General features: G+C 34.4%; 49 protein-coding genes and 1 tRNA gene (1 of these 50 running past the window's edge). 23 read left to right on the forward strand and 27 right to left on the reverse strand.

What is annotated here, in order from left to right:
* Nucleotides 1-8 precede the first annotated feature (8 nt).
* From V7M80_RS00005 to V7M80_RS00030, 6 genes are read right to left on the reverse strand one after another with little or no spacing between them, the layout of a single operon-like run.
* Nucleotides 9-1334 carry a quinol:cytochrome C oxidoreductase gene (locus V7M80_RS00005; protein ID WP_333693114.1) on the reverse strand — a complete coding sequence of 442 codons (1326 nt, stop codon included), beginning with the start codon at nt 1332-1334 and terminating at the stop codon, nt 9-11.
* A gap of 26 nt (nt 1335-1360) precedes the next feature.
* Nucleotides 1361-1924: a c-type cytochrome gene (locus V7M80_RS00010; protein WP_333693115.1), complete on the reverse strand. Its 564-nt coding sequence runs from the start codon at nt 1922-1924 to the stop codon at nt 1361-1363.
* A gap of 9 nt (nt 1925-1933) precedes the next feature.
* Complete coding sequence (locus V7M80_RS00015) at nt 1934-2458, reverse strand: DUF3341 domain-containing protein (RefSeq protein ID WP_333693116.1); 525 nt, start codon at nt 2456-2458, stop codon at nt 1934-1936.
* A 14-nt stretch (nt 2459-2472) separates the two neighbouring features.
* The gene (gene nrfD, locus V7M80_RS00020) at nt 2473-3876 is read right to left on the reverse strand and encodes an NrfD/PsrC family molybdoenzyme membrane anchor subunit (RefSeq protein ID WP_333693118.1); all 1404 of its coding nucleotides are present in this window, start codon (nt 3874-3876) and stop codon (nt 2473-2475) included.
* 38 nt (nt 3877-3914) lie between these two features.
* The gene (locus V7M80_RS00025; RefSeq protein WP_333693120.1) at nt 3915-7010 is read right to left on the reverse strand and encodes a TAT-variant-translocated molybdopterin oxidoreductase; all 3096 of its coding nucleotides are present in this window, start codon (nt 7008-7010) and stop codon (nt 3915-3917) included.
* A 32-nt stretch (nt 7011-7042) separates the two neighbouring features.
* A complete protein-coding gene (locus V7M80_RS00030; protein WP_333693121.1) occupies nt 7043-8368 on the reverse strand; it encodes a c-type cytochrome in 1326 nt (441 codons plus the stop codon).
* Between the two features lie 219 nt (nt 8369-8587).
* Between V7M80_RS00030 and V7M80_RS00035 the strand changes: the two genes are divergently transcribed.
* Nucleotides 8588-8977 (forward strand): SPOR domain-containing protein, encoded by a 390-nt coding sequence (locus tag V7M80_RS00035; protein ID WP_333693123.1) that lies wholly within the window; start codon nt 8588-8590, stop codon nt 8975-8977.
* 31 nt (nt 8978-9008) lie between these two features.
* Here the strand turns inward: V7M80_RS00035 and infB are convergent, their stop codons facing one another.
* From infB to rimP, 3 genes are read right to left on the reverse strand one after another with little or no spacing between them, the layout of a single operon-like run.
* Nucleotides 9009-11780: a translation initiation factor IF-2 gene (gene infB / locus V7M80_RS00040; RefSeq protein ID WP_333693124.1), complete on the reverse strand. Its 2772-nt coding sequence runs from the start codon at nt 11778-11780 to the stop codon at nt 9009-9011.
* A gap of 34 nt (nt 11781-11814) precedes the next feature.
* Nucleotides 11815-13059: a transcription termination factor NusA gene (nusA, locus tag V7M80_RS00045; protein WP_333693125.1), complete on the reverse strand. Its 1245-nt coding sequence runs from the start codon at nt 13057-13059 to the stop codon at nt 11815-11817.
* A gap of 16 nt (nt 13060-13075) precedes the next feature.
* Nucleotides 13076-13540, reverse strand: a complete 465-nt coding sequence (gene rimP / locus V7M80_RS00050) for a ribosome assembly cofactor RimP (protein ID WP_333693126.1) — start codon at nt 13538-13540, stop codon at nt 13076-13078.
* Between the two features lie 174 nt (nt 13541-13714).
* Here rimP and V7M80_RS00055 point away from each other — a divergent pair, with 174 nt between their 5' ends.
* Complete coding sequence (locus tag V7M80_RS00055) at nt 13715-14542, forward strand: universal stress protein (protein WP_333693127.1); 828 nt, start codon at nt 13715-13717, stop codon at nt 14540-14542.
* 50 nt (nt 14543-14592) lie between these two features.
* Here the strand turns inward: V7M80_RS00055 and V7M80_RS00060 are convergent.
* A tRNA-Gln gene (locus V7M80_RS00060) sits at nt 14593-14663 on the reverse strand.
* 239 nt (nt 14664-14902) lie between these two features.
* Here V7M80_RS00060 and V7M80_RS00065 point away from each other — a divergent pair.
* Both V7M80_RS00065 and V7M80_RS00070 read left to right on the forward strand, forming a co-directional pair.
* On the forward strand, nt 14903-18100 hold the full coding sequence (locus V7M80_RS00065; protein WP_333693128.1) for a DUF2723 domain-containing protein: 3198 nt from the start codon (nt 14903-14905) through the stop codon (nt 18098-18100).
* Between the two features lie 42 nt (nt 18101-18142).
* Entirely contained in the window at nt 18143-18790 is a 648-nt protein-coding gene (locus V7M80_RS00070) for a polysaccharide deacetylase family protein (protein WP_333693129.1), read from the forward strand.
* Nucleotide 18791: 1 nt separating this feature from the next.
* Here the strand turns inward: V7M80_RS00070 and V7M80_RS00075 are convergent, their stop codons facing one another.
* Together V7M80_RS00075 and V7M80_RS00080 are read right to left on the reverse strand one after the other, a co-directional pair.
* Complete coding sequence (locus tag V7M80_RS00075) at nt 18792-19088, reverse strand: thioredoxin family protein (RefSeq protein ID WP_333693130.1); 297 nt, start codon at nt 19086-19088, stop codon at nt 18792-18794.
* Between the two features lie 74 nt (nt 19089-19162).
* The gene (locus V7M80_RS00080; protein ID WP_442902331.1) at nt 19163-20398 is read right to left on the reverse strand and encodes a metallophosphoesterase; all 1236 of its coding nucleotides are present in this window, start codon (nt 20396-20398) and stop codon (nt 19163-19165) included.
* 203 nt (nt 20399-20601) lie between these two features.
* Between V7M80_RS00080 and V7M80_RS00085 the strand changes: the two genes are divergently transcribed.
* The 3 genes from V7M80_RS00085 to V7M80_RS00095 all read left to right on the forward strand — a co-directional run bounded on the left by V7M80_RS00085 (nt 20602) and on the right by V7M80_RS00095 (nt 25245).
* Nucleotides 20602-23649 (forward strand): LamG-like jellyroll fold domain-containing protein, encoded by a 3048-nt coding sequence (locus tag V7M80_RS00085; protein WP_333693132.1) that lies wholly within the window; start codon nt 20602-20604, stop codon nt 23647-23649.
* 68 nt (nt 23650-23717) lie between these two features.
* Nucleotides 23718-24119, forward strand: a complete 402-nt coding sequence (locus V7M80_RS00090; protein ID WP_333693133.1) for a hypothetical protein — start codon at nt 23718-23720, stop codon at nt 24117-24119.
* Nucleotides 24120-24141: 22 nt separating this feature from the next.
* A complete protein-coding gene (locus V7M80_RS00095; protein WP_333693134.1) occupies nt 24142-25245 on the forward strand; it encodes a hypothetical protein in 1104 nt (367 codons plus the stop codon).
* Between the two features lie 51 nt (nt 25246-25296).
* Here V7M80_RS00095 and V7M80_RS00100 read toward each other — a convergent pair whose 3' ends face one another.
* Together V7M80_RS00100 and V7M80_RS00105 are read right to left on the reverse strand one after the other, a co-directional pair.
* Nucleotides 25297-26034 (reverse strand): LytR/AlgR family response regulator transcription factor, encoded by a 738-nt coding sequence (locus V7M80_RS00100; RefSeq protein ID WP_333693135.1) that lies wholly within the window; start codon nt 26032-26034, stop codon nt 25297-25299.
* Between the two features lie 3 nt (nt 26035-26037).
* Entirely contained in the window at nt 26038-28983 is a 2946-nt protein-coding gene (locus tag V7M80_RS00105; protein WP_333693136.1) for a sensor histidine kinase, read from the reverse strand.
* Nucleotides 28984-29348: 365 nt separating this feature from the next.
* Here V7M80_RS00105 and polA point away from each other — a divergent pair, with 365 nt between their 5' ends.
* Nucleotides 29349-32228, forward strand: a complete 2880-nt coding sequence (gene polA / locus V7M80_RS00110; protein ID WP_333693137.1) for a DNA polymerase I — start codon at nt 29349-29351, stop codon at nt 32226-32228.
* Between the two features lie 558 nt (nt 32229-32786).
* Here polA and V7M80_RS00115 read toward each other — a convergent pair.
* Both V7M80_RS00115 and V7M80_RS00120 read right to left on the reverse strand, forming a co-directional pair.
* Nucleotides 32787-34247 carry an ATP-binding protein gene (locus V7M80_RS00115; RefSeq protein ID WP_333693139.1) on the reverse strand — a complete coding sequence of 487 codons (1461 nt, stop codon included), beginning with the start codon at nt 34245-34247 and terminating at the stop codon, nt 32787-32789.
* Nucleotides 34248-34434: 187 nt separating this feature from the next.
* Entirely contained in the window at nt 34435-35457 is a 1023-nt protein-coding gene (locus V7M80_RS00120) for a LacI family DNA-binding transcriptional regulator (protein WP_333693141.1), read from the reverse strand.
* Between the two features lie 300 nt (nt 35458-35757).
* Between V7M80_RS00120 and rplM the strand changes: the two genes are divergently transcribed.
* The 6 genes from rplM to V7M80_RS00150 all read left to right on the forward strand — a co-directional run bounded on the left by rplM (nt 35758) and on the right by V7M80_RS00150 (nt 39489).
* Nucleotides 35758-36213 carry a 50S ribosomal protein L13 gene (gene rplM, locus V7M80_RS00125; RefSeq protein WP_026711162.1) on the forward strand — a complete coding sequence of 152 codons (456 nt, stop codon included), beginning with the start codon at nt 35758-35760 and terminating at the stop codon, nt 36211-36213.
* The gene (gene rpsI / locus V7M80_RS00130) at nt 36213-36599 is read left to right on the forward strand and encodes a 30S ribosomal protein S9 (RefSeq protein WP_333693144.1); all 387 of its coding nucleotides are present in this window, start codon (nt 36213-36215) and stop codon (nt 36597-36599) included. The genes rplM and rpsI overlap by 1 nt, the downstream gene beginning before the upstream one ends.
* 145 nt (nt 36600-36744) lie before the next feature.
* Nucleotides 36745-37527, forward strand: a complete 783-nt coding sequence (gene rpsB / locus V7M80_RS00135) for a 30S ribosomal protein S2 (RefSeq protein WP_333693145.1) — start codon at nt 36745-36747, stop codon at nt 37525-37527.
* Between the two features lie 136 nt (nt 37528-37663).
* The gene (gene tsf / locus V7M80_RS00140; RefSeq protein ID WP_333693146.1) at nt 37664-38629 is read left to right on the forward strand and encodes a translation elongation factor Ts; all 966 of its coding nucleotides are present in this window, start codon (nt 37664-37666) and stop codon (nt 38627-38629) included.
* A 78-nt stretch (nt 38630-38707) separates the two neighbouring features.
* Nucleotides 38708-38923 (forward strand): VF530 family protein, encoded by a 216-nt coding sequence (locus V7M80_RS00145; protein WP_333693147.1) that lies wholly within the window; start codon nt 38708-38710, stop codon nt 38921-38923.
* 2 nt (nt 38924-38925) lie between these two features.
* A complete protein-coding gene (locus V7M80_RS00150; protein ID WP_333693148.1) occupies nt 38926-39489 on the forward strand; it encodes a DNA-3-methyladenine glycosylase I in 564 nt (187 codons plus the stop codon).
* Here the strand turns inward: V7M80_RS00150 and aat are convergent.
* The 3 genes from aat to V7M80_RS00165 all read right to left on the reverse strand — a co-directional run bounded on the left by aat (nt 39486) and on the right by V7M80_RS00165 (nt 41497).
* Nucleotides 39486-40127, reverse strand: a complete 642-nt coding sequence (gene aat, locus V7M80_RS00155) for a leucyl/phenylalanyl-tRNA--protein transferase (protein ID WP_333693150.1) — start codon at nt 40125-40127, stop codon at nt 39486-39488. The genes V7M80_RS00150 and aat overlap by 4 nt on opposite strands.
* A gap of 81 nt (nt 40128-40208) precedes the next feature.
* Entirely contained in the window at nt 40209-40583 is a 375-nt protein-coding gene (locus V7M80_RS00160) for a DUF3127 domain-containing protein (RefSeq protein WP_333693152.1), read from the reverse strand.
* Nucleotides 40584-40618: 35 nt separating this feature from the next.
* On the reverse strand, nt 40619-41497 hold the full coding sequence (locus V7M80_RS00165; protein WP_333693154.1) for a flavin reductase family protein: 879 nt from the start codon (nt 41495-41497) through the stop codon (nt 40619-40621).
* 99 nt (nt 41498-41596) lie between these two features.
* Here V7M80_RS00165 and V7M80_RS00170 point away from each other — a divergent pair, with 99 nt between their 5' ends.
* Entirely contained in the window at nt 41597-42754 is a 1158-nt protein-coding gene (locus V7M80_RS00170) for a sensor histidine kinase (protein ID WP_333693156.1), read from the forward strand.
* Between the two features lie 23 nt (nt 42755-42777).
* Here V7M80_RS00170 and V7M80_RS00175 read toward each other — a convergent pair whose 3' ends face one another.
* Complete coding sequence (locus tag V7M80_RS00175) at nt 42778-43167, reverse strand: HIT family protein (protein ID WP_333693157.1); 390 nt, start codon at nt 43165-43167, stop codon at nt 42778-42780.
* Between the two features lie 10 nt (nt 43168-43177).
* Nucleotides 43178-43654 (reverse strand): transcription elongation factor GreA, encoded by a 477-nt coding sequence (greA, locus tag V7M80_RS00180; RefSeq protein ID WP_333693158.1) that lies wholly within the window; start codon nt 43652-43654, stop codon nt 43178-43180.
* A gap of 229 nt (nt 43655-43883) precedes the next feature.
* Here greA and V7M80_RS00185 point away from each other — a divergent pair, with 229 nt between their 5' ends.
* The 7 genes from V7M80_RS00185 to V7M80_RS00215 all read left to right on the forward strand — a co-directional run bounded on the left by V7M80_RS00185 (nt 43884) and on the right by V7M80_RS00215 (nt 49395).
* The gene (locus V7M80_RS00185) at nt 43884-44303 is read left to right on the forward strand and encodes a Rieske (2Fe-2S) protein (RefSeq protein ID WP_333693159.1); all 420 of its coding nucleotides are present in this window, start codon (nt 43884-43886) and stop codon (nt 44301-44303) included.
* A gap of 182 nt (nt 44304-44485) precedes the next feature.
* Nucleotides 44486-45985 carry a hypothetical protein gene (locus tag V7M80_RS00190; protein ID WP_333693161.1) on the forward strand — a complete coding sequence of 500 codons (1500 nt, stop codon included), beginning with the start codon at nt 44486-44488 and terminating at the stop codon, nt 45983-45985.
* 2 nt (nt 45986-45987) lie between these two features.
* Complete coding sequence (locus tag V7M80_RS00195) at nt 45988-46605, forward strand: DUF6705 family protein (protein WP_333693162.1); 618 nt, start codon at nt 45988-45990, stop codon at nt 46603-46605.
* Between the two features lie 18 nt (nt 46606-46623).
* Nucleotides 46624-47250, forward strand: a complete 627-nt coding sequence (locus tag V7M80_RS00200; protein WP_333693164.1) for a DUF6705 family protein — start codon at nt 46624-46626, stop codon at nt 47248-47250.
* A 66-nt stretch (nt 47251-47316) separates the two neighbouring features.
* Complete coding sequence (locus V7M80_RS00205; RefSeq protein ID WP_333693166.1) at nt 47317-47931, forward strand: DUF6705 family protein; 615 nt, start codon at nt 47317-47319, stop codon at nt 47929-47931.
* A 66-nt stretch (nt 47932-47997) separates the two neighbouring features.
* Nucleotides 47998-48600 (forward strand): DUF6705 family protein, encoded by a 603-nt coding sequence (locus V7M80_RS00210; protein ID WP_333693167.1) that lies wholly within the window; start codon nt 47998-48000, stop codon nt 48598-48600.
* 156 nt (nt 48601-48756) lie between these two features.
* Nucleotides 48757-49395: a DUF6705 family protein gene (locus tag V7M80_RS00215; RefSeq protein WP_333693168.1), complete on the forward strand. Its 639-nt coding sequence runs from the start codon at nt 48757-48759 to the stop codon at nt 49393-49395.
* A gap of 103 nt (nt 49396-49498) precedes the next feature.
* Here the strand turns inward: V7M80_RS00215 and V7M80_RS00220 are convergent, their stop codons facing one another.
* From V7M80_RS00220 to V7M80_RS00245, 6 genes are all read right to left on the reverse strand, one after another.
* Nucleotides 49499-51712 carry a TonB-dependent receptor gene (locus V7M80_RS00220; RefSeq protein ID WP_333693169.1) on the reverse strand — a complete coding sequence of 738 codons (2214 nt, stop codon included), beginning with the start codon at nt 51710-51712 and terminating at the stop codon, nt 49499-49501.
* Nucleotides 51713-52055: 343 nt separating this feature from the next.
* Nucleotides 52056-52457 carry an alternative ribosome rescue aminoacyl-tRNA hydrolase ArfB gene (arfB, locus tag V7M80_RS00225; RefSeq protein ID WP_333693170.1) on the reverse strand — a complete coding sequence of 134 codons (402 nt, stop codon included), beginning with the start codon at nt 52455-52457 and terminating at the stop codon, nt 52056-52058.
* A complete protein-coding gene (locus V7M80_RS00230; RefSeq protein WP_333693171.1) occupies nt 52457-54556 on the reverse strand; it encodes a DUF4301 family protein in 2100 nt (699 codons plus the stop codon). The genes arfB and V7M80_RS00230 overlap by 1 nt, the downstream gene beginning before the upstream one ends.
* Complete coding sequence (gene pnuC, locus V7M80_RS00235) at nt 54517-55140, reverse strand: nicotinamide riboside transporter PnuC (protein WP_333693172.1); 624 nt, start codon at nt 55138-55140, stop codon at nt 54517-54519. The genes V7M80_RS00230 and pnuC overlap by 40 nt, the downstream gene beginning before the upstream one ends.
* Nucleotides 55133-55852 carry a geranylgeranylglyceryl/heptaprenylglyceryl phosphate synthase gene (locus tag V7M80_RS00240; protein WP_333693174.1) on the reverse strand — a complete coding sequence of 240 codons (720 nt, stop codon included), beginning with the start codon at nt 55850-55852 and terminating at the stop codon, nt 55133-55135. Before V7M80_RS00240 ends, pnuC begins: the two co-directional genes overlap by 8 nt.
* Entirely contained in the window at nt 55849-56487 is a 639-nt protein-coding gene (locus V7M80_RS00245) for a 4'-phosphopantetheinyl transferase family protein (protein ID WP_333693177.1), read from the reverse strand. Before V7M80_RS00245 ends, V7M80_RS00240 begins: the two co-directional genes overlap by 4 nt.
* Before the next feature lie 139 nt (nt 56488-56626).
* Here V7M80_RS00245 and ahcY point away from each other — a divergent pair, with 139 nt between their 5' ends.
* A protein-coding gene (gene ahcY / locus V7M80_RS00250; RefSeq protein ID WP_333693178.1) for an adenosylhomocysteinase crosses the window boundary here: on the forward strand, nt 56627-57671 show its 5' portion. It continues 272 nt past the right edge of the window; the window shows 1045 of its 1317 coding nt (coding positions 1-1045); its start codon is at nt 56627-56629; its stop codon lies beyond the right edge, outside the window.

Genomic DNA, 57671 nt, shown 5'->3' on the forward strand with positions numbered 1-57671 from the left:
TTAAAATATTAATAATGAAAATGTTTACTTTCTTCAATAAACGGATTGCGTTTTGCTAATAACGGAGCTTTTGTTAAAGCTGTGAAAGTTACCCAAACAAATAATCCAAAGAAGAATAATAACGAACCTATTTCTCCTGCACCGATAAACCATCTATCACCTACTGTTGCCGGCATAATCATATTGAAGAAATCAATATAGTGACCCAACAAAATCACAATTCCAGCCATTACAATTATCCAAGTAATACGTTTGAAATCGGTATTGATTAAAATCAATAACGGGAAAACAAAGTTCATAACCAACATACCAAAGAATGGTAAGTTGTACTGTTCAATTCGAGTAATGAAATAGGTAACTTCTTCCGGAATATTTGAATACCAAATCAACATGAACTGTGAGAACCACAAATAAGTCCAGAAAACACTAATACCGAACATAAACTTGGCTAAATCATGTATATGACTGGTGTTTACGTATTCTAAATATCCTTGAGATTTAAGGTAAAGCGTTGTAAGAGCAATTACTGTAATTCCACTCACAAAGAACGATGCAAAAACATACCATCCGAAAAGGGTAGAAAACCAGTGAGGGTCTACAGACATAATCCAGTCCCAAGACATAATAGATTCAGTAACAATAAAGAATACTAAAAATGCAGCCGAAATTTTGAAATTCTTTTTATAAAAAGTATTGTCATTGGCTTCATCTTGAGCTAAACAATTTTTTCTAGAGAAATAACGATACAAATTCCAACCTATAATAAAAATAGCGGCTCTAATTAACCAAAAATATTCATTTAAATAGCCTTTTTTACCATTAATTAACTTGTCAAATTTTGGACTTTCAGGATTTACTAAATCCGGATCCATCCAAACAAACAAATGATTAAAATGAAAAGCCGAAAATACCAACAGTATGAAAAACAGGATTGACCCTACAGGCAAATAGGCTGTTAAACCTTGCATTACTCTGAATAAAACAGGGGACCAACCGGCTTGTGCGGCATTTTGTATTGCATAGAATGCTAATATACCTAAAGAAATCAACATGAAAAACAAAGCTGCAACATACACTGCTGCCCAAGGCTTATTTTGTAATTGATGAAGCACATGTAATAAATGTTCTTCATCATGAGCATGTGCATCTCCTGCATGTGTATCAGCTGCATGTGCGTTGTGACCATGATGTCCATGGGCCTCTTCTGCAGCTAATATTTTTTCAACATCTGCAGTAGTTTTAGGTGCAGAAATGAAGCTATAACCAATTCCCAATAGTCCTACAAACATTAGAACAAAGGAAAAAACTTTTAATTTATTTGAAATGGTATACATATCTATACAATCTGAATATTCAATTATTATAATTTACTTTTTAGTTGTAGAACGTAATCAGTAACTAACCAACGCTCGTGTTGAGAAAGCTGATTGGCATGTGAACCCATAGAATTTAAACCATAAGTTATAACATGAAAAACACTTCCTTCGGTAATAGGTCTATCTGCATAACTAGGTACACCTAAAAACTTTTCTCTTTCAACTAATTTGCCTTTACCATTTCCTTGATCTCCATGGCAAATGGCACAATAAATACCGTACAATTCTTTACCTTTTGCTATCTCTTTGTCAGAAATTGAATCTAAAGGAGATTTTAAATTGGCTTTAGCTAACTCATATCCTGCAGTTGAATTTTCGTAATCGTAAATCTCAAAACCTCTTTTAACTGTTCCCAGAGGCGGTTCTTGAGCCGTTTGCCCTTCGATTTGATTTTCACCCGTAAAGGCACTTGATTCTGCATATGTCTCGTAACCTACAGACTCATACATATTTGGAAAAAACTGATAATTTGGCTTCTTTGAATCAAAACAAGAAGTTACAGTTAGCGACAAACCAACTAACATGGCTATTTTAAATAAGCTTTTCATAATATATTATTAATGCTTTTCTACTACTTTAATTTCAACTGCACCGGTATTTTTCAAAAAAGATGCTAGTTCTTCTTCATTATCGTGAACCGAAACTTCCATCAAGAAATGATCGTCCGTTGTTCTAACATCTGGATTTTCAGCTTGTTTGAAAGGCCATAATTTACTTCTCATATAAAAAGTTATAACCATTAAGTGAGCTGCAAAGAAAACGGTTAACTCAAACATAATAGGAACAAAAGCCGGCATATTTTCTAGATAACTAAAACTAGGTTTTCCACCAATATCTTGAGGCCAATCTTGAATCATAATGTAGTTCATCATCCAAGTAGCAAAAGATAAACCTACCAAACCATAAAGAAAAGAGGCAATCGCAATTCTTGTTGGAGCCAATCCCATAGCTTTATCCAAACCGTGAACCGGAAATGGAGTATATATTTCTTCAATGTGATGATGAGCTTTACGCGTTTCTTTTACAGCATCCATTAGGATGTCATCATCATTATATAGTGCTTGTATAACTTTAGTACTCATAATTAGGATATATCTTAGTGATTATGATCGTGACCTTCTAATTCTCTTTTCTTTTTATAATTTTCTCCAGATGATTTCAAGATTGTTTTTACTTCAGCTTGAGCAATCACTGGGAAAGTTCTAGCGTACAATAAAAATAGAACAAAAAAGAAACCAATAGTACCAATATAAATTCCAATATCAACAAAAGTTGGAGAGAACATGGTCCATGACGAAGGCAAATAATCTCTGTGCAATGAAGTAACAATAATTACAAAACGTTCAAACCACATTCCGATATTTACCACAATCGAAATTATAAAAGAGAACATAATACTAGTTCTTAATTTTTTTGACCACATGAATTGAGGTGAAAACACATTACAAATCATCATCGCCCAATAAGCCCAAGCATATGGTCCGGTTGCTCTGTTCAAGAATGCATATTGCTCATACTCTACGCCCGAATACCATGCAACAAAAAGCTCCGTAATATAGGCCACACCTACAATAGAACCTGTAATCATGATTACAATGTTCATCAATTCTATATGTTGTATAGTAATGTAAGCTTCAAGATTTGAAACCTTTCTCATAATGATGAGAAGGGTGTTTACCATGGCAAAACCAGAGAAGATAGCTCCAGCAACGAAGTAAGGAGGGAAAATAGTAGTATGCCAACCCGGTATTACTGACGTTGCAAAGTCAAATGATACAATGGTATGTACTGATAATACAAGAGGCGTTGCTAATCCGGCTAATACTAATGAAACTTCTTCAAAACGTTGCCAATCTTTTGCTCTACCACTCCAACCGAAAGATAGTACAGAGTAAATTCTTTTGGTAAAAGGCGTTATAGCACGGTCTCTTAACATAGCAAAGTCAGGTAACAAACCTGTCCACCAGAAAACTAATGATACAGACAAATAGGTTGAAATTGCAAATACGTCCCAAAGTAAAGGAGAGTTAAAGTTTACCCACAAAGAACCAAATTGGTTTGGAATAGGTAATACCCAATAACCTAGCCAAGGGCGACCCATGTGAATGATTGGGAATAAACCTGCTTGCATTACTGAGAAAATTGTCATTGCTTCTGCAGAACGGTTGATAGCCATTCTCCATTTTTGGCGGAACAAAAGCAATACCGCAGAAATTAATGTTCCGGCATGACCAATACCAACCCACCATACGAAGTTAGTAATATCCCAAGCCCAACCAACAGTTTTGTTTAATCCCCATGTACCAATACCGGTAGAAATGGTGTAAATCATACAGCCCAATCCCCAAAGAAAAGCGGCTAATGCGATTGAAAAAACAATCCACCATTGTTTATTGGCTCTCCCTTCAACAGGGGCAGCTACATCTACTGTTACATCGTGATAAGTTTTATCACCTATAACTAAAGGTTTTCTAATGGGTGCTTCGTAGTGAGACGACATAATCCTTTATAGTATTTCTTATTAATTTAAATTTTTAACTAGGTATTTCTAACTTTTACGTGATAGAAAACATTTGGTTTAGTTCCAACATGCTCCAACAAATGATACATTCTATCATCTTGAGCCAATTGTGCTACTTCGCTTTCCTTATCATTAACATCTCCAAAAACCATAGCTCCAGTAGAACAAGCATTGGAACAAGCCGTTTGGAATTCAGCATCAGTAACCGGGCGACCTTCTTTTTTAGCCTTTAAGATAGAGGCTTGAGTCATTTGGATACACATAGAACATTTCTCCATAACCCCTCTTGAACGAACATTTACATCTGGATTTAACACCATACGACCTAAATCGTCATTCATATGGAAATCAAATTCGCTGTTTTTGTTGTACAAGAACCAGTTGAAACGACGTACTTTATAAGGACAGTTGTTGGCACAATAACGGGTACCTACACATCTGTTGTATGCCATATGATTTTGACCTTGACGGCTATGCGAAGTAGCTGCTACAGGACAAACTGTTTCACAAGGGGCATGATTACAATGTTGACACATTACAGGTTGGAAAGCAACTTGAGGGTTATCAGATGGATGTTCCATTTTTCTGAATCCACCTAAAGATCCCTTGGTTTCTTGATCACCAGAAATAAATCCAACTAAATCCAAGCCATCAAACTCTTCTTTTTTCTTATTATCCCCTTCAAATGTATCTTCTGAAGAATAATATCTATCAATACGCAACCAGTGCATATCTCTACTTCTTCTAACTTCTGATTTACCTACTACAGGAACATTGTTCTCTGCATGACAAGCAATCACACAAGCACCACAACCGGTACAAGCATTTAAATCTATCGATAAATTAAAATGATGCCCAACACTTCTATCAAAGCTATCCCATAAATCTACTTTGGATGCTTCAATAGGTTTGTGATCTATAGATACCATAGCTGGTGTATTCCAAACTTTTGGATCTTTTTCGGCTCTAAATATTTCTAAAGTAGTTTCCTTTATAATATCGCCTCTACCCATTAATGTTTTTTGCAATTGTACACAAGCAAACTCGTGTTCTCCACTTTCTAAAGTAAGTGTTGCAAATTGTGTAGAATTAAAACCTTTGTATAAAGAATAAGCATTAACTCCAACTTGCATAGCTTCTTTTAAAGAAGCTTTTTTACCATATCCTAATGCCAAACCAATTGTTCCTTTAGCTTGACCCGGCTGAATGATTACAGGTACTTTTTCTATTTTAGAATTTCCTACAGTTACTGTTACATAACTTCCGTTTAAACCTCCATTTGCAACATTATAGTTTTTTATTCCTAGTTGATCTGCATCGGCTTTTGAAACGGTTAGGTAGTTATCCCATGAAACTCTGGTTATTGGGTCCGGAAATTCTTGCAACCAAGGATTATTGGCTTGCTGTCCATCTCCCATTCCGGTTTTAGTATATAAATTCAATTCAAAACCATTTCCGGCTTTAGATTGTGCTAAAGTAGCTGCAGCAGCCGAAAAATCTACAGATGAACTAGAATTTGAGAAAGTTGTTCCTGAAACAAATACACCATCATGTAAAGCTTGGCTCCATGACTTCCCAGTTAAAATTCCATTTGTCCAGGTATCTTTTAAATAATCAAAATAGGTTTTGTCACTTCCATTCCAAATTAACAAATTATCTTGTAATTGGCGAGTACTGAACAGTGGTCTTATGGTAGGTTGTACTAACCCATAATTACCTTTTACAAACTCTACATCACCCCAACTTTCTAAATAATGAGGTGCCGGAGCAGCGATAGAAGCTATAGATGCCGTTTCATCTTCTTTCATGGAAATGGCAACCGATAGTTTTGCTTTTTTCAATCCTTCTGCAAAAGAAGTTCCATCAGCCAGAGTATAAACCGGATTTACACCACTCATAATAAGCGTGTGTACTTTACCGCTTTTCAAATCAGAAACCAATTGAGCTACGGCTTGATTTGAACCTTTTCTAATTTGACGGGTTTGATTCGGATTGAAAGCTTCACTGTTTAGTTTGGCATTAATTGCCAATACCAACAATTGAGCATTTTTATCATCGATTCCGGATACTAAAACACCTTTAGAACCGGATTGATTTAATTGTTCTGCAATTTTAACAATCTCTGCTTCGTTGTTTAATTTACCTACAGAAACCGGAGTACCTGTAATTAAACTGAAAATTTTCACTAATGCTAATTTTTGCTCAGCAACAGACATCGGGTATCTTTTATCAGCAGCAGCACCGGAAAGGGTCATGTTGGCCTCAAGCTGAATGTGCTTTGACATTTTTCCTTGTTTTGGAATCCTACCTTGAGCATAACCTTTGTCGTAACCACCACCTTGCCAATCTCCTAGAAAATCAGCTCCAACGGAAACTATTGTAGATGCTTTTGAAAAATCGTATTCTGCTAAAGCTCTTTCTCCATAAACTGCTTCAAAGGCATCTAAAGCCTCTGACGAAGAAACAGCATCATATATAACGTGTTTTGCGTTAGGATTATTGGTCAAAAATTCACTTATCAATTTTGAAGTAGAAGGACTTGCCAAAGTACCGGTTAACAAGACTACTGAAGCATTTGAAGCTTTTGCTTCTGCCAAACTAGCTTTAACCTTAGCATCTACTTCGGTCCAAGATGTATCTTTTTGATTGAGCTTTGGCTGTTTTAAACGCAAGTTGTCATACATAGACAACACAGAGGCATGCACTCTTGCGTTTGCACTAAAAGTAGCTCCTTCAATGGTGTTGTTTTCAATTTTGATAGGACGTCCTTCACGGGTTTTCACCAAAATAGATGCAAAATCAAATCCGTCGAACATAGAAGTTGCATAATAGTCTGCTATTCCGGGAATGATTTGTTCTGGTTGTACTACATAAGGGATTGATTTGATTACAGGCCCCTCGCAAGCTGCCAAAGTAGCTGCAGCAGTACTAAAACCTACGTACTTTAAGAAATCACGTCTTGTAGTTGAAGACTCTGATAAAGATTCTTTATCGCCTAAGAATTCGTCAGTTGGGATAGGCTCCACAAACTCGTTATTTCTTAACGTCTCAACAATAGAACTATTTTCATTTAGCTCTTCAACACTTTTCCAGTATTTTTTGTTTGATGACATACTGTATATATATTAGCTTCTTAATAAATTAATTAATAGTGACATTTTCCACATTCTAAACCTCCCATATCGGCAGCAGTCAATTTTTCTTTGCCATATTTTTTAGAAAGTTCTTCGTGAATTTTTTTGTAATATTCATTATCTTTCAACTTCACCTCGGTTTCTCTGTGGCAATTGATACACCATCCCATGGTTAACGGAGCATGTTGTTTTAAAACCTCCATTTCTTCAACCGGACCGTGACAAGTCTGACATTCTATACCACCAACTGTTACGTGTTGAGCGTGGTTAAAGTAAACCAAATCGGGCAAGTTGTGTATACGAACCCATTTTACTGGCTTCGTATTTCCGGTATATTTTTGATTGGCTTTATCCCAACCTACCGCATCATACAATTTTTGAATTTCATCATTGTAATTTACACCGTATTGATTTCCTTCTGCTAAGGTAGACTCTGCTACTTCACTTATGTTTTTATGACAATTCATACACACATTTAAGGAAGGTATGTTAGAATGCTTACTTTCTCTTGCCGCAGAGTGACAGTATTTACAATCAATACCATTGTCACCGGCGTGAATTCTGTGCGAATAATGTATAGGTTGAATAGGCTCGTAACCTTGATCTACACCAATTTGCATAAACCAACCGTAAACAAAATAAGCACTCGCCAACAAGAAGAAAATAACTGTTACCAAAACCAAAAATTGATTTTTAGCAAATGCTTTCCAAATTGGAAGTGATTTTTCGGATTTAACAACCTCAATGCCGTTTGCTTTAGCAATACGAGATAATACATTATTAACCAAGAACAACATGACTACCAGCATAGCTAATACTAAAGCCAAAGCCCCTAAAATAACTTCATTTGAAATTCCGCCTGATTGAGCTGTTTCTGTTGAAGGTCCGGGTGTGGCAGCTACAGCCGGAGCAGCAATTGGCTCCATGGTGTAAGCAATGATATTATCAATATCTGCATCAGACAACTGAGGGAATGCCGTCATCGGCGACTGGTTGTACTCGTTGAAGATTTTGTTAGCTCTTTCGTCTCCGGATTTAATTAATTCCGCACTGTTACGAATCCATTTGTACAACCATTCTTTCTCATATTTATCTCCTACGCCACGCAATGCAGGTCCAGTCATTTTGGCATCCAATTTATGACAGGCCGCACATTGTGCATTGAACAAAGCTTTTCCTGCAGCAGCGTCGCCAGAAGCAGTTGCCACAGGTGCGGCAGCAGCATCAGCAGCCGGAGCAGCATCTTGAGCAAAGATTTGAATTGAAAAAGTTAGCATTAAAGCTAAACTAAATTGAAGTACTCTGGAAATCGAATTATGGTTACCCACCTTTTTCATATAAGTAGTTATAATTTGTCGACTAATTTTTGGTATGATTTTTTCTATGGCTTCGAAACAAAACTTACATTTTATTCAAAACTCCGACAAAAATACGACTTATGAACTATTCTCAAAACCTTAAAATAACCATATTTTGTAATTTATAATAATTCTAAATAATTTTTTTAGTTTTGTTTTAGCCCATAAGCTGTACATTTGTATTAAAATCAATTCATTATGCCTTACACGAAATTTAAAACCCTTTTTAAACTGGTCATTTTCACTTTTATTTTAGGAATAAATTCTTTGGCTATCAGTCAAAATGTTACCCTAGAACAAGATCCTAATTTTGAACAATTGTTAAACGAAAAAAGGAAGATAAACGCCTCAATTACGGTAAATGACAGATGGAAAATTCAAATTTTTACAGGCGACAACGAAAATGCAAAAAAAGCATTATTAGCTTTTCGTAAAGAGGTAAAAACATATGATGCAACTATTGTTTTTCAAACTCCGGTTTATAAAGTTTGGGTTGGTAATTTTAAAACAAGAATAGAAGCAGAACGCAATTTAAAGGAGCTAAAAATTAAGTATCCAACTGCGTTTTTAATTAAACCGAATAAATAAAAAATCCCGATTTTTCAATCGGGATTTTTTATTATTTTAATTTCTTTTTGACTTCTACTTGCTGGAAGCATTCTATCAAATCGTTGATTTCAATATCGTTGTAGCCTTTAATTTGCATACCACAATCATAGCCTTTGGAAACTTCTTTTACATCGTCTTTAAAACGTTTTAATGCGGTTAACTCACCGGTGTATATAACTACACCTTCACGGATTAATCGTATTTTGGCATTTCGAATAATTTTTCCGTCAACAACCATACATCCGGCAATGGTTCCTACTTTTGATATTTTGAATGTTTCACGTATTTCAGCTGTTCCTGTAATTTCTTCTTTAAGTTCCGGAGACAACATCCCTTCCATAGCATCTTTCAAATCGTCTATAGCATCATAGATGATAGAATAGGTTTTGATATCAATTTCTTCTTTATCTGCCAATTGTTTTGCGTTACCTGCAGGACGCACATTGAACCCAATGATAATTGCATCGGATGCAGAAGCTAATAAAACATCGGATTCGGTAATTGCACCAACCCCTTTGTGAATAATCTTAATTTGAATTTCTTCGGTTGATAATTTTGAAAATGAATCCGAAAGTGCCTCTACAGAACCATCTACGTCTCCTTTCAAAATAATGTTTAATTCTTTAAACTGACCTAATGCAATACGTCTACCTATTTCGGCTAAAGTAATATGCTTTTGAGTTCTAACCGATTGTTCACGCATAAGTTGAGAACGTTTGGCCGCTATTTGTTTGGCTTCTCGTTCGTCTTCAAACACATTGAATTTATCCCCTGCAGTAGGTGCACCATCAAGTCCTAAAATAGAAATTGGAGTAGACGGACCAGCCACTTTAACACTATTGCCGCGTTCATCATGCATGGCTTTAACTTTACCATGGTTTTTCCCCGCTAAGACATAATCTCCAATTCGTACTGTACCTGCTTGAACTAAGACGGTAGAAATATACCCTTTTCCTTTATCTAAAAAGGCTTCAACTACAGTTCCAACTGCTGGTTTATTTGGATTCGCCTTAAGATCTAGCAATTCAGCTTCTAATAATACTTTTTCCAATAATTCTTTTACACCATTACCCATCTTAGCCGAAATATCATGAGATTGAATTTTACCACCCCAATCTTCAACTAATAAATTCATTCCGGCAAGTCTTTCTTTAATTTTATCCGGATTAGCATTAGGTTTATCTACTTTGTTAATGGCAAAAATCATAGGAACCCCGGCAGCTTGAGCATGACTGATAGCTTCTTTGGTTTGCGGCATGATATCATCATCTGCAGCAATTACAATGATTGCAATATCGGTTAATTGAGCTCCACGTGCCCGCATCGCGGTAAAAGCTTCGTGACCCGGTGTATCTAAAAAAGTAATTTTTTGACCGTTTTCAAGAGTTACACCATAAGCACCAATATGCTGTGTAATCCCTCCGGATTCTCCAGCAATTACATTGGTTTTACGAATGTAATCTAACAACGATGTTTTACCGTGATCTACGTGACCCATAACTGTTACAATGGGTGCACGATGAACTAAATCTTCTTCTTTATCTTCAACAATTTCGATAGCATCTTCAATATCTGTTGTAATAAACTGAACTTCATATCCAAACTCATCTGCAACTATGCTTAAAGTTTCGGCATCTAATCGTTGGTTCATGGTAACCATAATACCAAGTGACATACAAGTACCAATAACCTTAGTGATAGGAACATCCATCATAGTCGCAATTTCTCCTACGGTAACAAACTCGGTTACTTTCAAGATTTTACTACCTTCTTCGATAGCTTTTAATTCATCATCTGTTCTTTGACGATGTGAATCTCTTTTATCACGTCTGTATTTGGCGGCTTTGCTTTTATTTCCTTTACCTTGAAGTTTTTCTAAGGTTTCACGAATTTGCTTTTGTACTTCTTCTTCTGTTGGCTCTACTTTGGCCACAATAGCAGGTCTTGCTCCTTTATTAAAACCGGGTCGATTTTGTTGTGGAGGTCTATTCCCTGAATTGGCATTAGCTGAATTTGGGGCCCCAGGACCACCAGGCTTGGTAGGAATTCTTTTACGTTTGTTTTTATTAGCCTCATTATTAGAAGCTTGCCCTTGATTTGCCGATTTGGGCTGAATTTTAGGCTCTTCTTTTTTCTTTTTCGGCTTTTCAAACTGAGATAAATCAATTTTTTGACCGGTAATTGTAGCACCAGTCAATTTTTGATATTGGGTTTCAAACTTTTCTTCACCTGTTGGAGTTGTGGTTACTTCCGGTGTAGATTTTTTGGGAGCTTCAGCTGCTTTGTTTTGAGCCACAGGAGCTTCTTCTACCGGCTTAATTACCTCTGCTTTTTCTGTAACTTTAGGTGTTTCTTGAACTACTGGTTGAACAGGTGCTTCTGCAACAGGTTCTTCCGGTTCTGCCTGAACCGTTTTCTTGGGCTCTAAATCAATTTTACCTATTTGTTTGGGACCCGTAACTATGGCTTTTGCCTTAATAACTTCAAGTCTTTGACGTTCTTCTTCTTGCTTTTTTTGAAGCTCCAATTCACGTTCTCTTTCCAACCTTAAAGCCTCTTTCTCTTTACGTTTTTCTTCGCTAACTTCTTTGGAAGCTTCTTTATTCCCTTTATCGCCGGCAAATTGATTGCAAAGAGTTTCATACACTCCTTCAGAGATTTTAGTATTTGGACTGGCTTCAATAGCAATACCTTTATCCTTTAAATACTCAACGGCTCTCTCTAAAGAAATGTTTAATTCCCTTAAAACTTTATTAATTCTTATGTTCTTTTCTTCAGACATATATTTTTTTTAGTGTGTTCTATTTGGTTTGTTTTTAGCTTTCAAACTCAGATTTCAGAATTTTCATAACTTCCATAACCGTTTCTTCTTCCAAATCGGTTCTTCTTACTAAATCTTCAACGCTGTGTTTCAAAATACTACGGGCTGTATCCAAACCGATTTTTGCAAATTCATCAATTACCCATCCGTCTATTTCATCTGAAAACTCAGTTAATTCGACATCGTCTTCTTCTTCGGCTACATTTCCTTCTCGGATAACATCTAAATCATAACCGGTAAGTAAACCCGCCAATTTAATATTGTGGCCTCCTCTACCTATGGCTTTAGAAACCTCATCCAATTTTAGATACACCTCAGCTCGTTTCTTATCTTCATCAATTTTTATAGAAGAAACTTTGGCAGGACTTAAAGCTCTGGTAATAAACAACTGTAAATTGTTGGTGTAATTAATTACATCGATGTTTTCGTTTCCAAGTTCTCGTACAATACCATGAATTCGAGAACCTTTCATTCCCACACAAGCTCCTACAGGATCTATGCGATCATCATATGAATCTACAGCCACTTTCGCTTTTTCTCCGGGGATGCGAACTACTTTTTTGATTGTAATTAACCCGTCAAAAATTTCAGGAATTTCTTGTTCAAATAATTTTTCTAAGAACTTTTCTGAAGTTCTTGACATGATAATTTGAGGCTTGTTCCCTTTTAATTCAACACTTTCAATAATTCCTCTTACATTATCTCCTTTTCTAAAGAAATCTGATGGAATTTGTTTTTCTTTTGGCAATACAATTTCGTTTCCTTCGTCATCTACCAAAATAACCACACGAGGTCTAACATGATGAACTTCGGCAGTGTAGATTTCTCCGATTAAATCTTTAAATTGTTTGTACAAATTAGTACTATCGTGCTCATGAATTTTAGAAATTAGATTTTGACGCAATGCCAAGATAGCTCTTCTTCCCAAATCTATCAATTTAACTTCTTCAGATACATCTTCACCCACTTCAAAATCGGGTTCAATTTTTCGGGCTTCCGATAATGAGATTTCAGAATTTTCATCTTCAACTTCTCCATCAGCTACCACTACTCGATTTCTCCAAATCTCCATATCCCCTTTATCCGGATTGATAATGATGTCAAAATTATCATCTGAACCATATTTCTTTTTTAAGGCATTTCTAAACACATCTTCCAAAATGGCCATGAGGGTAACACGATCGATTAACTTATCGTCTTTAAACTCTGAAAATGATTCGATTAATGCTAAATTTTCCATGCTAATCTATACTGTTTTAAAATGTTATTGTCACTACTGCTTGTTTGATTTCACTGTACGGTATTTCAATTTCTTTTTGAACCGTTTCTTTTCCTTTTCCTACTTTTTTGGGTTCTCTTGCCGTCCAAGAAAGTGTTATTTTTTCATCATCTGCATTAACCAACTGGGCTTCATAAACATCTGATGCTGTATTTACTTTTAAATTTCTTCCAACATTTTTTTTGTATTGTCTAACCAACTTGAGTGGTGTTGAAACTCCGGCAGAAGCTACGTCTAAGCCAAAATCAAATTCATCTCGGTCAATATTGTGTTCAATCGCTCGGCTTACATCCATACAATCTTGTAGGGTTACACCATTATCTCCGTCTAACACAATAGTTATTTTGTTTGACTCGGTTATAGTGAAGTCAATCAAAAACAAATTGGGCTTTTGGTCTAAAGCCGATTGAAGCAATTCGGTTACTTTATTTTTAAATGTCATATTTTTATAAAAAGAGGGGAGCTATGCTCCCCTCATTATTCATTTTTAAGCAAATAACGGGGCAAATATAGTGTTTTTTTTTAAATTTGAAAAATCATTGTTAAGTGATAAAAAAAATTGTACCTTTATACTTTAATTTAACCAATATAAAAACAAACATTTTTACCTCCTTTTATGAAAAAAATCTTAATTCCAACCGATTTCTCAGAACATGCTGAATATGCTTTAAAAGTGGCCGCACAAATTGCCCGCAAACATAACGGGGAAATTATTTTACTTCATATGCTAGAATTGCCTCATGAGACTGGTGACGCTGTTTCAAGTGGACATGCACTTCCTGAGATTATGTTCTTTAAGAATGCCGCAATAGCCAAACTTGAAAGTTTAATGGATTCTGATTATTTGGAAGGTTTGAAAGTATCTGAAATCATTCAGTTTGAAATGGCTTTTGACGGTATATTAAACTTAATTAAGAAGAATGATGTAGATTTAATTGTTATGGGTTCTCATGGAGCTAGTGGTTTTAAAGATATGTTCATTGGTTCAAATGCCGAAAAAGTAGTGCGTTACTCTGATGTTCCTGTTTTAATTATCAAAAAAGAGCTTCCAGAATTTCATATCCAAAAATTTGTTTTTGCCTCTGACTTTACTGAAGAAGTTAACAAACCTTTTGAAAAAGTTGTAGAAGTAGCCAATAAATTTGGAGCAGAATTGAACTTGGTTATGATTAACACGCCAAACAATTTTAAATCTACTCTTGTAGCACAAGATATTATGGATAAATTTGTGGCCAAGTTTAACATTAACAGCTATTCAACTCACATTTTTAATGACGCCAACGTTGAAAAAGGAATTTTAAATTTCTCCAATAGCATAAACGCTGATTTGATTGGTATGTGCACTCATGGCAGAAAAGGACTGTCGCACTTTTTCAATGGAAGCATAAGTGAAGACTTAGTAAATCACTCGGTTAAACCGGTAATAACATTCAGAATTAAATAAGAAATCCATACAAAACAAAAAGCCCTTTTCGATGAAAAGGGCTTTTTTTGTTGGTCCACTAGGACTCGAACCTAGAAAGACGGCACCAAAAACCGTAGTGTTACCATTACACCATGGACCATCAATTGCTTGATTGCGGGTGCAAATTTATAACATTTTTTATTTAAAGCAAATATTTAATCTTTTTTTATGGCTTTTTTTTAAAAAAATTACGCCTCACAATTCTAGATTGCTGATACTTATTTTATTAATGAATTAACCCATTGGCAATCTTTAACAAATTTTTGTTAAGCTAATACGCATTCTCTAAAAAAATAGTTTCTTTGTAATTCCTAACACGTGTAGCACAAAACTAAACAAATGAAAACCTTTAATTTTAATAAATGGAATACCGCCTTAGGTTGGTTGGCCTTTACGATCGCCTTGGTAACTTTTACTTTAACCGTTGAACCTACTGTAAGTTTTTGGGATTGTGGCGAATATATTTCTACTTCAGCTAAACTACAAGTTGGTCATCCCCCGGGTGCTCCGTTATTTCAAATGATGGGTGCGTTCTTTGCCTTATTTGCTACCGACGCTTCAAAAGTTGCTTTAATGGTAAATATGATGTCGGTATTTTCGAGTGCTTTTACAATTCTGTTCTTTTTTTGGTCGTCTACCCTATTGTTACGAAACCTAGTTAGTAAATTTAAAGCGTGTACCTCAACCGATTTAATAGCCATTCTTCTAGCATCATTCATAGGAGCTTTGAGTTTCACATTTACAGACAGTTTTTGGTATAATGCTGTTGAAGCAGAAGTGTATGCCATGGCAACACTACTTATATCGCTTTTATTTTGGCTTGCATTAAGATGGGAACAGGAAATGCATTCGCCCAGAGGAAACAAATGGCTGCTTCTCATTTGTTTGGTAGTAGGTCTTTCATTTGGTGTTCACTTTATGGCACTTTTAACTATCCCTTCTATAGGATTGCTTTACTATTTTAAAAATTACAAAACCATTACAGTAAAAAATTTCATAATTGCCAATATTGTAGTAGTTGCCATATTGTTGTTTATTTTTAAAATGCTTTTGCCTTTGACCATGTCACTTTTTGGGAAAACAGAAGTTTTTATGGTTAATACTTTTGGACTTCCTTTTGACTCCGGAACTATTTTTATGACGCTAGTATTAATAGCATTCTTCTATTTTGGATTAACTTTTACTCGCAAAAAAAACTTACCACAATACCACACTTTATTGCTGTGTATTTTATTCATATTCATCGGGTTTTCTACTTGGATGATGCTTCCCATTCGTGCCAACGCAAATGTGGTAATTAACGAAAACAAACCCTCTGATGCTCGAGAAGTTTTGGCTTATTACAATCGGGAACAGTACCCTCAAAACCCTTTGTTTTACGGGCCACAATTCTCGGATATGTTTGCCGGATTAGATCCAGACGAACCCTTTTTGGACAAAGCCCCTAACTACGAAAGAGATTACAACACCGGTAAATACGTAATTACAAACAATTACAAAAATGCTACTCAAAACAACCACAACGCTCATAAAGCGATTCTTCCCAGAATGTGGAGTAGTGACCATGCTCAAAATTATATGCAGTTTACGTCTATTTTAGATTTTAAAATAGATCCGGAATATGCCCATGAACAAGAATTGGTTGATATTGTAAATCAATTTAGACAAGCTTTTAACTCCGGTAGATTGGATAACGAAGATTATATTTCTTTCTTGAAAGCCTATGGCAACTACTTAATTGTAGACAAACCTAAAACTTCGGACAATTTCAAATTTATGTTTGAATACCAATTTGGATACATGTACATCCGATATCTGATGTGGAATTTTGTAGGAAGACAAAGCGATATTCAAGGTAAATACGACAACGAAGGGAATTGGTTAAGCGGTATTCACTTTATAGATGAAATATTTTTGGGTTCGCAACAAAACTTACCCAAAGATGTTCTCGCAAATAAAGGTAGAAACACGTATTATTTTTTACCATTCATTTTAGCTCTTATTGGTATACTTTACCATTCTAAAAAAGACCTTAAAAGTTTTTATGTCCTTCTGGCTTTATTTTTGTTTACAGGTATTGCGTTAAAAATCTATCTCAACGAACGCCCTTTTGAGCCGAGAGAAAGAGATTATGCCTTGGTAGGATCATTTTATGTTTTTGCCATTTGGATTGGAATTGGTGTATATGCCATTATTGAAGCTCTTCAAAAATGGATGCAACCAAAAATTGCAATTCCGCTAGTAACCGCTTTAGCATTACTAGCTTCACCGGTTTTGTTAGCCACACAAAACTGGGATGATCATGACCGTTCCAATAAATATACCGCATTATCTAATGCGAAAGGCTATTTGGAATCTTGTGAACCCAATGCTATTTTATTTACTATTGGAGATAATGACACTTTCCCATTATGGTATGCACAAGAAATTGAAGGAATAAGAAGAGATGTTAGAGTCGTAAACACACAATTGTTTATGACGGATTGGCATATAGACCAAATGAAAGCCAAAGCCTATGACTCTGAACCTCTTCCGATTTCTTTTGATAGAAAATCGTATGTGGGTGATAAATTAGACTATTGCATCCATCATGAAATTACACAAAATCGTTGGGAATTAAAAAGTTTTCTGGATTTTATAAAAAGTGACGATCCAAACACCAAACTTGAAATGCAAAGCGGACAAAGTGTTCATTTCTTCCCAACAAATAAAATTCGATATACTATTGACAAAGAGGCCGTAATTAAAAATAAAGTGGTCTCAGAAAAATATTATGATTCCATTGTACCTTTCATGGATATAGACATCAAAGATAGAGCTATATACAAAGCCCGAATAATGATGTTTGATATCATCCAAAACAATAACTGGGAAAGACCTATATATTTTACAGGGGGAAGTTTTAGTGATGAAGATTATCTATGGATGAAAGACTATCTGCAATTGGATGGATTAGTTTACAAACTTGTACCCATAAAAACTCCGGTAGACAAAGAGAATCCTTTTGAAATGGGGCAAATAGATAGTGACAAAATGTATGACATTGTTATGAAATGGGATTGGGGTAATGGTGATAGAACAGATATATATCATGATGTAGAAACCCGAAGAAACAGCATAACCTACAGAACCAATCTTTCGCGTTTGATGTACCAATTAATTGAGGAAGATAAACTTGAAAAAGCCGAGAAAGTTATAGATTTAGCATTGACAAAAATGCCTTTAGATTTCTATGGTTATTATACCTTAGTTGAGCCTTTTGCCAGTGGATACTATGCCTTAAACAAAAAAGAAAAAGCTAGAAAACTACTGGAAAATCTTATTTATAAGTATCAAAATAATTTAAATTATTATGTAGGGCTTAAATCTACAGAACAAAATGAACGAATGATAGACATTGTAACCAATATTGAAAGATATCGTTCCTTATTACTTGTAATGAAAGATTATGAAGACTTGGATTTTTATGAAAAAAACAAACAAACCTTCAACAATTACAATAAAACATTTGAACGATTTAATCGTAAAAATCAATAAAAAAAGGAGCTTAACGCTCCTTTTTTTAAACTAAACCAAAGCATGAACTCCTTTTGGATTAAAACAAAAAAAATAACTCGTTGGATATTTCCTCATTACATTTGGAAATTAAACCCAGCCACTAAATGTGTTTATTTAACTTTTGATGATGGCCCCAATGCAGAAGTAACACCTTGGGTAATGGCCGAATTGGCAAAACATAATGCCAAAGCTACTTTTTTTTGTATAGGAAATAATATTCGAAAAAACCCTGAAATCTTTAAGGCTCTAATTCATTCCGGTCATGCCGTTGGGAATCACACCCAAAATCACTTGAAAGGATGGGAGACAACTAATTCCTTTTATTGGAATGATGTAGCCTTGTGTCAAAATGAAATTGAAATTCATTCTAATTGTATTAATAAAGAGTCCAAATTATTTAGACCTCCTTACGGTAAAATTAAACCCAGTCAATCAAAAGCCTTACGCAAAAAAGGTTTTAAAATAATCATGTGGGATGTCATTAGCATGGATTTTGATTCTAAAACCACACCCGAAAAATGTTTGAAAAATGTTTTGGAAAATGTAGAAAACGGAAGTATTATAGTCTTTCACGACAGCAAAAAAGCATTTAAGAATTTGGAATATACACTCCCAAAGACTTTAACTTTTTTATCCCAAAACGGATATCAATATGATGTAATCCAGTAATTTAAACTTGTTCTTGAACTAAACCAATTAGGGTATTCGCATCCAATTCACCAGATTGCCTCCAAACCATTTGTCCGTCTTTGTAAATCATTAAAGTTGGTAAGCCTTTAATTCGCAAAGCATCAGCCAATTCTTGGTTTTTGTCAACATCAATTTTAATAACTTTTGCTTTATCTCCCAAAGCTGCAGCTACATCTCTAATAACAGGATGCATTGCTACCGAAGACTCATTCCACTCTGTGTAAAAATCAATTAACACCGGAACCTGAGCGTTAATAAGTTCACCAAATTTTGACATAAATAGACAAATTTTATATTGAAATTAAACCTATTCTTAAATTAATATTATACAAATGTAGTATTTTTAACGAATTACACTACTTTTTCCCCTTTTTTTAGTTCAATTACTGTAATTTCAGGCCAAATTCCTACTCTTCCGGGATAAGCATGAAAGCCAAAACCCCGATTTACATAGATGTAACGTCCAAAATTATGATACAATCCGGCCCATTGTTTGTATACATATTGCACCGGACTCCATTTAACAATTCCCGGAATTTCAATTCCAAATTGTAGTCCGTGCGTGTGTCCCGAAAGTGTCAATTGAAAATGCTTTTCATCGTGTTGCACAATCTCATCCCAATGACTTGGATCGTGACTCAAAACAATTTTAAAATCTTTGTTTGTTAAACCTTGAGATGCTAATTGAATATCACCTCGTTCCCCAAACTTTCTCCCCCAATTTTCTACACCTATTAAAGCCAATTCATGTGTTCCTTTTTTGATTTTGATGTGTTCATTCATCAACAATTTAAAATCAATTTGACGATGCAAATCTTTTATTGCTGAAAAATTTGTTGCTTTTGCTTCTCGACTCGGCCAATCGATATATTCACCATAATCATGATTTCCCAAAACCGAAAACTTTCCAAAAACAGGTTGATGAATTTTCTTAAACGTTTCAATCCAAGGATGCATTTCTGAGGCATGTGTATTAACCATATCTCCCGTAAACAAAATCAAATCAGAATTTTGTTCATTTATCAAATCAATTGCATATTGAATTTTTTCCGGATCGTCAAAGCTCCCCGAATGAATATCGGAAATATGGGTAAGTGTCGTCCCATCAAAACTATCAGGTAAATCCGGGAAAAATAAAGTTTGTTTGATGACTTTGAAGTTATATTTCCCTCGAGTCATACCATATAAAAGAGATAAAAAAGGGATAGCAGCTACACCTAGTGCAACTTGACTCACAAATTTTCTTCTTTCAGGCAAAAAAGTACTTTGATTTGTATTTCCTAAAAAATGGGAAATGGTACCCGAAATAATACGATAAAAATCTTCCCCAAACATAATGGTAGTGAGAATCATTTTTGGAATGTATACCAACAACATCAATCCAAGAGTAAAAAGTGATTTGGGTGTTTGTCCCACACTCCGATCGTATTGGGAAAAGGAGTAAATAATGTAGGTAAGAATAAGGATACTAAAAATTAGATACGAATACTGCACCCATTTTATTCGTGATAAAGTCTTGAATGCCTGAAAAGCATAAACTTCGATGAGTAAAACAAAAGCTATAAAAAATAACAATCGAACTAACACACTAAATTTTTTAAGCAAAGTAACAACTATTAATGCGGATTGATTTGTATTTATTAAAAATTTAACGGATGTACCGCTTGAATAAATAGGTTCATAGTATAAAACACCTATTTCGTAAAAATTGCTGCCCCATTCAAGCAATCGTCAGATTTTTAAGATGTTTTGAAACTAATATTGTCTTCTCAAATCTTAAATAAATACTTATGAAGACAAAACTATTTTTATTACTGGCTTTTTTATGTCAAATTTCCTTAGCTCAGGTTTCAGATGCTAATTTACTAGCACATTACAACTTTGAAAATAATGGGCAAAATCAAATATCATCAAACTTTCATTTTTTAAGTGGAAATGGATTTGTTACACACTCAAGTTTTGGAAAAGTTGGTAAATCAGCTTTGTTCAATACAGACGGTATTTTTTACAATGTTTCTTTGAAAGCTTATTTTGACAACGTTACAAATCAAAGTTTTACTGTAAGTTTTTGGTCCTACCAAAGTACTGCTATTTCAAATGCAACAATCTACTTTAATATGTTTAATAGTGCTTTTATTAAAGGAAATACTGAAATTGGAATTGCAACATCAAGTACAACTACTGTTTCAAATGGTACACAAAGCCAACCATTAAATCAGTGGAATCACAATGTTTATATTTTTGATCAAGCAGAACAACGGATTAAACTTTATTTAAATGGTAATTTAGTTACAAGTATATTAACTAACTCTAGTAATTTCAATAAAAATATTGCCCAATTTTGTGTTGGAGGCGGAATTACCTCAGGTAGTTTTGATACCTCAACAAATTATAATGCTTACATGGATGAAATGTATATTTTTAATAGAGCCATTACTCCTTCCGAAATTACAGCTTTATATAACTTAGCCACTCCATCTTCTTGCCCAACTGGCAATGTAACTTTAACCACACAAGCAGAAGTAAATGCCTTTGTGGCTCAATATCCAAATTGTACAGAAATTAATGGTGACTTAAGTCTTGTTGGATCAGGAATTACTGATATTACTCCATTAAACCAAATACAAAGTATTTTTGGAGCTTTAGGTATAAACTCTACTGCTATAACAAATGGTAATATTTTCAACAATTTAACAGCAATTACAGGATTGATAAATATTCAAAATAATCCAAACTTAACAAATTTAAATGGTTTTAACGCTTTGGTAGATGGATTTACAGTTCAAATTAATAGTAACCCAAATTTAACCCAAGTTACTGGTTTTACATCATTAACAAACTTAGCTGGCAACTTGTCATTTATCGGTGCACAAGGGTCGCCTGTTTTAACTAATATTAGTGGTTTCTCAAATGTTCAAAACATAAGCTACTTGTTGGTGCGTTTAACAGGTCTTTCTAACTTATCTCAGCTATCTAGCTTACAATCTATTAGTGAAGGTATGTCAATTGACCAAAACCCAAATTTGACAAGTATTTCTGGATTGAGTAATTGTACAAATGCTGTTGACGGAGGAAATTCTAGACCTTTTAGAATTTTCAGCAACCCTCTATTGGAATCGCTTGATGGCATTAATTTTTCAAACGTTACAAATTCTTTCGATGTTCAAATATATAATTTACCTTTAGTTCAAAATTTTAATCAATTAAGTTGTTTGCAAGGTAGTTTTCCTTTTGTTAATATAAGAGACATGCCTCTTTTACAAAACATAAATGGTCTATTAAATATTTCTGGAATAGATAATTTGAATTTAGTAAACTTACCTCTAGTTACTTCTTTACCTAATTGGAATCTCAGCTTATTAAACAGTGTAATATTAAATAATCTGCCAAATCTGAATTCAATTTCATCTTTAATTGGAGTTACATCTATGGGGAGTAACAGTCAGACAAATGCAATTAATATAAACAGTTGTTCTCAATTATTAAATTTAAATGGGTTAAATAATGTTTCTACATTGAATAACAAGTCTATAAATCTAAACATGAACAATGCTTTACTTGACATTTCTGCTTTAAATAATCTTAATGTAAATACTTTAAACGGGTTGACTGTTACCAATAATTCAAATTTATCTACTTGCAATGAAACTTGGGTTTGCGATAGATTAGCACTAAATACGACCAATGTATTTTTAGCAGGGAATGCCACAGGTTGTGAAAACACTAGTGTTGTTCAAACAGCTTGTAATCCTGATCCATGCCCACCAAGCAATGTAACTTTTACAACTCAAGCAGAAGTTTCTAATTTTCTTGCTCAATATCCTAATTGCACACAAATTAATGGAAACTTAACTGTAGACGGCTGGGATGTTACAAACTTGAGCAGTTTAGGAAACCTTACGAGTATTACTGGAGATATGAACTTATACGGTGTAAATAGCTCAGCTAATTTAACTGGCTTACAAAGCATTACCACAGTGGGAGGAAAAGTTTATATAGAATTTCAAAGACCAAATGTTGATTACCTATCTGGACTAACATCTGTTGGAGGATTAGTGGTTGCTGGTGCTGGCATAACAAACTTGAATGGCTTATCAAATATTACAGGTCATATTCCGGGTAATTTAGAAGTATTTAACAATCCTATGACCAATCTAACTGGACTTAACAACATTACTTCTGTTGGAAATGATTTATTAATTAATTTTATGCATGGTTTAACAAACCTCACTGGTTTAAACAATATCACTTCTATAGGTAAAAGTTTGATAATTCATTTCAACAACAATTTAACTTCACTAGATGGATTAAACAACCTAACAACCATTGGAGATATTAATTTAATTAATTCTGGCTTCTCATTAAGAGGAAACTCATTATTAACAAATATTAGTACATTAGAAAATGTTTCTAATATAGTAAGAGGTTTTAATTTATGGGATAATGCTAATTTAACTAATTGTGCAATTGCTCCTGTTTGTAATAAACTAGCAAACTCAACAACAAACATAACATTAACCGGAAATGCCACAGGTTGCGAATCAATTGCTGTTGTTCAAGCCGCTTGTGACACCTTATCAGCATCAGATTTTGAATTAGAATCCAATTTGAAAATTTACCCAAATCCGTTTAACTCTCAAATTACATTTGATTTAGGAAACTCTTACGAAAATATTACAGTTCTAATTTACGATATCACAGGAAAACAACTGTATCAAAATTCGTTTTCTGGAAACCAACTTGTGATTAACAATTTAGGCAACTTCCCTTCTGGGATTTATGTAGCCACATTAACTACTGAAAACGGGACTTCGATAATCAAAAAAATAGTAAAATAAAGTAGTAGTTTTTTTCAAAAGCTGGGTTGTAGCGATTTTCACTAGCCCAGCTTTAATCTAGTTAGCCTATGAAAGTATACTCATTTTTTATCGTATTAAGCCTGCTTTTTGGGTCTTGTAAAAATGAAAAAGCAACATCCTATGAAATTTCAAATCCTAACAAGTTTGAAAAAGATTGGTCATTATTCCAAGATGCAGTAGTTAACAAAACGGCATTTGACTGGAATACTTTTGTTGAAATTGAAGGTCAATTGGGAGAGGATTACATTTACTTGTTTGAAAACCAGGAAGCCATCGAAGTACTAAAAAAAACAAAATACAAAGACCTTTACGATGCCACACTTTTCAACGAACCCATCAAACAGTTAACCATTGGCACTTTTGATGAGTTTAGCCAACCCGAAGGCTACGTATTTTATTTCAAAGAAACCGATAGAGGACTTAAGTTAATAGGTTTCGAATCACTTTAAACTAATCACTAAAATTAAAATCATGAGAAAAATTAATGCTACAACTTACCTTTTAATGGTTTGTTTTGTTTTAGGAAATGTCCCATTCTCAAACGCTCAATTACTAAAAAAATTAAAAGAAACAGCTTCGGGAAAAACAGAATCTTCCGGTTCTTCAAAAGGAAGTTCCAATATGATTGGTGCGTCTGAAATTAACGATGAGTTTAAAACCGATGAATTGGGTTTAAATGGCATTTATTATGCTCAAACCAATAAAGGAATCACAAAAAACAAATTCGAATTTGAAATTTGTAAAGACAAAAGCAAAGCCAAAGGAGCCGAAAATATGCCCGGATGTATTTCCTTTAAATACGAAATTCCTGAAACCAATTCTACCATTTGGAGAAATACCGTTCACAATGACGGTTATGCTCATCCTGAAAGTTTACTTAGAATCCAAAAGTTATATTTTGATGGCAGAGGATATGGCGATATGTTTCAAATTGAGTCGGGTGTAATCTTTATGTCAGCATCTAATTGGAAAGGTGTAATTATAGGCACTGAACCGGCTTTTAAACGAGAGGATTTTGACTTAAAATCTTACATTAATAGCGGAAGTTTTTATGTTAAAAACAAAGAAGATTTGAAAAAATGGACGTATTCAGCAGAAATTGAAGAGAAAGTAAAAAATGCTATGACTGAATCTATGGAGACTATCAATAGCATTTACTCTGAAGTAGAAGGCAAAAGAAATGCAAATAATGAAATGCCATCAATGGGTAAATTGAACACTAAATTTATTCAAGACAGAGCCTTAAAAACCTACAAAGAAAAATACGATCCCATCAATAAAGGGTGGACACATGATTACATGTATGTTCACGGAAACGAATGGGTAAACAAGAAAAAATACTTACCAAACGGCCAACTGGTAGAATCTCACCGTGAATTACACGTAGTAATTGTTAGAAAAAACCCACAAGGACAATGCAAAGCCGATTTAATGTATTATGTTGAAATCTTTGAAAACGGCAAATACGATGCAGAAAACGGCAAAGTAACCGGCCCTGTTTCTTACATGGGAATGCCTGGTGGATATTTACCCTGCGAAAAAGCAGCAGCTTTTAAGTCTAAATTGGCCAAATAAATTCGATTGGATTGGGTTAAAAGAGTGTATTCTAAAATGATGCACTCTTTTTTACAATTTATTCCGTTCAAACAAATCGAGTAATTGTTGTTTTTTATCCGAAGAAATGGATAACATATCGCCGTTATCCATGACCACCGTACCACCATCTTGTTTCATGATTTTTTGAATGCGATTGTAATTGATTAAATGACTTCGATGAATGCGAAGAAAGCTACCCATTTGTTCCAATCGTTCAAAATCGGCAATTTTTTTTGTTACAGTAATTTTCTTGTTATCGGTTGTAATAAAATGCGTATAAGAGCCATCGGCTTTTAAATACAGAATATTTTCCAACAACAAAAAAGTGAGTCCGTCTCCGGTTTGTAAGGCTACTTTCTTGTAATGTGGTTCTTCCAAATTTTCTTGCAAAACCTTAATGTTATTTATTTTATTCTCTTTTACCTTATTCAACGCTCGTTGTAAAGCTTCCAGTCGAACGGGTTTTAAAATATAATCGGCTGCCGAAAGTTCAAAAGCATTTACCGCATATTCGCTGTAAGCCGTAACAAAAACCACTTTAAAACGAATTTCATTATCGTCTAAAAACTTAAACAATTCTAAACCCGAATATCCCGGCATCGAAATATCCAAAAAAACCAAATCGGGTTGGTGTTTGTGAATCGATTTCACAGCACTTGGCACATCTATACATTCTTCTAATATAGTTACCTCGGGGAAATTTTCTTCCAAAATTCCGCGTAGTGCTAATCGAGCATTTTTTTCATCATCTACAATAATCACATTCATATCTTACATTTTTAATACCGGAATATGCAAAATCACTTGAGTACCCAACACCTCATTGTTTTTTTCAACATCTTTAATTTCTATAGTTATAGGCAAACTACTCATTTTATTGATCAATTCAATTCGGTTGGAAATGGCTTGGGTAGCAAACGAATTATGTTTTCTAATTTTTTGATTTATTTGTTCCGATTTTTTTCGTCCAATTCCATTATCTCTTATTTGAAATAACCAATAATCCTCATTTTCATTTTCAATGCTAATTTCTAACTTTTTCAATCCCTTTTTATGTAATAATCCATGTTTGATGGCATTTTCTACAAAAGGTTGAACTATTAATGACGGAATTAAAAACTGAGTCAAATCTGTTTTTTCGGGTTTTTGAATAGAATATTCAAACTCATGGGGTTCAAATCGGGCTTTTTCTAATGAAACATATAATTCTATGGCTTCTAATTCATCCTGAATTGAAATTTCTTTTTTGTCAGAGATGTCTAATGTTTTTCGCATCAAATCTGAAAAAGTTCCCAAATAATCGCTTGCTTTTGTTTTTTGATTCGAATAAATCAAGCCTTGTACAGCATTTAAAACATTATACATAAAATGCGGATTCATTTGCGAACGCAAAGCTGTAAGTTGAGACAATGCCAATTTTTCTCTGATTTCTTGCTTTTTTCTTACTCTAGCTACTGCAAATTGAAATACAAAATAGATTACCAAAAAAAGTCCCACAACACACACTGTCAAAAACCAAGCACTTTGCCAAAAAGGTTTTAAAATGGTAAAGTTAATCGATTGAATTGGCGAATACACATCACCCGATTTTACCCGTGCTTCAAAGGTGTAATGCCCCGGTTGAAGAGCCAAAAAATTCACTTTGGTGTGCGTTGCCATTTGTGAACTCCATGCCGTATCAATCTCTTTTAACCGAAATTCATAGGTGTAATTTCCTAAACTTTTATAATGGATGGTTTCAAATTCCAATTCAATATTATTTTGATGATACGGAATTAAATGGGTATCTAAAACCCATTCTTGATTGGCTTTTAATGGCAAAAGTCTAAAACTGGGAATGATTTTGGTTTGAAAAAGCGATTTGTCTGTAAAAATAACCCCTTCATTTGTGGCTAACCAAAGTGAATTTTCATCCAAAAACATATCATTTATAGAGATTCCTTTGAGTCCTAAATTTAAACTTACATTTTTAGGTTTATCGGAATTTGTTGCCAGAAAATCAATGCCATTATCTGTTAAAACCCAAATGCCATTAGAATCAATTCCAATCCGTTTGCAGTGATTACTAGATAACCCGTTTTGAATAGAAAATTGATTCTCTACTCTTGTTTTTGAAATTTTTAATAATCCTTGTTGAGACGAAGCTATCCAAATTGAACCCTTTGCATCTGGCATTATTCTCGAGGCAATAATAGGTTTGTTTTTATGCGTTTTAATTTCGGTTATTTTTTTATTGGGTTCATAAGCATACAAGCCATCACTAAAACCTACGTAGTATATTTTACTTTGTTTGCAGTAATAAACCGAACGAGAACGTTTATTTCTAAAAAGATACATTTCGATATTACTTCCACCAAATTTGATTATTCCCTTTGGAGTAAGTTGATTGGGTATCGTTAAATTTCCTTTAAACTCTTTCGGAAAAAGTCCGGCAGAATTATAAGTTGCTATCATAAAATTACCCGAATCATCCTCGGCAATATACTTTCCAAAATAATCGTCAAGAATCATTGCTTTGGAGGTTTTGTCAAAAACTCCAACCGACGAAATTATTTTTTCTTCATTCAAATAAAGATATTCTACTTCGCGATCTTTTTTTGAATCATACACAAAAACTTGTTGATTATTTTCATCAAACTCTATTATTTTACCATTACTGGTTCCTGCAAAAGTTCGATTGTTTTTACTTCGAACAATACTGGAAAAGTTGGGCTCCCTATTTTGCGAATCCAGATTTACAGTAAGCTTTTTCAAGTTTTTGTAAGGCACAAAATACAAACCTTCATCTAAAGTACTTACCCACAAACTTCCTTCCTTATCCTGCACTACATCTGTAATGCGTTTACCTTTTAAAAATCCATATTCAACCGAATTTGTATGTGTATTCAACACATAAAATCCATCAGAAGTACAAAGCCAAAAATCATCTGCAGTTGCACTCATTTTTATGAAATAGGCATTTTTTGCCAATATATTGGTGTTAAATTTTTGATTGGCAACATTCCAAATCCCGTTTTTATTCCCTTTAATATTGTAATAAGACTTCCCTTGAAATACTTCAATTTCTTTTTGCCCTTCTTCAATAGAATAACTGTTAATTCTTCCCGCTTTATTAATTTCGAACATTTCCGTTAAAGAGGCAACAAAAAATTTTTCAAGTGTAGAATTGTAATTAAGAGCCGAAAAAACTTGATTTGCCTCATTAAACTTAAATTGAAGTAATATTTTGGGACTTTTATCTTTTCTGAGTAAAAAAAACTTCTTCTCCGTGAGTAACCAAAGTTGATTATCTACGATTTTATAATCTACCAAATTATTGGCTTCACCTTGAAGAATTTTATGAGAAATGGGTTCCAAAACGAGTGTGGAGTTCTCAAGATAAAACAACTGATTGGCAAAATTCTTACACCATATTGTTCCGTTGCTATCTTCTTGAATGCTGTTTACTGCTAAACCCAAATTTTCATTAAACGGATACTCTTTAAACCGAACTCCATCATATGTTATCAAACCTTTATCTGTTCCCAAATACAACAATCCGTTTTGAGCCACATAACAATCATAAATAACCTGAGTAGGCAACCCTTCTAAAAAGGAAATTTTTCGAACAAAAGGTTCTTGAGCAAATGTAAAAGCAGTAAAAAGAAAACAAAACCAAAAAATCGTTTGATAGAAGTATTGAAAAAAACAGCTCTTGATGGAAATGACACTTTTCACAAAGACATTTTGGTTAAAAAAATAAAAATAAGTTGTTTTTTGAAATTATCCATAGAAATTTTCAAAATACAACTCATTTAAAAAATCGAATCTACATCAAATGCAGGCCATAAATCAGGTTAATGGCATTTAAAGTTAAAACAATTAAAATGGCTACAATTAACCATTTTACTTTAATGTCAATATTTTTCATAGTACGTATTTTGGGTAAGCAATACTACAAATTATACCTATGGTAATTCTTGTAACTTCACAAATAGGGCATTTGAGTTCATAAAATCAGGATTTTGTTTTATGAAAATCCAATTTTTAAATTTTAGGTTTTAACTATATTCGTAACTTTGAAAAATATAAAGAATTAAAAAATGTCAACGCAAAAACGCCTTTTCCTTCTCGATGCTTACGCTTTAATTTTTCGTGGGTATTATGCTTTTATCAAAAACCCGCGAATCAATTCTAAAGGAATGGATACCTCCGCTATCATGGGCTTTATGAATTCACTCATGGATGTAATTAAACGCGAAAAGCCCGATCATTTGGCGGTTGCTTTTGACAAAGGCGGAAGCGATTACCGTTTGGAAATGTTTCAGGAGTACAAAGCCAATCGTGACGAAACTCCGGAAGCTATCAAAATTGCGGTTCCGTATATTCAGGAATTATTGAAAGCCATGCATATTCCAATTATCGAAATGGCCGGTTACGAGGCCGATGATTTAATTGGAACCCTCGCCAAACAAGCCGAAAAAGAAGGTTTTCAAGTTTTTATGGTTACGCCGGATAAAGATTTTGGCCAATTGGTTTCTGAAAATATTTTTATGTACCGTCCGGCCCGAATGGGAAATGACATTGAAATTTGGGGCGTGGAAGAAGTCAAACAAAAGTTTGAAATTGAGCATCCGTTGCAAGTAATTGACTTTTTAGCGATGATGGGTGATGCCGTTGATAACATTCCCGGACTTCCCGGTGTTGGGGAAAAAACAGCCAAGAAATTCTTGGCCGAATACGGCTCTATCGAAAATTTATTAGCCAATACACATCAATTAAAAGGAGCAATCAAAGAAAAAATTGAAGCCAATAAAGAAAAAGGATTGCTTTCCAAAAAATTAGCCACCATCCTACTCGATTGCCCGGTTACTTTTGATGCTACCGATTACGAATTGTCCAAACCGGATGTAGAAAAAACAGATGCCTTGTTTCAGGAATTGGAATTCCGTCAAATGAAAGCTCAGTTTGATAAATGGTTTGGTACCGGGAAAGAATATGATGAAATTAGTGATAATGGAAATGGAAATAGCAATGGCAATGACAATAACAATGACAAAAATCAAAGTATAAAGAAACCAATCGCAAAAAAATCCAACGAAGATCAATTTGATTTATTCGGTTTTGTAGATGAAGACTCCACCGAACCGACTTCGCAATCTTTTTTCGCCACATTGGAAAACACCGAGCATTTTTACCAAATTGTGCAAGGTGATTTGCCGGTAAAACTATTGATGCAAAATTTGATGAATCAATCATCGGTTTGTTTTGATACCGAAACCACAGGTATTAATACCTTGCATTCAGAATTGGTGGGTATTGCCTTTTCGTATGAAAAAGGAAAAGGGTTTTATGTTCCGTTTCCGGAAAACCAAGAAGAAGCTCAGAATCTAATTGATAAATTCCGACCGTTTTTTGAAAACGAATCTATTGAAAAGGTGGGTCAAAACATCAAATACGATTTAAAAATTCTGAAAAACTACAACATTACCATCAAAGGCAAATTATTTGACACCATGATTGCTCATTATCTGATTAATCCGGATATGCGACACAACATGGATGTTTTATCGGAAACGTATTTGAAATATTCCCCAAAATCTATTGAAACCTTAATTGGTAAAAAAGGTAAAAACCAACTTTCTATGCGAGATGTTCCGTTGGAAAACATCAAAGAATACGCTGTTGAAGATGCCGATGTTACCTTTCAACTGAAAGAAACCTTTAGTCCGATTTTAGACAAAGCCGGTACCAAAAAATTGTTCGACGAAATTGAAATTCCGCTTATTCAGGTGTTGGCCGATATGGAAACGGAAGGCATTCGATTGGATGTGGATTTCCTCAAATCGATGTCGGTTGAAATTGCCAAAGAAAGTGCTGCTTTAGAACAAAAAATCTATGAAACGGCAGGTTCAACATTCAATTTGGCTTCTCCCAAACAATTGGGCGACATTTTATTTGACAAATTAAAAATCGGCGGAGCCAAACAAAAGAAAACGAAAACCGGTCAATATGCCACGGGCGAAGAAGTGTTGAGTTATCTTGCTCACGAACATCAAATTGTGAAAGACATTTTGGATTGGCGACAATTGGTCAAATTGCAAAATACATACGTAGATGCACTTCCGGAGCAAGTAGATGCCAAAACCCAACGTGTGCACACCGATTATATGCAAACGGTTGCCGCAACCGGACGATTGAGTTCAAACAATCCTAATTTGCAAAACATTCCGATTCGTACCGAACGTGGAAGACAAATCCGAAAAGCTTTTGTGGCACGTGATGAAAATTACACCTTAGTTTCTGCCGATTACTCACAAATTGAATTGCGAATAATTGCCGCTTTAAGTGGCGAAGAAAACATGATTAAAGCCTTTCAAAACCACGAAGACATTCACCGTTCTACTGCTTCAAAAGTATTCAATGTTCCGTTGGAAGAAGTAACCAAAGAACAACGTAGCAACGCTAAAACGGTGAACTTCGGAATCATTTATGGCGTTTCGGCTTTCGGTCTTAGCAACCAAACCGATTTATCCCGAAGTGAGAGTGCCGCTTTGATTGATGCGTATTACAAAACCTATCCTCGCTTGAAATCTTATATTCAGGAGCAAATTGATTTTGCCAGAGAACACGGTTTTGTGCAAACCGTTTCCGGGAGACGTCGCTATTTAAAAGACATCAATTCTGCCAATGCCGTGGTGCGAGGTGCTGCTGAACGAAATGCGGTGAACGCTCCTATTCAAGGAAGTGCAGCCGATATTATTAAAATTGCAATGATCAATATTCACAAACGATTGGTGAGTGAAAAATGGCAATCCAAAATGTTATTGCAAGTGCATGATGAGTTGGTGTTTGATGTACATAATTCAGAACTAGAAAAAATTCAACCAATGATTAAACACGAAATGGAGAATGCTTTTAAATTGAATGTTCCGTTGGTGGTAGATTTAGGAATGGGGAAAGATTGGCTGGAGGCTCATTAGGAGTTGGCGGTTGTCGGTTGTCAGTTTTCAGTTAAATCGTTGAACAAAGCATTTCAATAAAAATTCAGAATGAAAGTAAAGAATCTCTTTGAAACAAAAATGTATCTTATCATACTGTTATGCTTACCCTTATTGATACGGTTTTCAGAAATTGAGAATTATGGCATCAGCAAAACAGTTGGATAGGCTTACAATTTTACGGGATTTACTATGTTTTACATTCAATATATTGCATTCGCTTTTTTCATTGGATATTTACTTCTAGCTATTTTCAAAGCAAAAACTAATTACCATCTTTCAATAATACATTTTATATTAATCGCTTTTTGTTGTTTGTTTTATGATAATTTAAGATATATGCGTTTGGTTGATAACATTGCAATTATTGGAATTGTTGTGTTTTTAATTATATTTTTTAATGCTTTGTTTTGGAGAATTAAGTCATCATTAAAATTAAAAACCAACTTTTCCGAATTCCAGTCAAATAAAAAAACCCTGTAAAACAATTAGTTACAAACAATTTCCGAATTCCAGTCAAATAAAAAATTCAAAAGTCAATTAAGCCCAATATGGAATATAAACAGGAAATTTTTTCGAATCACTAGTTGGATCTTTTGGCTTTATTTTTCCTGATTCTGTAGCTTCTTTAATAAGTCTAGAAATCTGAGAAGCTTGTTTATCATGCATTCCAAATCGTTGTCGTAATGATGCATTTGTCATTCCTTCATTTCCAAAATATTGAATAACACTATGCTGATAACAAGCCTCAATTCTTTCTTGAGAACTCATTTCTGCATATTTCTTTGGACTATACATTATTACTTTGAAAGAATTTTCTGTCTCCAAAAACTTTAGTGGAGGTAACCCATGAATTTCAATGGCTCTTACTGCTTTTTCAAAACCCGACCCTCTTTCTTCACAAATATTATACCTTCTGAATGCTGCTGCTAAAACTTCATTTCTCGATTCTGGTGTTGTTCTTATTAATCTATCAATCTTTTTAGACGGCAATAATCTTCCTGGATTTGATATTTCAATTCTATCATCAAAAATTTCAATCATTGGACCACTACCTCTAATTGTAAAGTCCTGATGGATTAGTGCATTTGCAATTAATTCTCTAATAGCAATCTCAGGATAAACAGAAGTTTCTACGCGTAAAGCATTTTTGATTACTTCACTTCCAGGCAAAAGGCCTTTAATAAAGTTAATCAATGCCTCAAATCCAATTGCATATCCTTTTGAACCGGGAAATTCTTTACTTCCAGCTGTTTTATTCTTTCCTTCATATTTTATAACACGAATCGTTTTCCTTGATAAACCATCAAATTGATTCAAGTTATGTGCCGCAGCCAAACCACCAAAATTTGTAATATAATAACCCATATCATCCACATCAACTATCATCTTTTCCTCTTTCAACCATATCATAATTTCGTCTGCATTGGAAGGAACGGGAACTTTTAAAAGTCTGTAAATAGTTGCGTAATCTAATAGTGTCATTATCTCAACTTGATTTTTTAGTGTTGAGGCATGTAATTCTTCAAATACTGGTGTCTTGCTATTTAACATCAATCCACCAACTTCTTGTCTTGACGCCTTTCTAGTAGTGCCTCCACTTCTTATATAACTATCTTCAATCGTTTTTCCAGCCAAATGAACTGGTTTTATGGGGCTTTCTTTTATGTGAATAAATAGTAGTGAAAACCCTTCATAATCTTCAATAGCATGATCAATACTTACTAAAGGAGAAACTCCATCTCTACACAAACTAGCTAATTTTTGAACGATTTCATCAGCCGATGACTTATCAATACCAACAGGTTTCCCTGTTTTGTCCTCAACTCCAAAAACCAAATATCCTCCACCTGGTTTGTTTGCAAAAGCGGAAATATGCTTACATAATTTATCGTTTTTAGGTGATAGGTTTTCCTTCCAATCTAATTCATTTAATTCTTGTTGAACTTTTCCCAAACTTTCACTTAAAACCTCTTTTGCCTTATTTACCCATGCTTTCATATTTGTTAATTAGAATTTAAAAATTCATTTATCAATCCCTCAAAAATACACATAATAAATATCACAAGAAAAACAAAAACTAAAATAATTTTTACTAAAAAAAGACTTTTCCGAATTCCAGTCAAATAAAAAAACCTTGTAAAACAAGGCTTTAGCATAAATTTCCGAATTCCAGTCAAATAAAAACCTAAACCCTCCTAGTCGAATCCCGTTGTCTCAATTCTGTTTTCACAACCGTAGTTTTATACGTTGGTGTTTCTTGTTTTCGTTCGAGTTTTTCGATTAGAAGTTTGGCGGCTTCTTCGCCTATTTCAGGTCCGTGTTGGCTGATGGTAGATAAACTTGGGGTTAATCTACGTGACCAAACGCCGTCTGCAAAACCTATTACGCATAATTCTTTCGGTATTTGAATTCCTTTTTGGATGGCAATTTTCATGGCCATGGTAGAAGCGTGTTCGTCAACGGCTAAAATTCCGTCAATTTCTTTTTTGGAAATTAAGTGTTCCAAACGGGCATCAAAATCCGTTTGACTATCGGTTTTTATAATGTATCGAGAATCTAATCCGATTTTATTATCCTGCAAAGCTCTTTCATAGCCTAATGCTCGGTGTTTTCCAACGCTTAAATTATCAATACAGGAAAGCAATGCAATTTTTTTACATCCCAATTTTATCAAATGATTAACGGCTTCGACTGATGATTCAAAATCGTCCACAATTACTTTATCACAATTTACATCTTCCATGATACGATCAAACATCACAATTGGTAAGCCTTCGCGAAGCGTTTCTTTAAAATGAGAAGAAACATTTTTAGCTTGGGTTTCTTCGGCAACCGATAAAATAAAGCCATCTACTGTACCATTACTCAACAAATCCATGGCTTGCTTTTCTTTGTGATGTGATTCGTTGGATATATAAGTTATCACGTTATAACCTTTTGAGTTGGCCGCTTTTTCAATTCCGCTAAATACTTTGGCAAAAAATGGATTTAAAATATTGGGAATTATCACACCTATGGTATTTGTACGTTGATTTTTCAAATTTTTAGCCATTGTATTAGGCTTGTAGTTTTGAAGTTTTGCGTACTCTTGAACCCTGTTTTTAGTAACATCACCAATCTCGTGACTATCACTTAATGCTTTGGAAACAGTGGAAACCGATAATCCTAAATCTCTTGCAATTTGTTTTAACGTGATTTTTGGCTTCATAAAAAAGAATTTAGATGTAAAAATAGTAAAATTATGATTTCAAAAGCTTAGATTTCAAAGATTCCTCAACCCCTTTTTGAATTCGAAACCATTTTGCTACAAAGAACACATCTCAAAAAAGTAAATTTGAAACTCAAAACTGCATAAGTTAAGCTGCTATTTCCCAAATTATTCCATTAATAACGGGAGGTAAACTCGGATGTAAAAATAATATTATTAAGCTATTTGCTTTTATCATAATTAATTGTACTTTTGCAACCCCTTTATTGGGGATGGAATGTTTAATTAAAATAAATTATTGTGAACACATTAAGCTACAAGACAGTTTCAGCCAACAAAGCTACCGCAGACAAGCAGTGGATTGTTGTAGATGCTGAGGGTCATAACTTAGGTCGTTTAGCTTCAAAAGTAGCGATGCTATTAAGAGGTAAATACAAGCCTAGTTATACTCCGCACGTTGATTGTGGGGATAACGTAATCGTTATCAACGCAGAAAAAATCAACCTGACTGGTAACAAGTTGGATGACAAAACGTACATCCGTCACACAGGTTACCCAGGTGGACAAAGAAGCTTGACCGCTAAAGTAATGCAACAAAAAAACCCTGCATTATTAGTAGAAAAAGCTGTAAAAGGAATGTTACCTAAAAACAAATTAGGAGCTCAACTATTCCGCAATTTAAATGTAAATGTTGGTACTGAGCACAAACATGCGGCTCAACAACCAAAAACCGTTAACTTAAACGATCTAAAGTAATGGGAGTTATTCACAAAATCGGTAGAAGAAAATGTGCTGTGGCACGTGTTTATGTTTCAGAAGGAACAGGAAAAATCACCGTAAACAAAAGAGAATTTGAAAACTACTTCCCAACAGCTACTTTACAGTACAAAGTGATGCAACCTATGTCTATGACAAACAATGCAGAAAACTTTGACGTGAAAGTAAATGTATATGGTGGTGGTTCAACAGGTCAAGCAGAAGCCGTAAGAATGGCTATTGCAAGAGCCATGTGTGAGGTAGAAGCTGAAAACAGAGCTATCTTGAAACCAGAAGGATTACTAACTAGAGATCCTAGAATGGTTGAACGTAAGAAATTTGGACAGAAAAAAGCTCGTAAGAGATTCCAATTCTCTAAACGTTAATCGATTTACAAAATTATTATTAAAAAAGTTATTGTTGTTATTATTCCGATTCGATCGGAAAATTAGTTTAGCATCTAAATGATGAAGACCAGAGAAAATCGCTACTCCATCATTGCTAATCAACAGAACGTAAACTAGTACAAAAATGGCAAACAAAGTTGAAGTTAAAGACTTGCTAGAGGCTGGCGTTCATTTTGGACACATGACTCGCAAATGGGACCCAAACATGGCTCCTTACATTTATATGGAACGTAATGGTATTCATATCATTAACCTATATAAAACAGCTGCTAAAATTGAAGAAGCAAATGAAGCTTTGAAAAAAATTGCAGCTTCCGGTAGAAAAGTACTTTTTGTAGCTACCAAAAAACAAGCAAAAGATATCGTAGCCGAAAAAGCAACAGCCGCTAACATGCCGTATATCACAGAAAGATGGCCTGGTGGAATGTTGACTAACTTCGTTACTATTCGTAAAGCGGTGAAAAAAATGGCTTCTATCGATAGAATGAAGAAAGATGGCACTTTTAATACACTTTCTAAGAAAGAAAAATTACAAATCGATCGTCTTCGTGCTAAACTAGAGAAGAACTTAGGTTCTATCGCTGATATGTCAAGATTACCTGCTGCATTATTTGTAGTAGATATCAAAGCAGAACACATCGCAGTAAAAGAAGCTCAAAAATTAAACATTCCAGTTTTTGCAATGGTTGATACTAATTCAGATCCTCGTGAAGTGGATTATGTAATTCCGGCAAATGATGATGCTTCTAAATCAATTGATAAAATTTTATCTTTAGTAACGGCTGCTATTATTGAAGGTCTTTCTGAAAGAGGATCTGAGAAAGAAGCAGATGTAGTAGAAGATACAGTAGAAGAAACAGTAGCTGCCGCTCAGGTTGCAGAAGCTGACACCACTACAGAAGAATAAATAGTATAAATTCCGATAGGAAAATTCCAAGTTCCAAAAATTGTCTTTTTTAAAATTGATGATTTAATAAAATTGGAATTTGATTACCGGAATTTGTTTTTTTACAAAAAAATTAAAAACTTAAAAAAGATACAAAATGGCAACAATTACTGCTGCAGACGTAAATAAATTAAGACAAAGTACAGGTGCCGGAATGATGGACTGTAAAAAAGCTTTGGTTGAAGCTGATGGAGATTTCGATAAAGCTATACAAATCCTCAGAGAAAAAGGGCAAAAAGTAGCCGCTAACCGTTCTGACCGAGAGTCATCTGAAGGTGCTGCTGTTGCTTTTATAAATGCAGACAAAACTAAAGGTGCTGTTATTACTTTAAACTGTGAAACAGATTTCGTTGGTAAAAACGAATCGTTCGTAGCTCTAGCTAAAGCATTGGTAGAAAAAGCAATCAACTTTTCTTCTAAAGAAGAATTTTTAGCTTCTTCATTTGACGGAAACATGACCGTTTCTGAAAAATTAATTGAGCAAACCGGAGTTATCGGAGAGAAAATTGAAATTGGCGGTTTTGAAATTTTAGAAGGTGCTTTTGTTGGGTCGTATGTACACGTAAACAAAATAGCTGCTTTAACTGCTATTTCATCTGCCATTGCTGATGCAGAAACGTTAACAAAAGACATTTCTATGCAAGTAGCTTCAATGGGAGCAGATACTTTATCATACAAAGATTTTGATCCTGCTTTCGTTGCTTCTGAACTTGCTGCTCGTATTGCTATAATCGAAAAAGAAAATGAAGAAGCAAAACGTTTAGGAAAGACTTTAAAAAATGTACCTAAATATATTTCATTCTCTCAATTAACAGATGAAGTTTTAAAACAAGCCGAAGAAGATGCTAAAGCTGAATTAAAAGCAGAAGGTAAACCGGAGCAAATTTGGGATAAAATTATTCCTGGAAAAATCCAACGTTTTATTTCTGATAACACTACTTTAGATCAAGAAAAAGCTTTGTTAGATCAAAACTTTATCAAAGATGATAGTAAAAAAGTGGGAGATTATGTTAAAGGTTTCAACGTTGAAATTACAGGTTTCAAAAGAGTTACTTTAGGATAATTTCTATCGAATATACTATGCTAAAACCTCAATTGTAATGATTGAGGTTTTTTTATGGTTTTTAGTTAAATTTACAACATGCAACACAACGACCCTCTTCACGGTAAAACTTTACAATTTATAGTTGAATATTTAGTAGATTTCTATGGTTTTGAAGTATTAGGTCAAAAAATAAAAATTAAATGTTTTACTGAAAACGCTTCGGTTAAATCCAGCCTAACGTTTTTAAGAAAAACCGATTGGGCTCGAAAAAAAGTGGAAGATTTATATAAAACAACAGTCTTAAAACCCTAATTATGTCAGCAAATAAAACAAGATGTGCCTGGTGCGAAAAAGACGATATGTATCGCAATTATCACGATGAAGAATGGGGCAATCCGGTGTATGACGACCAAAAACTGTTTGAATTTTTAATCCTCGAGACATTCCAAGCCGGGGTAAGTTGGCATCTCATTTTAAAAAAAAGAGAACATTTTAAAAAAGCGTTTTTAAATTTTGACTACCAACAAATCGCTCATTTTGACGACTATGAAGTAGAACAGCTTATGAAAAATCCCGGAATCATTCGCAATACTTTAAAAATCAAATCTGCCATCTCAAATGCCAAAGCATTTATAAAAGTGCAGGAAGAATTTGGTTCGTTTTCTAAATACATTTGGGGATTTGTCGATGGCAAACCTATAGACAATCAATTTACATCACTTAGTGAAATTCCGGCCTACACCCCACTGGCCGAAAAAATTAGTAAAGACCTGAAAAAAAGAGGTTTTAAATTCATTGGTCCTACAACGATGTATGCACATATGCAAGCCACAGGTATGGTAAACGACCACCTGATGAGTTGTTGGAAAAGAAATTAAAAAGAAGATTTCAATATTTTTAGATAATTGGCTCTCGAAATTTCAAATGCTCCCAACTTTTCCAAATGATCATTGTGTACTTGACAATCGAGTAAAAGATAATTTTCATCTTTTAGCTTTTGTATTAAGCTAACAAAGGCCACTTTACTGGCATTGGGAACCTTTGAAAACATACTCTCTCCACAAAACACTTTCCCCAAATCTACTCCATACAAACCGCCAACCAACTGTTGGTCTTGCCAAACTTCGACCGATTGGGCGTGACCTAATTCGTGTAGTTTGAGATAGGCTTCATGCATAGATTCTGTAATCCAAGTTCCGGTTTGGCCTTTGCGTTTTATGGTTTGGCAATGGGTAATTACTTGTTCAAAACACGAATTAAATGTAACCGTAAAAACAGATCGATTTAGAATATTTCGGAGACTTTTTGCAATTTTATAGGATTTAGGATCTACCACCATTCGTTCCGGTGGACACCACCAAAGAATGGGTTCTTCATCATCAAACCAAGGAAAAATACCGCTTCTGTAAGCCAAAAGCAACCGTTCGGTACTCAAGTCGCCTCCCACAGCCAAAATGCCCTCAGACGAAGCTTCTGAGGCCGGTGGAAAATACAATTCTTTAGTTAAAAAATACATGACCGTTGACACCAATTAGAAATTCCAAACTTCAATAGGAAAAATTGAAATTTGGAATGCTATCATGGGAATATAATTCGATTAAAAAGGTAAATCGTCGTGTTCTTCTTCATTGAAGTTGGTAGCCGGTTCAAATGCTTCTGCAGAAGGCATAGGTGGCATTTGTTGCGAGGGAGCTTCTGCTTGTAATCGTTCAATTCTCCATCCTTGAACCGAATTAAAATATTTGGACTCTCCTTGGGGATTTACCCATTCTCTCCCTCTCAAATTTATTGAAACTTTTACAGGTTCTCCTACTTTATAGGCATTTAACAAATCGCATTTATCTTGTGTAAATTCAATTAAAATATGTTGTGGGTATTGCTCCTCTGTAGTAACTACCAATTCTCTTTTTCTGAAAGAGGCACTTACTTGTTGCTCGGCATTGATTACTTTGATTTTTCCTGAAACTTCCATGTTTATAAAATTTAAAATTAGTATTGTGGCTTATATTAAACGCGTTTGGCTAATAAAACTTTCCAAGCAGAAGGAGCATCGTGTTGGTTCAGGTATTCTTTGGCTTTTTGATGAACTTTCACTTCGTCTGCTGAACTTAACACTCCTTTTACCGAAATATTCTGTCGTACAAATATATTAATTTCTTCTTCGGTTGGCAAACTTTCTACATTGCCCAACATCCCTAAATCGTTTCCGTTAAAAACCGGACTTTCTTTGATAAAATTAGGAATCGTATCTACTCCTATTCCCAAAGTTGCCAAGGGTTTCGGTATTTCAAACAATCCCCGATTGGCACGGGAATACCAGTTTCCACCCATGCGGGAAACCAAATCAATTTTTTCTTGATCGATGGTTCCCTTCTCATCCAAAACCATTTCGGATATGTGCATTTTTACTACTTCGCAAATTATCAAATTCCCGGCACCTCCTTCTGTTCCTAAAGCTATTATCTCATTAACTTTACATTCAAACTGAACCGGACTTTCGGCCACTCGAAAAGGACGAACCAAATCGGATTCCAACATGGTAAGACCCGATTTTAAAAACTCGTTTACACCATCGGGATATTCGGTACTGGAAAGCGACATTTGATGTACGATATCATAATTTACCACATTAATGACTACTTCTCTGGTAGCTTCACAATTGATTAAAGTATGTTTTAGGGTATTATCTCTAACTCTTCGAGCCGGAGAAAAAACCAATATAGGCGGATTGGAACTGAAAACATTGAAAAAACTAAAGGGAGACAAATTGGGCGTGCCATCACCAGCCACCGTACTGGCAAATGCAATGGGTCTGGGACCAACAGAACTTTGTAAAAACCCTTGCAATTGAACCGGTGTAACTTGATTTGGAGTAAAACTTAACATAACCAAAGTATTTTTACAAAGGTATGAAATTGAAGACTATTTGCGGCGAGGTTTTTTATTACCATTAGAAATTAGTACTTTTATACTAAATAGTTTTTTATGCATTTTTCTGAAAGCCGAAATGTAACCCGGTGGTTTTTAATTGCTTCTTCGTTTGTAATTGTGAGTCTCATTTTATGGAATACGTATTCCTTTTTTCAACGATTCAAAGAAGACGAGCGTATCAAGATGGAATTGTGGGCCAATGCTCAAACCACGGTTATCAATTCTGATGATGAAGATATTAGTTTACCTTTAAAAATCATAAGCAATACCACTACTATTCCTATTATTTTAACCGATTCTAAAGACCGAATTGTAACTACTGCCAATTTGGAAGATTTGAATGTAAAAGATAGTTTACAATTGAAATCGTATTTGGAAAAACTCAAAAAAGAAAACGAACCCATCGTTATGGAATATGTAAAAGGCGAGTTTCAATATTTATATTATGGCAATTCTTCACTCCTCAATAAATTAAAATATTACCCTTTGGCTTTGTTGCTCATTATTATTTTGTTTGCTCTTTTGGTTTTTAATTTTTATCAAACTTCCAAAATTGCCACGCAAAATAAACTTTGGGCGGGAATGGCAAAAGAGACGGCTCATCAAATAGGAACCCCTTTGTCTTCATTGATTGGATGGCTTGAAATTTTAAAAATTGAAAAAGTTTCTCCGGCAACTTTAACCGAAATTGAAAAAGACATCCAACGATTGCAAACCATTACCGATCGCTTTTCCAAAATTGGTTCGGAGCCGGCATTAGAATTAACCGATGTGGTTTCGGAAACGCTTTTTTCCTACGATTATTTAAAATCCCGCTTTTCCAAACAAATTGAATTTTCAATTTTAGCTCCAACCCAATCGGTTTATATTCCTTTAAATCCGGCTTTACACAGCTGGACTATAGAAAATTTGGTTAAAAACGCAATTGATGCCATGAAAGGGAGAGGCCAGTTAAGCCTTAAAATACTGGAAGAAGGTAACGAAATAAAAATTTATATCTCAGATACCGGAAAAGGCATTCCGAAAAGTCAGTTTTCTAAAATATTTGAACCCGGATTTACTACTAAAAAACGCGGTTGGGGATTGGGACTTTCTTTAACCAAACGCATAGTTGAAGAATACCATAAAGGAAAAATAAAAGTACACCATTCAGAATTGGATAAAGGAACAACTATGGTGGTTAGTTTTAAAAAAGCAATTAAAAAACCCTGAAGCTTGCGTTTCAGGGTTTAAGGTTACAATTGGTTTTTAATTTTTTGAACGGTAGCTTCAAACTCTTTTGGAGTGAGACTCACTTTACGTTGAAATCGCATATCGTCCATATCCTGAAGCGGAATCAAGTGCACATGCACGTGTGGCACTTCCAAGCCTACCACCGCTACACCAATGCGTTTGCAGGGAATAGCCAGCTCTAATGCTTTTGCAATTTTTCGAACAAATTGCATTAATGCCAAATAGTGGTCTTCTTCCATGTCAAACAACTTGTTGATTTCTTGTTTGGGCACACACAATGTATGTCCAATCGCATTGGGATTTACATCCAAGAAAGCAATAAATTGATCGTCTTCTGCGATTTTGTATGCCGGAATTTCACCTTGAATAATTTTTGTAAAAATACTTGCCATTTGCGTGTATTTAATCTCTTGTAATTTCCAAAACTTCAAACTTTAAAACCCCATTAGGCACTGTAATTTCGGCAATATCACCAACCGATTTACCTAACAATCCTTTTCCAATGGGAGAAGTTACCGAAATTTTACCGGCTTTTAAGTCAGCTTCACTTTCGGCTACCAAGGTATATTTCATTTCCATGCCATTGGCTTGGTTTTTAATTTTTACATTAGACAAGACCAATACTTTAGACACATCCAATTGCGACTCGTCTATTAAACGGGCATTGGCATAAATTTCTTCCATTTTAGAGATACGCATTTCCAGTAAGCCTTGTGCTTCTTTTGCAGCATCGTACTCGGCGTTTTCAGACAAATCGCCTTTGTCACGTGCTTCGGCAATGGCTTGCGAGGCTTTTGGACGTTCTATGTTTTTTAAAAATTCTAACTCTTCTTTTAATTTTTTTAAACCTTCTGCGGTGTAATAAGATACTGCACTCATAATTTCTTTTCTTTTAAAATTTTCTTGAAGCGACAACAATCTATTCAAAAAATATTTCGTTCTTAACTCAAAACTTGTGGGTTCACTCGTTTTTATAAAATAGAAAAAATCCCCTTTGAGAGGATTTCTTTCAACAAAGATAGTATATTTTTTGATTAAACTGAAAAATTATTGAGATTCCGTAATATTAAAATGTTTTCGATTAAATTTGTTTGTAAAAATTTGAGTTATGAAAAAAATCATTTTGCTTTTGAGCCTTAGTTTACTGTTGGGAAGTTGTGACGATTCGGGTTTTAACAACAACAATCCGTATATTCCCAATTTTAGTTTTTCTATAGATATTAACACCAACTTGCCTTCTTACAGCAGTTTGCAATTTGCCAGTAACGGTGTATACATTTCACAATCGGGAGCCGGCGTAAGAGGCCTATTGGTTTTTAATACCGGCAGTGGTTATACCGCTTTTGATGCAGCTTGTCCCAACCAACCTTTAACTTCTTGCTCTACCTTGGTTATAAACGGTATCAATGCCATATGCCCTTGCGATGACGAATCTTACAGTCTTTTTACCGGTTTGGGTAATTTACAATATCCTTTAAAAAGATACCGTGTTGAAGTTATTGGTCCTATAATTCGGGTTTATAATTAAAAGTAAAATGCTAAAATAGTGATGGTTTAAGGGTTCATAAAAAAACATTTGCATTTAGATTTGTAATACTAATTTTATAAATTAACCTTTGTTTTTTTGTTTAATTAAAAAAAATCACTATTCTTGTAATAGAAAAGCTTCAAATTTTGGTTTTTTAGGCTTTATAACATTAACTCTTTTCAATGAAAAAAACTTTACTATTACTTGCAGGAATTTTTATACTCACTTTCTCAAACTGTGCAAAACCGGATTTAGAATTTATTGAGTTGGAAAACGGGGTTCATTTTGGAAAAAAGCAGTTAACCATAAAAAGAGTTAATGCCAAAGAAGCCGCAACGCATTTAGGCATTAAAAAATTTATTAATAAGGTTCAAGGAAAAAAAATTACTGCAAGAACCCTCGGATCATTGCACCAAAGAAACGAAAATGAAGTAGAAACTTTTACCCTACAGATGACAGATATAGTCATGATAGAAAAAGGGAGTTATACCTCGTTTACGTTTGCCGTTCTAAAAGATAACGACGATGGCAAAATGGAAAACGTTACTGTAAACTATTATACAAACGGAGATATCAAAGCTTATTTGGTAGTTTATGACATTAATGACTATGAAAAAGAACTGCTCAGACAAGGGATAACTATTTCTTTGGATGAAAAAACAAAAACATTTTTATTGGAAAATCTTGTTGATAATGAAAGTGAGCAAAATGAAATCGTGGCTCGATTACGAGATGTTAAAATGTGTACACAATGGGTAACACAAAATACCATTTGTAAAGGTAAACTTAAACACGATATTACCAATTTTTTTGAGTGTGAATATTTTCAAAATGGCACGTGGACTCCTGTAGTAACAACATTAGAGTTTGTACCTTGTCCGGATGGTGGTGGTGGCTCTGGAGGGGGTGACGGAGGCTACAACCCTCCGGGCGATGATTATCCCGTAGGTGGAGGACCGGACAATGATGACCCAGCAGAAGAAGACGAATTTGATGGACAAATTACATGGCCGGTAATTCCGAAACATCATTTTAAAAACTGCGAAAAGTTGAGTGAACAATCTCAAGCAATTGGTGAATCGTTAAATGATTTAAGTATTAAGGCAGGTTTAAATGATAAAGAATATGGATACTTTTATAATTATGAAAATGGAAACTATACATCTACAGAAATTTGCAACCACCCTCCTTGTATTCCTTTAAGTTCTAATGCATTTACTATTCCTTTTCCTCTAGGCCAAAACGCAGTGGCTGTTGCACATACGCATCCAGATGACGGGTTAGGTTATTTGATGTTTTCACCGCAAGACGTACAATATTTATGGGCGTTGGCTTTAAGACATCAGCCTGAAACATTGCCAAAAGATGCCTCTGTTTATACATTGTACCTTGTCACAGAAAGAGGAAATTATGCCCTCAAAATAGATAATGTTCTTCAATTTCATTCTTTTATGACTGCTAATTATAATGAAGAATTTATTGAAAAATTAAATGACGAATATAATACCTTAGATCCTGAAGAAGATATTGCTCTACAAGAAAAAGTATTTCTAAATTTTATTAAAAAAGAGATGACAAACTCTGGAATTTCTGTTTACAAATCACAAGATAATACTTTTTCTAATTGGAATAGATTAGAATTAAACGAAAATGAAAATTTAAACCCTATACCTTGTAACTAATCATGAAAAAGACACTATTTATAACACTATTCATTTTAGGTCATAACTTATTTTGCCAAACAATGGTATCTCCTCTTTATATGAAAGAGAGTGACGTAGATGGAACTTATTACAAAGACCTAAACAATGATTTAGACCAATTCATTGGAAGTTGGGTATTTAGCGATTCAAACACTACCTTAACAATAACAATTGTAAAAAAAACTCAGTTTTTTAATTTAGATAGAAATGTTTATATAGATTACCTTGTTGGTGAATATCATTATGAAGTAAACAATCAAACCCTTGTTAATAGCCTGCCGAATCTTAATCAAAACTTTTCAAATATTTATGATTATAACATATATGGTTATTCAATAATTAATAAAAGAAAAGCTCCTGTTTGTCCTGAATGTAATTTGAATGAAAGAAGAGTAAAATTGCGTTTTAAAGACCCCATTCGAAATGCTCCTGGCTTGAGTGGTATAATCACACTTAGAAGAGTAGATGAAAATGGCGTACAAAAAATACACATGCGTTTACAACAAACAGGAAGTATTATTCCGATAGATGACACTCCTCCAACTTACATGTCGTTTCATGTGCCATGGGGACAGTATGTTTTAATCAAACAACCATAAAAAGCTGAAAACAACAATTTGAAAAAAGTAACCATTTTATTAACCTTTTTTTGCAAAATTACTTTTGCCCAAACTCCAATTTTGCCCCTTTACCATCGTGATATTGATGTTCAAGGAGCGTATTATAAAGATTTACAGCAAGACTTTAACAGATTTGTAGGCGAATGGAAATACGAGCAAGGTTCTACTCAACTTATTGTGAGAATCCAAAAAAAAGAAATGCAATTTATTGATTATGGTTACATTAGTGTCTATGAGGACTTTATAGTGGCTGAATATCGTTACATTGAAAATGGAATTGAAAAAATTAACACACTCTCCAATTTGTTAATCAACCACTCTACGCCTTTTAAATACAACATTGTAGCTAATATAATCATCAAACCTGTTCCTAACAATCCTGGTGTTTGTCCGAATTGTGGACCAAATGATGTAATGGTCAAAGGTCCTTTCAGTGATCCTGAAAGAGATATCTTTGGCTATGAACCTGAGGTGGTTCTTAGACATAAAATAGAAAATGGGATTGAAAAAATTTTTTTAACCATGACGATATTTGGCTTTAAATTACCTTATGCTGATGGGACAGTGAGTCCTTATGATTTCTATAATTTACCTGCAGGCTTCTACGAACTTATCAAGCAATAAATCTAAAAAATCAATTGGTTTTTTTGATTATATTAGCAATGCGTTATACAAGCCAATATCAAAACCATGAAACAAGTTACTACTTTATTATTATTTCTTTTGTTTTCGGGTTTTTGCTTGGCACAAGTACAACCCTATACAACTATTAAAAACATTGATGGTCCTGATTACGCTGAAACAGGTGTTTACTACAAAGATTTAGACCACATCTTTGATAATTTTACAGGAACTTATATTCACGATGCAAACGGCATCTATTTAAAGTTTATTTTGCAGAAAAAAGAAATGTCTTCCATGAATAATTTCTACTTTGAAGACATGATAATAGGTGGCTATCAGTTAAAAATTAACAACATAGAAATTGCCAATGTTTTGAATGATGTTGACAATAATTTTTCGAATGGGATTAAACATGTGATTAGTTGCAATTTAATTCTACCAGGAGGAGGTTATGGATTTTGTGAAGAGTGCCCTACATCGGAACGATGGTTAATGGGATATATCAAAGATACTACTACTGGTAAATCATGTGAATTAAGAATACGAAAAATTATTCACAACGGACAAGAAGCTATCAAAATTGAAATGTTCAGAGGAATGGAAACTCGTGTAGCAGGAAGCCCAACACCATTAGCTATTAGCTTACCCTTGTTTCAAGAGCTGATTTTAATCAAGCAATAAACCTTAAAATAAAAATTTTTTTTTTGATTATATTAGCAATGCGTTATACAGGCTGATAGTAAAACCATGAAACAAATATTTATCACCTTTACTTTAATTTTTTACTGTCAAATAATTTCCGCTCAATATACAGGAATTCAAAGTCTTGATGGTTGGACAAATTATTTACAAGGTGTTTATTATAAAGATGTAGCTAACGTTTTAAATCCATTTGAAGGTCACTATAAATACGAATCAAATAGTATTCTTTTTGAAATTAAAATACAAAAAAGAGAAGTGTTTTATAATGGTTACAATTACCAAGACATTTTAATTGGCTCCTACTTGTTGATTAAAGAAAACATTGTTGAAATTGATGTCTTGAACGATATTAACAACAATCATAATCATTATAGTAATTATTATTTATATGGTAATGAAATTATGACTGGTAAAGTTAGAGGCTGTGATGAATGTGCGGAAAATGAAAAATGGGTTATTGCTACGATTATTGAACCCGACACTGGGGCCGCAGATAAAATTCACATGAGAAAATTAATTGTAAATGGTCAACCCACTTTGAGAATATTTATCTATCCGGTTAGCCAAAGCAGACATCAAAACGATGGTCCAACTCCGATGCAAAAATACCCAGTTGGAATATCTTTTGATTTGGTTCAAATTCCTTAATCAAAAAATTACTATAGAATTTATCTAATATTATTTGAAAAATTCATGAACATTTTTAAAAGTGATTATATAGAACTCATCAAGCAATAAATCTAAAAAATCAATTGTTTTTTTTGATTATATTAGCATTGCGTTATATAAGCTGATAGTAAAACCATGAAACAAATTGCAACTTTATTATTATTTCTTTTGTTTTCGGTTTTTTGCGTGGCACAAACACCAGTTTTACCACTCTATAATAGGAATATTGATGTTCCAGGAGCGTATTATAAAGATTTACAGCAAGACTTAAACAGATTTGTGGGCGAGTGGAAATACGAGCAAGGTTCAACTGAACTTATTGTGAGAATTCAAATAAAAGAAGAGCAATTTGTTGACTATGGAAACATTAGTGTTTTTGAAGACTTCCTAGTGGCTGAGTATCGTTATGTAGAGAATGGAGTTGAGAAAATAAACACCCTTCCAAATCTCTTAATTAATCACCCCAACCCATACTCTTACAATATTAATTCAAATATAATAATTAAACCCGTAGCCACAAACCCCGATGTTTGTCGTAATTGTGGCCCTAATGATGTGATGGTCAAAGGTTCATTTGAGGATCCCGATAGACAAATTGACTTTTTAGATCCAATGGTAATATTCCGACATAAAGTAGAAAATGGGGTAGAAAAAATATTTTTTACCCTATATGCCAACGGTAATGTTTATGTAAATGAAAATGAAGGAGCTGCACAAAATCAGTTTTTTTCGTATACCATTCCTTTTGGACGATACGAACTCATTAAGCAATAAATCTAAAAATAAAATATTTTTTAGGTAAATGAGTTAACTTCAATAACAACACAACTCAACTAATAAATTACCAGTTGAGTTGTGTTTAAAATTTGGTTTATATCTAAAACAATAGCGTCACTCCTGCCAAAAAATGAATACCCGCTTGCGGATAAAAACCGGCTCCTTCCACAGTAGTTAAGCTTCCCGGCACAGAATCATCATCAAACGTGTAGAAATAGCCATTACTTTCGTATTTCAAATCAAAAATATTATTGATTAAGGCATTGAATTGAATGGATTTGAAAATTTTCTTTGTTTCTATTTCATACGATATATTAAAATCTGTTGTTGAATAGGGATCTAAAACTGACATTTTGGAATCAATATTTCCCATATATTGTTTGCCTACAAATTTTGTTAAAAGCGAGGTTTGCAATCCTTTTGCTGGAATATACGTTAAAATATTACCGTAAATAATATTAGGAGAAAAAGCAATATTCGTTGAGCCTAAATTTTGGATAACACCATCTTTTTGAAAAATAAAATCCGTATTTCTATTTTGACTTAAGGTAATATTTGTTTGCCAAAGCCATTGTCTCATTATCTTGATGGATGCATCAACTTCCAATCCAACTCTGTAACTATTTCCGCTATTGGCACGAATGGGTGCTCCAACATCATTTAATTCTCCGGTTAAGACCAATTGGTCTTTGTACATCATCAAATAACTGTTTACATTCAACTTTATATTTTCTTTTGCAAAACGCCAGCCTAACTCAAAATCATCTAATTTTTCCGGTCTTGGATTTCCGTTTTCGTAGTCGTTTCGGTTGGGTTCCCGTTGGGCTTTGGCATACGAAAAATAAAAGTGATTTCTTTGATTCAATGTAAAAGTAATACCGGCTTTCGGATTGATGAAATTAAACGTATCGTTTACTATGCCAGTATCTTCACCATTGGCTTTAAAACCCACATTACGGTATTGAATATCTCCAAAAAGTCGCCATCTGGTTGTCAAATCATAATTCAACTTTGCAAAAATATTGACATCGGTTTTGGTTGAAAAATCATCATAATAGCGATCTCTGATTTCGCTTTGCGAAGCATATCTGGCCCAAATGATTTCGCCAAAATGGGCCCCTTCATACTTATTAGCTCCTCCACCAATAATAAAATCTACCTTATCTTTTTTATAGTTTACCGAAAATGTGGTACCATAAAAATCATTATCCAACCAACGGCGACGTATCAAATCGGTACGGTCTATTGTTTCGTCTCCCAATTGTATTGGGGTTAAGCCATAATTAGAAAACCTTTGATTTTGTCTGTACTGTTCAAAATAACCTTTTCCTATAGTATAATGCAAAGCCATATTGCTACTCCAATTGGCATTCCACTTTTCATTCCAATGCAGCTGGTAATGGTCTTGCTGGTAATTATCTACCTCGTTGTCATAAAATTGCATATTCCCTTGTTCATCAAAATACATTCCGGCTACATTAAAAGTTCGGTCATTTTGTAACTTTTCGGGGTCTTCCAAACCATACCAAGCTTGATAAGTGGTTTGTTTTCCTCCAAAAACCAATCCTTTAATTAATGTGGTTTCACCTACATAGGCCCCTTGTAAAAAATAGGATTTTAAATCGGAAAAGGCTCGGTCAATAAATCCATCGGAAACTATATTAGATAATCGTCCGGCTATTTCAAATCGGTCATTGAGCATACCGGTACTAAATTTCACTGTATGCTTACGGGTATTGAAACTTCCAAAAGAGTTAGAAATTTCTCCGTTGGCTTCTTTGGCATACGAGTCGGTTAGCAAATTCAAACTTGCACCAAATGCACCGGCACCATTGGTGGATGTTCCCACACCGCGTTGCAATTGCAAACTCTCGGTAGAGCTGGCAAAATCGGGCATGTTTACCCAAAAAGTTCCTTGACTTTCGGAATCGTTGTACGGAATACCGTTAATGGTAACATTCACACGCGTAGCATCAGAACCACGTACTCGAATTCCGGTGTAGCCCACTCCTGCCCCGGCATCGGATGTAGTTACTACCGAAGGTAGGAAATTCATCATCAGAGGAATATCTTGACCTAAATTTCGGGTTTTGAATTCGTCTTTTTTGAGGTTGGAAAAAGTTACCGGAGTTTGTGCTGTAACCCGCACCGCCGAAACCAAAACCTCATCTAAAGCAATTTCTTTTTTGGTGGTGGTATCCTTGACCGTTTCTTGTGCAAAAACCGAAAAAGAAGTAAAGGCAATCAGGAATACACTTTTTTTCCTGAAAAAAGAAGCTCCGATTGGAGACTGTTTTTGGAATAGATTTTTCATTCGTAAAAAAAATTACGAATAAAAGGGGTAATTATTCTTGGTTAAAAATTAAAATTGATACTCAAGACATCCAAATAAACGTGCACTTTTATTTTTTTGTCTTATCCCTAAACAGCATTACCTGTTCCAGGTTCGTTGGGTATGATCTCAGCTCGTTATTTAGAGCACCCCTTTGAGACGGAGCAAAGATAGAAAAAGATTTTTAATGGGAAAGGAAATTTATTGGGTGATGGGTAATAGGTAATAGTTAATGGGTAAAGGGTAATAGGTGATGGGTGATAACTATATCATTTACCAATTACCCTTTACCCTTTACCCTTTACCGTTAACCAATCACCATTTTTCAAACATCCGGTTTTTTTCGATTCTGTTTGATTTCTGAAGTATTTCGTTTTTCGTTAATTCGCTTTTCGATTACAGCACGTGGAACTTGCGTTGGTTTTCTTTTTTTGGGAATGACCAATGCGTTTTGAAGGAGTTTTAAAAAACGTTTGGTAACAATTTCTTTGTTTTTAAGCTGGCTACGGTCTTCGTCACAATTTAAGATTAGTATGCCTTCTGAAGTTAATTTTGTTTTTAATTTCTCCGTTATCAACATTTTTTCTTCTTCAGAAAGATTTTCTGAATTATTCAAATCAAAAGATAAAACTACTTTAGACGAAACTTTATTTACGTTTTGTCCGCCAGCACCACTGCTTCTCACGGCTTTAAAAGATAGTTCTGATATGATTTTATCAGTATCCATTACAAAGGTTGATGAGGTGATTTTAATAAATCGTTTACCGTTTTAACCGGATTAAAGGTAATTAGAGGCACTTCTACAAATATAGTAAGCCATTTGGCCATACCACCATTCCAAAGCCCGGGTAATTCATAGGCTTTTACTTCTTTATCGCCTTTGTTTTTATGCACCACAAATCCGCTTTGAGGATCGGTAAATTCTTTGAGATTAAACGGAAGTCCTCTGTAATCTTTTAGGCCACACACCATATCAACAGGATTAAAATGGGTTGCCTTTTCAACAATTTTTAACTGATTGCTATCGTTTAAATTAATTTGAGAAGTTTCTACAATTTGTAAAAAAACCAATCCTTTTTTATCCTGAACCCAAAAGGGTCCCCCTCCGGGTTCGCCCTCATTTTTAACCATGCCACATACTCGTATGGGACGATTTAAATAGTTTTGAAGGTACTCAATTTTATTTTCTTTGGTAAATTTGGAAAACGCTTCAACAACTTCAAAATGCAATTGATTTTGAATAAAATCAACTATCTCATCCAAAAACTCTTTTGAAACTGTACTTTGCTCTAAAGCCTTTAAAAAAGCAAATATCTTTTCTTGTTTTTCAAGCAGTATCCCAGCCAGAGCTTTTTTGTATTTTGAAATAACCTCAATGTGATTTTGAATTACATTGTCAATATTTTTAATAAAAACTATATCCGATTGCAACTGATTGAGATTGTCCAACAAAGCTCCATGTCCGCCCGGTCTAAAAATTAAGTTATCCTGTTTATCTCGAACCAAATTATTCGCTTCATCCAATGCAATACTATCGGTAGCACGACTTTGATAGGAGAAACCAACTTTAATTTCGGTTTGAAATTGCCGTTCCAACTTCACTTTAAGATCGTGAACCAAAGTATCAAATGCCTCTTGATGTTCTTCAGAAACGGTAAAATGCACTTGAGCTTTTCCATTGGATGTGGCATAAAAAAGAGATTCGGTTAAATGCTCTTCAACCGGAGTAGCTATATGATTGCCATAATGATGAAAAGGCAATACCCCTTTGGGTTTATTTAAAACATCAAACTCAGTAGGGTCCAATAAAATTTTTATGAATTGATAGTGTTTTTTATCTGTAGTCCAAGATAAAAAATCGGGGTATTTTTCAAGCAGTCTTTGGTGTACCAATGAATAGAAAGGAAACTTTTCTAAACCTACTAAAAACAAAGCTAAATTTTTTGCTTTTTTACGATTAACATAAGCATTTATAGACTCTTCACCCGATTTGAATTCGGCTAAAAACTCACTTAAAAACTTAAACATCCTACTTGCCGCACCGGAAGCAGGGACAAATTTTTTAAGTTTCAAATGTTCTTTTTTGGAATCAAAAAAATGAGCATAATAATGAGCCTCATCGTCAGACAAAGCCTGAATTCCATCGTTTATTTGAGCAATTCGATCCAAAGTAACAAACGAAACTCCTGAGGTTAAAAACGTGATTTGCTTTTCCAAACTCTCCGTAGTAATATCCAGATGATAACACTGTAAAAAATCGTGTGAGGTGAATCCCAGTTGTTTGGTTTTTTTAAAATCAAATAAAATTTGAGCTACATGCGAATTGTCTTTTTCTTTTAGTTCGCTCCATTTTAAATAGGGCTTATCGTATTTTTGCAATTCACTTTCACACAAACGAATCCATGATTGCCCTTTAGAATTTTCTTCACTTCCGGTTAAATTAGAATCTAGGAGAATAAACAAATCATACTTGTGCTTTTTAGCCATTTTTTCCAAAATGGGATGTGACTCTCCAAGAAATAAATCGGAAAAAATCTTGGTTTCCAAAACGCAAGTTTGTGTTAAAAATAAACCGTTTCCTTTGGCTATGTCTTCGTTTTCATTTTTCAATTGATCTAAACCAATTTGTAAAAATTGAGTAATAGAACCCGAACTATTGAGTTCAAGACAGTTTTCATGAAATAGAAAATGATCTCTTTTTGAAATAGTCAATTGAGGAAATTCTTGCTCCAAATAAGCACATAACTCGGATTTAACGGATTTTTCCGGACCCAGTACAGCTATTTTTAAAGCTGTTGACGGTTGCTGTCTAAGATGTTCTTCCATTCTAAAAAGCCAAACACGGCAATAATAGTAAAAATAAAATATTGAATTCCGGTAAAAGTATATCCTTTACAAAAATATAACGGTACAGAAACCAAATCGCCTACAATCCAAAAAATCCAATTTTCAATTTTTCGTTTGGCCATAAGCCACATTCCCACAAAAAATAATCCGGTGGTAAAGGTATCTATATAGGCTGTCCAACTGGTAAAGTTACCAAAAAAGTTATATATAAAACCCACAAAAAAAAGGGTTCCTAAAAATAAAAAGAAAGCCCAGATCTTTTCTTTGCGTTGCATCCAAGAAATTGGGTTGGTGTCCTGATTTTTATTTTTTCTCGTCCAAAGATACCAACCGTATAGGCTCATTAAGGTGTAATAGAAATTGATAATCATATCTCCTAACAACCCCCATTTCCATAGTAAATAAATAAAAATAGTTGTGCTGATTATTCCGGTTGGAAAAACACCAATGTTATTTTTTTTGGCAAGCCAAACACTTATTAAACCCATAAAAACGGCTGTAAGTTCTAAAACGATGTCTAGGGTATCGTAGGAACTGTATTGCCCAAATAAAAAATCAATCATACTTAAAAAAATTACTATCGTTTTCAAATGCGGTACCAATTACAACCATATCGGCTCCGGATTCAAAAGCTGCTTGAATGGCTTGTTGCGAACGAATTCCACCCCCAACAATTAGCGGAATTGAAATTTCATTTGATACGGCATTAACCATTTCCAAAGGAACGGCTAATTGGGCTCCACTACCTGCTTCCAAATAGATTAATTTATTGCCTAAATATTCACCGGCTTTAGCCGTTTGACAAACCAGCTGTATATTTTTTCTATCTAATGGTTGGGTTTGACTAACGCGTTCTACGGCAGTTTGACTACCACTTTCAATCAAAAGATATCCGGTAGAAATCACTTCCAAGTTTGATTCTTTTAAAAGAGGAACCGCATTCACATGATGTTCAATTAAATAATCCGGATTTCTGCCCGACAGTAAACTTAGAAATAAAATACCATCGGCATGAAGTGAAATCTGAGAAGGATCTCCGGGAAATAATATAATGGGTAGCAATAACTTTGCTTTGAGCAAAAGAACCAATTCGTCTATTTTATCCGATTCAACAAGACTTCCACCAACTAAAACATGAGTAGCCGGACTCGTTTTAATCTTTTCTATCAAATCAGACAAATAGTTCATTTCAACTTTATCCGGATCCAATAAAATGGCTACCAATCTTCGGTTTTGGGCTTTTGCCAATAGTATTTCGTCGTATATTTTTTTCATGATTCGGTTTCCCAAAGCCAGACCAAGGTGTATTTTTCAATTTCGGTAAAGTAAACCAAAAATTCTCTTTTTATTCTATTAAAGTTTAACAAAGCGGTTGTTTTTTGGTCTTTCATTTCAAACGGACGAACAAAAATGTGGTCTTTGAAACTGATTCCAACTTCGTTACGCACTTTAAAAACTGCCTCTTTGACCCCCCAAATTACGGTTAGTTTGCTTACAAATTCCTCTGAATTGTGTTGACATTCATAGACAAATTCTTCTTCTGCAAACTTGTACGCAATTTTTTTAACCAAATCACGGCGAAGCTCTAAGTCGATTCCCACATTTTTATCGGATAACACAATAACCGAAAAATCAAATGAATGCGAAATCGAAATGTTGACTCCATCTTTTAAATGCGGTTTTCCAAATTTGTCGTAATACAAATCAAAATCAGTATAACCCTTGTGTTGCAAAAGCATACGAACTGCCAAAAACCCTTTTTGATGACTTTCAGATTTCATTCCTTCCAATCGAGCCAATGATACATCTTTAAGAGAAACCGCCCGAAATAATTCATCAAACGATTCGGAGATTTTCCATATATAAATATGCGTCGCTTGGTCAACGTTAATATGTTGGTAAAAAGGCATTATCTAAAAAAAGTATATCAAATTGTAATTCAAAACATTAGTACACTAAACAAATCACAAAAAACACAAAAAGGCTTTTAATTTCCTTCCCTATTCCGTAGCTTTGCAAAAATTTTTAGCTAATATAACTATTTTATAAATGAGTACACAAACAATACCTTATGTTGCGTACAAAGTGAAAGATATTTCACTTGCCGCTTGGGGAAGAAAAGAAATCGAATTGGCCGAAGCTGAAATGCCCGGTTTAATGGCACTTCGCGAAGAATATAAAAACAGTCAACCTTTAAAAGGAGCTCGTATTGCAGGATGTTTGCACATGACGATTCAAACTGCAGTATTAATTGAAACGTTAATTGCTCTTGGAGCAGAAGTTACTTGGAGTTCTTGTAACATTTTCTCAACGCAAGACCACGCCGCTGCTGCTATTGCTGCTGCCGGAATTCAAGTGTATGCTTGGAAAGGTCTGAACGAAGAAGAATTTGATTGGTGTATTGAGCAAACCTTATTCTTTGGTGAAGACAGACAACCTTTAAACATGATTTTAGATGATGGTGGAGATTTAACCAATATGGTTTTTGACCGTTATCCGGAATTGATTGGCGGAATCAAAGGTTTATCAGAAGAAACCACTACAGGGGTTCACCGTTTGTACGAAAGAATGAAAAACGGAACGTTACACATGCCTGCTATCAACGTGAATGATTCGGTTACTAAATCGAAATTTGACAATAAATACGGTTGTAAAGAATCGGCTGTAGACGCCGTTCGTCGTGCAACTGATATTATGTTAGCCGGAAAAAGAGTGGTAGTTTGTGGATATGGTGATGTTGGAAAAGGAACAGCAGCTTCATTCAGAGGTGCCGGTTCTATTGTAACGGTTACTGAAATTGACCCAATTTGTGCTTTACAAGCAGCAATGGATGGATTTGAAGTGAAAAAATTAGATACCGTTATTGCTAATGCTGATATTGTAATCACAACAACCGGAAACAAAGACATTGTGGTAGGAAGACATTTTGAACAAATGAAAGACAAAACGATCGTTTGTAACATCGGTCACTTTGATAATGAAATTGACATGGCCTGGTTAAACAAAAACCACGGTAGTTCTAAAGTAGAAATCAAACCACAGGTAGATAAATATACCATCAACGGTAAAGATATCATCATTTTAGCAGAAGGTC

The sequence above is a fragment of the Flavobacterium sp. genome, from assembly GCF_036759525.1.
GTDB lineage: Bacteria > Bacteroidota > Bacteroidia > Flavobacteriales > Flavobacteriaceae > Flavobacterium.

What these genes read in the sequence shown, in the direction of transcription:
- V7M80_RS00005 (WP_333693114.1), bottom strand. Translation starts at nt 1,334, where the DNA reads ATGTATACCATTTCAAATAAATTAAAAGTTTTTTCCTTTGTTCTAATG.
- V7M80_RS00010 (WP_333693115.1), bottom strand. Translation starts at nt 1,924, where the DNA reads ATGAAAAGCTTATTTAAAATAGCCATGTTAGTTGGTTTGTCGCTAACT.
- V7M80_RS00015 (WP_333693116.1), bottom strand. Translation starts at nt 2,458, where the DNA reads ATGAGTACTAAAGTTATACAAGCACTATATAATGATGATGACATCCTA.
- nrfD (WP_333693118.1), bottom strand. Translation starts at nt 3,876, where the DNA reads ATGTCGTCTCACTACGAAGCACCCATTAGAAAACCTTTAGTTATAGGT.
- V7M80_RS00025 (WP_333693120.1), bottom strand. Translation starts at nt 7,010, where the DNA reads ATGTCATCAAACAAAAAATACTGGAAAAGTGTTGAAGAGCTAAATGAA.
- V7M80_RS00030 (WP_333693121.1), bottom strand. Translation starts at nt 8,368, where the DNA reads ATGAAAAAGGTGGGTAACCATAATTCGATTTCCAGAGTACTTCAATTT.
- V7M80_RS00035 (WP_333693123.1), top strand. Translation starts at nt 8,588, where the DNA reads ATGCCTTACACGAAATTTAAAACCCTTTTTAAACTGGTCATTTTCACT.
- infB (WP_333693124.1), bottom strand. Translation starts at nt 11,780, where the DNA reads ATGTCTGAAGAAAAGAACATAAGAATTAATAAAGTTTTAAGGGAATTA.
- nusA (WP_333693125.1), bottom strand. Translation starts at nt 13,059, where the DNA reads ATGGAAAATTTAGCATTAATCGAATCATTTTCAGAGTTTAAAGACGAT.
- rimP (WP_333693126.1), bottom strand. Translation starts at nt 13,540, where the DNA reads ATGACATTTAAAAATAAAGTAACCGAATTGCTTCAATCGGCTTTAGAC.
- V7M80_RS00055 (WP_333693127.1), top strand. Translation starts at nt 13,715, where the DNA reads ATGAAAAAAATCTTAATTCCAACCGATTTCTCAGAACATGCTGAATAT.
- V7M80_RS00065 (WP_333693128.1), top strand. Translation starts at nt 14,903, where the DNA reads ATGAAAACCTTTAATTTTAATAAATGGAATACCGCCTTAGGTTGGTTG.
- V7M80_RS00070 (WP_333693129.1), top strand. Translation starts at nt 18,143, where the DNA reads ATGAACTCCTTTTGGATTAAAACAAAAAAAATAACTCGTTGGATATTT.
- V7M80_RS00075 (WP_333693130.1), bottom strand. Translation starts at nt 19,088, where the DNA reads ATGTCAAAATTTGGTGAACTTATTAACGCTCAGGTTCCGGTGTTAATT.
- V7M80_RS00085 (WP_333693132.1), top strand. Translation starts at nt 20,602, where the DNA reads ATGAAGACAAAACTATTTTTATTACTGGCTTTTTTATGTCAAATTTCC.
- V7M80_RS00090 (WP_333693133.1), top strand. Translation starts at nt 23,718, where the DNA reads ATGAAAGTATACTCATTTTTTATCGTATTAAGCCTGCTTTTTGGGTCT.
- V7M80_RS00095 (WP_333693134.1), top strand. Translation starts at nt 24,142, where the DNA reads ATGAGAAAAATTAATGCTACAACTTACCTTTTAATGGTTTGTTTTGTT.
- V7M80_RS00100 (WP_333693135.1), bottom strand. Translation starts at nt 26,034, where the DNA reads ATGAATGTGATTATTGTAGATGATGAAAAAAATGCTCGATTAGCACTA.
- polA (WP_333693137.1), top strand. Translation starts at nt 29,349, where the DNA reads ATGTCAACGCAAAAACGCCTTTTCCTTCTCGATGCTTACGCTTTAATT.
- V7M80_RS00115 (WP_333693139.1), bottom strand. Translation starts at nt 34,247, where the DNA reads ATGAAAGCATGGGTAAATAAGGCAAAAGAGGTTTTAAGTGAAAGTTTG.
- V7M80_RS00120 (WP_333693141.1), bottom strand. Translation starts at nt 35,457, where the DNA reads ATGAAGCCAAAAATCACGTTAAAACAAATTGCAAGAGATTTAGGATTA.
- rpsI (WP_333693144.1), top strand. Translation starts at nt 36,213, where the DNA reads ATGGGAGTTATTCACAAAATCGGTAGAAGAAAATGTGCTGTGGCACGT.
- rpsB (WP_333693145.1), top strand. Translation starts at nt 36,745, where the DNA reads ATGGCAAACAAAGTTGAAGTTAAAGACTTGCTAGAGGCTGGCGTTCAT.
- tsf (WP_333693146.1), top strand. Translation starts at nt 37,664, where the DNA reads ATGGCAACAATTACTGCTGCAGACGTAAATAAATTAAGACAAAGTACA.
- V7M80_RS00145 (WP_333693147.1), top strand. Translation starts at nt 38,708, where the DNA reads ATGCAACACAACGACCCTCTTCACGGTAAAACTTTACAATTTATAGTT.
- V7M80_RS00150 (WP_333693148.1), top strand. Translation starts at nt 38,926, where the DNA reads ATGTCAGCAAATAAAACAAGATGTGCCTGGTGCGAAAAAGACGATATG.
- aat (WP_333693150.1), bottom strand. Translation starts at nt 40,127, where the DNA reads ATGTATTTTTTAACTAAAGAATTGTATTTTCCACCGGCCTCAGAAGCT.
- V7M80_RS00160 (WP_333693152.1), bottom strand. Translation starts at nt 40,583, where the DNA reads ATGGAAGTTTCAGGAAAAATCAAAGTAATCAATGCCGAGCAACAAGTA.
- V7M80_RS00165 (WP_333693154.1), bottom strand. Translation starts at nt 41,497, where the DNA reads ATGTTAAGTTTTACTCCAAATCAAGTTACACCGGTTCAATTGCAAGGG.
- V7M80_RS00170 (WP_333693156.1), top strand. Translation starts at nt 41,597, where the DNA reads ATGCATTTTTCTGAAAGCCGAAATGTAACCCGGTGGTTTTTAATTGCT.
- V7M80_RS00175 (WP_333693157.1), bottom strand. Translation starts at nt 43,167, where the DNA reads ATGGCAAGTATTTTTACAAAAATTATTCAAGGTGAAATTCCGGCATAC.
- greA (WP_333693158.1), bottom strand. Translation starts at nt 43,654, where the DNA reads ATGAGTGCAGTATCTTATTACACCGCAGAAGGTTTAAAAAAATTAAAA.
- V7M80_RS00185 (WP_333693159.1), top strand. Translation starts at nt 43,884, where the DNA reads ATGAAAAAAATCATTTTGCTTTTGAGCCTTAGTTTACTGTTGGGAAGT.
- V7M80_RS00190 (WP_333693161.1), top strand. Translation starts at nt 44,486, where the DNA reads ATGAAAAAAACTTTACTATTACTTGCAGGAATTTTTATACTCACTTTC.
- V7M80_RS00195 (WP_333693162.1), top strand. Translation starts at nt 45,988, where the DNA reads ATGAAAAAGACACTATTTATAACACTATTCATTTTAGGTCATAACTTA.
- V7M80_RS00205 (WP_333693166.1), top strand. Translation starts at nt 47,317, where the DNA reads ATGAAACAAGTTACTACTTTATTATTATTTCTTTTGTTTTCGGGTTTT.
- V7M80_RS00210 (WP_333693167.1), top strand. Translation starts at nt 47,998, where the DNA reads ATGAAACAAATATTTATCACCTTTACTTTAATTTTTTACTGTCAAATA.
- V7M80_RS00215 (WP_333693168.1), top strand. Translation starts at nt 48,757, where the DNA reads ATGAAACAAATTGCAACTTTATTATTATTTCTTTTGTTTTCGGTTTTT.
- V7M80_RS00220 (WP_333693169.1), bottom strand. Translation starts at nt 51,712, where the DNA reads ATGAAAAATCTATTCCAAAAACAGTCTCCAATCGGAGCTTCTTTTTTC.
- arfB (WP_333693170.1), bottom strand. Translation starts at nt 52,457, where the DNA reads ATGGATACTGATAAAATCATATCAGAACTATCTTTTAAAGCCGTGAGA.
- V7M80_RS00230 (WP_333693171.1), bottom strand. Translation starts at nt 54,556, where the DNA reads ATGGAAGAACATCTTAGACAGCAACCGTCAACAGCTTTAAAAATAGCT.
- pnuC (WP_333693172.1), bottom strand. Translation starts at nt 55,140, where the DNA reads ATGATTGATTTTTTATTTGGGCAATACAGTTCCTACGATACCCTAGAC.
- V7M80_RS00240 (WP_333693174.1), bottom strand. Translation starts at nt 55,852, where the DNA reads ATGAAAAAAATATACGACGAAATACTATTGGCAAAAGCCCAAAACCGA.
- V7M80_RS00245 (WP_333693177.1), bottom strand. Translation starts at nt 56,487, where the DNA reads ATGCCTTTTTACCAACATATTAACGTTGACCAAGCGACGCATATTTAT.